At 47.3% G+C, this 57,671-nt stretch carries 56 protein-coding genes, 1 pseudogene and 3 riboswitches (2 of these 60 only partly in view); of the genes and pseudogenes, 34 read left to right on the top strand and 23 right to left on the bottom strand.

Annotation, left to right across the window (positions count from 1 at the left end):
• The 14 genes and pseudogenes from ACKTRM_RS18500 to ACKTRM_RS18435 all read left to right on the top strand — a co-directional run.
• Positions 1-1,354, top strand: partial view of a 6-phospho-beta-glucosidase gene (locus ACKTRM_RS18500; RefSeq protein ID WP_012118813.1) — the 3' portion only. The gene continues 44 nt to the left of window position 1, outside the view; the window shows 1,354 of its 1,398 coding nt (coding positions 45-1,398); the start codon falls outside the window, past its left edge; the stop codon is at positions 1,352-1,354.
• An 81-nt stretch (positions 1,355-1,435) separates the two neighbouring features.
• The gene (locus ACKTRM_RS18495; RefSeq protein WP_007407802.1) at positions 1,436-1,882 is read left to right on the top strand and encodes a universal stress protein; all 447 of its coding nucleotides are present in this window, start codon (positions 1,436-1,438) and stop codon (positions 1,880-1,882) included.
• 147 nt (positions 1,883-2,029) lie between these two features.
• Complete coding sequence (locus ACKTRM_RS18490; protein WP_012118812.1) at positions 2,030-2,941, top strand: DMT family transporter; 912 nt, start codon at positions 2,030-2,032, stop codon at positions 2,939-2,941.
• 142 nt (positions 2,942-3,083) lie between these two features.
• On the top strand, positions 3,084-4,148 hold the full coding sequence (locus ACKTRM_RS18485) for a polysaccharide lyase family 1 protein (RefSeq protein WP_012118811.1): 1,065 nt from the start codon (positions 3,084-3,086) through the stop codon (positions 4,146-4,148).
• A gap of 680 nt (positions 4,149-4,828) precedes the next feature.
• Positions 4,829-4,900: pseudogene (locus tag ACKTRM_RS18480) on the top strand (hypothetical protein); the annotation flags it as partial.
• 30 nt (positions 4,901-4,930) lie between these two features.
• The gene (locus ACKTRM_RS18475) at positions 4,931-5,377 is read left to right on the top strand and encodes a hypothetical protein (protein WP_012118809.1); all 447 of its coding nucleotides are present in this window, start codon (positions 4,931-4,933) and stop codon (positions 5,375-5,377) included.
• 200 nt (positions 5,378-5,577) lie between these two features.
• Positions 5,578-5,988: a WapI family immunity protein gene (locus tag ACKTRM_RS18470; protein WP_012118808.1), complete on the top strand. Its 411-nt coding sequence runs from the start codon at positions 5,578-5,580 to the stop codon at positions 5,986-5,988.
• A gap of 3 nt (positions 5,989-5,991) precedes the next feature.
• Positions 5,992-6,399 carry a YxiG family protein gene (locus ACKTRM_RS18465; protein ID WP_012118807.1) on the top strand — a complete coding sequence of 136 codons (408 nt, stop codon included), beginning with the start codon at positions 5,992-5,994 and terminating at the stop codon, positions 6,397-6,399.
• Positions 6,400-6,466: 67 nt separating this feature from the next.
• Positions 6,467-6,946: a hypothetical protein gene (locus tag ACKTRM_RS18460; protein ID WP_012118806.1), complete on the top strand. Its 480-nt coding sequence runs from the start codon at positions 6,467-6,469 to the stop codon at positions 6,944-6,946.
• Positions 6,947-6,990: 44 nt separating this feature from the next.
• On the top strand, positions 6,991-7,452 hold the full coding sequence (locus ACKTRM_RS18455; protein WP_012118805.1) for a DUF2716 domain-containing protein: 462 nt from the start codon (positions 6,991-6,993) through the stop codon (positions 7,450-7,452).
• Positions 7,453-7,501: 49 nt separating this feature from the next.
• Positions 7,502-7,867, top strand: coding sequence for an SMI1/KNR4 family protein (locus ACKTRM_RS18450; RefSeq protein ID WP_012118804.1), 366 nt, complete (start codon positions 7,502-7,504; stop codon positions 7,865-7,867).
• Positions 7,854-8,189 (top strand): hypothetical protein, encoded by a 336-nt coding sequence (locus tag ACKTRM_RS18445; protein WP_012118803.1) that lies wholly within the window; start codon positions 7,854-7,856, stop codon positions 8,187-8,189. The genes ACKTRM_RS18450 and ACKTRM_RS18445 overlap by 14 nt, the downstream gene beginning before the upstream one ends.
• The gene (locus ACKTRM_RS18440; RefSeq protein ID WP_012118802.1) at positions 8,170-8,544 is read left to right on the top strand and encodes a hypothetical protein; all 375 of its coding nucleotides are present in this window, start codon (positions 8,170-8,172) and stop codon (positions 8,542-8,544) included. Before ACKTRM_RS18445 ends, ACKTRM_RS18440 begins: the two co-directional genes overlap by 20 nt.
• Positions 8,545-8,598: 54 nt before the next feature.
• Positions 8,599-10,038 (top strand): DEAD/DEAH box helicase, encoded by a 1,440-nt coding sequence (locus tag ACKTRM_RS18435; protein ID WP_012118801.1) that lies wholly within the window; start codon positions 8,599-8,601, stop codon positions 10,036-10,038.
• 31 nt (positions 10,039-10,069) lie between these two features.
• On the opposite strand, the gene ACKTRM_RS18430 is transcribed toward ACKTRM_RS18435, so the two are convergent.
• The gene (locus ACKTRM_RS18430; protein ID WP_095352528.1) at positions 10,070-11,320 is read right to left on the bottom strand and encodes an MFS transporter; all 1,251 of its coding nucleotides are present in this window, start codon (positions 11,318-11,320) and stop codon (positions 10,070-10,072) included.
• A gap of 171 nt (positions 11,321-11,491) precedes the next feature.
• Here ACKTRM_RS18430 and licT point away from each other — a divergent pair, with 171 nt between their 5' ends.
• Together licT and bglS are read left to right on the top strand one after the other, a co-directional pair.
• The gene (gene licT / locus ACKTRM_RS18425; RefSeq protein WP_012118799.1) at positions 11,492-12,319 is read left to right on the top strand and encodes a BglG family transcription antiterminator LicT; all 828 of its coding nucleotides are present in this window, start codon (positions 11,492-11,494) and stop codon (positions 12,317-12,319) included.
• Positions 12,320-12,554: 235 nt separating this feature from the next.
• A complete protein-coding gene (gene bglS, locus ACKTRM_RS18420; protein ID WP_012118798.1) occupies positions 12,555-13,286 on the top strand; it encodes a beta-glucanase in 732 nt (243 codons plus the stop codon).
• Positions 13,287-13,327: 41 nt separating this feature from the next.
• On the opposite strand, the gene citH is transcribed toward bglS, so the two are convergent.
• Positions 13,328-14,608, bottom strand: a complete 1,281-nt coding sequence (gene citH, locus ACKTRM_RS18415) for a citrate transporter CitH (protein ID WP_012118797.1) — start codon at positions 14,606-14,608, stop codon at positions 13,328-13,330.
• A 200-nt stretch (positions 14,609-14,808) separates the two neighbouring features.
• Here citH and ACKTRM_RS18410 point away from each other — a divergent pair, with 200 nt between their 5' ends.
• From ACKTRM_RS18410 to ACKTRM_RS18400, 3 genes are all read left to right on the top strand, one after another.
• Positions 14,809-16,860 (top strand): catalase, encoded by a 2,052-nt coding sequence (locus ACKTRM_RS18410; RefSeq protein ID WP_012118796.1) that lies wholly within the window; start codon positions 14,809-14,811, stop codon positions 16,858-16,860.
• A gap of 260 nt (positions 16,861-17,120) precedes the next feature.
• Complete coding sequence (locus ACKTRM_RS18405; RefSeq protein WP_012118795.1) at positions 17,121-17,429, top strand: hypothetical protein; 309 nt, start codon at positions 17,121-17,123, stop codon at positions 17,427-17,429.
• Positions 17,430-17,569: 140 nt separating this feature from the next.
• Positions 17,570-18,244: a DUF3298 and DUF4163 domain-containing protein gene (locus ACKTRM_RS18400; protein WP_012118794.1), complete on the top strand. Its 675-nt coding sequence runs from the start codon at positions 17,570-17,572 to the stop codon at positions 18,242-18,244.
• A 47-nt stretch (positions 18,245-18,291) separates the two neighbouring features.
• On the opposite strand, the gene ACKTRM_RS18395 is transcribed toward ACKTRM_RS18400, so the two are convergent.
• On the bottom strand, positions 18,292-19,485 hold the full coding sequence (locus tag ACKTRM_RS18395; protein ID WP_012118793.1) for a NupC/NupG family nucleoside CNT transporter: 1,194 nt from the start codon (positions 19,483-19,485) through the stop codon (positions 18,292-18,294).
• 139 nt (positions 19,486-19,624) lie between these two features.
• Positions 19,625-19,725, bottom strand: a riboswitch (purine riboswitch).
• Between the two features lie 360 nt (positions 19,726-20,085).
• Between ACKTRM_RS18395 and ACKTRM_RS18390 the strand changes: the two genes are divergently transcribed.
• Positions 20,086-20,967 (top strand): methyltransferase domain-containing protein, encoded by an 882-nt coding sequence (locus ACKTRM_RS18390; protein WP_012118792.1) that lies wholly within the window; start codon positions 20,086-20,088, stop codon positions 20,965-20,967.
• 34 nt (positions 20,968-21,001) lie between these two features.
• On the opposite strand, the gene ACKTRM_RS18385 is transcribed toward ACKTRM_RS18390, so the two are convergent.
• The 4 genes from ACKTRM_RS18385 to pepT all read right to left on the bottom strand — a co-directional run bounded on the left by ACKTRM_RS18385 (position 21,002) and on the right by pepT (position 24,945).
• A complete protein-coding gene (locus ACKTRM_RS18385; protein ID WP_012118791.1) occupies positions 21,002-22,138 on the bottom strand; it encodes a 5-methyltetrahydropteroyltriglutamate--homocysteine S-methyltransferase in 1,137 nt (378 codons plus the stop codon).
• A 78-nt stretch (positions 22,139-22,216) separates the two neighbouring features.
• Positions 22,217-22,303, bottom strand: a riboswitch (SAM riboswitch).
• Positions 22,304-22,387: 84 nt separating this feature from the next.
• Positions 22,388-22,864 carry an LURP-one-related/scramblase family protein gene (locus ACKTRM_RS18380; protein WP_012118790.1) on the bottom strand — a complete coding sequence of 159 codons (477 nt, stop codon included), beginning with the start codon at positions 22,862-22,864 and terminating at the stop codon, positions 22,388-22,390.
• A 103-nt stretch (positions 22,865-22,967) separates the two neighbouring features.
• Complete coding sequence (locus tag ACKTRM_RS18375; RefSeq protein WP_003150808.1) at positions 22,968-23,135, bottom strand: hypothetical protein; 168 nt, start codon at positions 23,133-23,135, stop codon at positions 22,968-22,970.
• A gap of 577 nt (positions 23,136-23,712) precedes the next feature.
• Positions 23,713-24,945, bottom strand: a complete 1,233-nt coding sequence (pepT, locus tag ACKTRM_RS18370; protein ID WP_012118789.1) for a peptidase T — start codon at positions 24,943-24,945, stop codon at positions 23,713-23,715.
• A gap of 210 nt (positions 24,946-25,155) precedes the next feature.
• On the opposite strand from pepT, the gene galE reads away from it, so the two are divergent.
• Complete coding sequence (galE, locus tag ACKTRM_RS18365) at positions 25,156-26,172, top strand: UDP-glucose 4-epimerase GalE (RefSeq protein ID WP_012118788.1); 1,017 nt, start codon at positions 25,156-25,158, stop codon at positions 26,170-26,172.
• 46 nt (positions 26,173-26,218) lie between these two features.
• Here galE and ACKTRM_RS18360 read toward each other — a convergent pair whose 3' ends face one another.
• Positions 26,219-26,758, bottom strand: coding sequence for a DUF4352 domain-containing protein (locus ACKTRM_RS18360; protein ID WP_119834765.1), 540 nt, complete (start codon positions 26,756-26,758; stop codon positions 26,219-26,221).
• 346 nt (positions 26,759-27,104) lie between these two features.
• Positions 27,105-27,206, top strand: a riboswitch (guanidine-I (ykkC/yxkD leader).
• 65 nt (positions 27,207-27,271) lie between these two features.
• On the opposite strand from ACKTRM_RS18360, the gene ACKTRM_RS18355 reads away from it, so the two are divergent.
• The 4 genes from ACKTRM_RS18355 (at position 27,272) to ACKTRM_RS18340 (ending at position 31,328) form a co-directional block, all read left to right on the top strand.
• Entirely contained in the window at positions 27,272-28,108 is an 837-nt protein-coding gene (locus ACKTRM_RS18355) for a YitT family protein (RefSeq protein ID WP_003150818.1), read from the top strand.
• A gap of 166 nt (positions 28,109-28,274) precedes the next feature.
• The gene (locus ACKTRM_RS18350; protein ID WP_012118787.1) at positions 28,275-29,168 is read left to right on the top strand and encodes a PucR family transcriptional regulator; all 894 of its coding nucleotides are present in this window, start codon (positions 28,275-28,277) and stop codon (positions 29,166-29,168) included.
• Positions 29,169-29,285: 117 nt separating this feature from the next.
• Positions 29,286-30,386 (top strand): ABC transporter ATP-binding protein, encoded by a 1,101-nt coding sequence (locus tag ACKTRM_RS18345; protein WP_012118786.1) that lies wholly within the window; start codon positions 29,286-29,288, stop codon positions 30,384-30,386.
• Positions 30,387-30,485: 99 nt separating this feature from the next.
• Entirely contained in the window at positions 30,486-31,328 is an 843-nt protein-coding gene (locus ACKTRM_RS18340; RefSeq protein ID WP_012118785.1) for a polysaccharide deacetylase family protein, read from the top strand.
• Positions 31,329-31,362: 34 nt separating this feature from the next.
• Here the strand turns inward: ACKTRM_RS18340 and ACKTRM_RS18335 are convergent, their stop codons facing one another.
• Positions 31,363-32,706 carry a 2-hydroxycarboxylate transporter family protein gene (locus ACKTRM_RS18335; RefSeq protein ID WP_012118784.1) on the bottom strand — a complete coding sequence of 448 codons (1,344 nt, stop codon included), beginning with the start codon at positions 32,704-32,706 and terminating at the stop codon, positions 31,363-31,365.
• Positions 32,707-33,208: 502 nt separating this feature from the next.
• On the opposite strand from ACKTRM_RS18335, the gene ACKTRM_RS18330 reads away from it, so the two are divergent.
• The 5 genes from ACKTRM_RS18330 to ACKTRM_RS18310 all read left to right on the top strand — a co-directional run bounded on the left by ACKTRM_RS18330 (position 33,209) and on the right by ACKTRM_RS18310 (position 39,967).
• Positions 33,209-34,615 carry a cytochrome ubiquinol oxidase subunit I gene (locus ACKTRM_RS18330; protein ID WP_007614697.1) on the top strand — a complete coding sequence of 469 codons (1,407 nt, stop codon included), beginning with the start codon at positions 33,209-33,211 and terminating at the stop codon, positions 34,613-34,615.
• Positions 34,599-35,615 (top strand): cytochrome d ubiquinol oxidase subunit II, encoded by a 1,017-nt coding sequence (gene cydB, locus ACKTRM_RS18325; RefSeq protein WP_012118783.1) that lies wholly within the window; start codon positions 34,599-34,601, stop codon positions 35,613-35,615. The genes ACKTRM_RS18330 and cydB overlap by 17 nt, the downstream gene beginning before the upstream one ends.
• A complete protein-coding gene (gene cydD, locus ACKTRM_RS18320) occupies positions 35,615-37,318 on the top strand; it encodes a thiol reductant ABC exporter subunit CydD (RefSeq protein ID WP_012118782.1) in 1,704 nt (567 codons plus the stop codon). The genes cydB and cydD overlap by 1 nt, the downstream gene beginning before the upstream one ends.
• Positions 37,315-39,045, top strand: a complete 1,731-nt coding sequence (cydC, locus tag ACKTRM_RS18315) for a thiol reductant ABC exporter subunit CydC (RefSeq protein WP_012118781.1) — start codon at positions 37,315-37,317, stop codon at positions 39,043-39,045. Before cydD ends, cydC begins: the two co-directional genes overlap by 4 nt.
• A gap of 91 nt (positions 39,046-39,136) precedes the next feature.
• The gene (locus ACKTRM_RS18310; protein WP_012118780.1) at positions 39,137-39,967 is read left to right on the top strand and encodes an NAD(P)H-hydrate dehydratase; all 831 of its coding nucleotides are present in this window, start codon (positions 39,137-39,139) and stop codon (positions 39,965-39,967) included.
• Between the two features lie 13 nt (positions 39,968-39,980).
• Here the strand turns inward: ACKTRM_RS18310 and ACKTRM_RS18305 are convergent, their stop codons facing one another.
• Positions 39,981-41,339, bottom strand: a complete 1,359-nt coding sequence (locus tag ACKTRM_RS18305; protein ID WP_012118779.1) for a purine-cytosine permease family protein — start codon at positions 41,337-41,339, stop codon at positions 39,981-39,983.
• 316 nt (positions 41,340-41,655) lie between these two features.
• On the opposite strand from ACKTRM_RS18305, the gene ACKTRM_RS18300 reads away from it, so the two are divergent.
• Positions 41,656-42,642 carry a choloylglycine hydrolase family protein gene (locus ACKTRM_RS18300; RefSeq protein ID WP_012118778.1) on the top strand — a complete coding sequence of 329 codons (987 nt, stop codon included), beginning with the start codon at positions 41,656-41,658 and terminating at the stop codon, positions 42,640-42,642.
• A gap of 38 nt (positions 42,643-42,680) precedes the next feature.
• On the opposite strand, the gene katX is transcribed toward ACKTRM_RS18300, so the two are convergent.
• The 13 genes from katX to ACKTRM_RS18235 all read right to left on the bottom strand — a co-directional run bounded on the left by katX (position 42,681) and on the right by ACKTRM_RS18235 (position 55,571).
• On the bottom strand, positions 42,681-44,294 hold the full coding sequence (gene katX / locus ACKTRM_RS18295) for a catalase KatX (protein WP_012118777.1): 1,614 nt from the start codon (positions 44,292-44,294) through the stop codon (positions 42,681-42,683).
• A 77-nt stretch (positions 44,295-44,371) separates the two neighbouring features.
• The gene (locus ACKTRM_RS18290) at positions 44,372-45,454 is read right to left on the bottom strand and encodes a glycosyl hydrolase (RefSeq protein WP_012118776.1); all 1,083 of its coding nucleotides are present in this window, start codon (positions 45,452-45,454) and stop codon (positions 44,372-44,374) included.
• A gap of 19 nt (positions 45,455-45,473) precedes the next feature.
• A complete protein-coding gene (gene manA / locus ACKTRM_RS18285) occupies positions 45,474-46,418 on the bottom strand; it encodes a mannose-6-phosphate isomerase, class I (RefSeq protein ID WP_012118775.1) in 945 nt (314 codons plus the stop codon).
• Positions 46,415-47,296 (bottom strand): ROK family protein, encoded by an 882-nt coding sequence (locus ACKTRM_RS18280; protein ID WP_012118774.1) that lies wholly within the window; start codon positions 47,294-47,296, stop codon positions 46,415-46,417. The genes manA and ACKTRM_RS18280 overlap by 4 nt, the downstream gene beginning before the upstream one ends.
• A gap of 19 nt (positions 47,297-47,315) precedes the next feature.
• On the bottom strand, positions 47,316-48,716 hold the full coding sequence (locus ACKTRM_RS18275; RefSeq protein ID WP_012118773.1) for a glycoside hydrolase family 1 protein: 1,401 nt from the start codon (positions 48,714-48,716) through the stop codon (positions 47,316-47,318).
• A gap of 29 nt (positions 48,717-48,745) precedes the next feature.
• Positions 48,746-50,065, bottom strand: a complete 1,320-nt coding sequence (celB, locus tag ACKTRM_RS18270) for a PTS cellobiose transporter subunit IIC (RefSeq protein ID WP_012118772.1) — start codon at positions 50,063-50,065, stop codon at positions 48,746-48,748.
• A gap of 18 nt (positions 50,066-50,083) precedes the next feature.
• Entirely contained in the window at positions 50,084-50,401 is a 318-nt protein-coding gene (locus ACKTRM_RS18265; RefSeq protein WP_012118771.1) for a PTS lactose/cellobiose transporter subunit IIA, read from the bottom strand.
• A 14-nt stretch (positions 50,402-50,415) separates the two neighbouring features.
• On the bottom strand, positions 50,416-50,727 hold the full coding sequence (locus tag ACKTRM_RS18260) for a PTS sugar transporter subunit IIB (RefSeq protein WP_007614670.1): 312 nt from the start codon (positions 50,725-50,727) through the stop codon (positions 50,416-50,418).
• A 153-nt stretch (positions 50,728-50,880) separates the two neighbouring features.
• Positions 50,881-52,179, bottom strand: a complete 1,299-nt coding sequence (locus ACKTRM_RS18255) for an arsenical efflux pump membrane protein ArsB (RefSeq protein WP_012118770.1) — start codon at positions 52,177-52,179, stop codon at positions 50,881-50,883.
• 13 nt (positions 52,180-52,192) lie between these two features.
• Positions 52,193-52,543 (bottom strand): ArsR/SmtB family transcription factor, encoded by a 351-nt coding sequence (locus ACKTRM_RS18250; RefSeq protein WP_012118769.1) that lies wholly within the window; start codon positions 52,541-52,543, stop codon positions 52,193-52,195.
• A gap of 102 nt (positions 52,544-52,645) precedes the next feature.
• Positions 52,646-53,542 (bottom strand): ABC transporter substrate-binding protein, encoded by an 897-nt coding sequence (locus tag ACKTRM_RS18245; protein ID WP_007614657.1) that lies wholly within the window; start codon positions 53,540-53,542, stop codon positions 52,646-52,648.
• A gap of 16 nt (positions 53,543-53,558) precedes the next feature.
• Complete coding sequence (locus ACKTRM_RS18240) at positions 53,559-54,572, bottom strand: FecCD family ABC transporter permease (protein WP_007407745.1); 1,014 nt, start codon at positions 54,570-54,572, stop codon at positions 53,559-53,561.
• Positions 54,573-55,571, bottom strand: a complete 999-nt coding sequence (locus ACKTRM_RS18235) for a FecCD family ABC transporter permease (protein WP_042635747.1) — start codon at positions 55,569-55,571, stop codon at positions 54,573-54,575. It abuts the gene before it with no gap.
• 242 nt (positions 55,572-55,813) lie between these two features.
• Here ACKTRM_RS18235 and ACKTRM_RS18230 point away from each other — a divergent pair, with 242 nt between their 5' ends.
• The 3 genes from ACKTRM_RS18230 to licR all read left to right on the top strand — a co-directional run.
• Positions 55,814-56,404 carry a DNA-3-methyladenine glycosylase gene (locus tag ACKTRM_RS18230; RefSeq protein ID WP_012118767.1) on the top strand — a complete coding sequence of 197 codons (591 nt, stop codon included), beginning with the start codon at positions 55,814-55,816 and terminating at the stop codon, positions 56,402-56,404.
• A 51-nt stretch (positions 56,405-56,455) separates the two neighbouring features.
• On the top strand, positions 56,456-56,590 hold the full coding sequence (locus ACKTRM_RS18225) for a hypothetical protein (protein ID WP_369719122.1): 135 nt from the start codon (positions 56,456-56,458) through the stop codon (positions 56,588-56,590).
• A 146-nt stretch (positions 56,591-56,736) separates the two neighbouring features.
• On the top strand, positions 56,737-57,671 hold the 5' end (the start) of the coding sequence (licR, locus tag ACKTRM_RS18220) for a transcriptional regulator LicR (protein WP_012118766.1). The gene runs 1,021 nt beyond the window's last position; only the first 935 of its 1,956 coding nucleotides appear in the window; its start codon is at positions 56,737-56,739; its stop codon lies off the right edge, out of view.

Here is a 57,671-nt window from a genome sequence, read left to right as displayed (position 1 = left end):
TGCCAATCAGATTGAAGGAGCTTATAAAGAAGGAGGCAAAGGACTTTCTACGGCGGATGTCTCCCCGGATGGCATTATGTCTCCGTTTCATGAGACAGACGATGCGCTGAATTTGTATCACGACGCGATTGATTTTTATCACCGCTATCAAGAGGATATCGCCCTGTTTGCGGAGATGGGCTTTAAAGCGTTCCGCACCTCCATTGCGTGGACGAGAATCTTTCCGAACGGCGATGAAACAGAGCCGAATGAAGAAGGGCTGCAATTTTACGACCGTTTGTTTGACGAATTGAGAAAACATCAGATCGAACCGGTTGTCACGATTTCTCACTATGAGATGCCGCTCGGTCTTGTGAAAAACTACGGCGGCTGGAGAAACCGCCGGACGGTCGATTTCTATGAGCGGTACGCCCGCACGGTTTTCACCCGTTATAAAGACAAGGTGAAATATTGGATGACCTTCAATGAGATCAACGTCGTTCTTCACGCTCCGTTTACAGGCGGCGGCCTTATATTCCGGGAAGGCGAAAATAAACAAAACACGATGTACCAAGCGGCCCACCATCAATTTGTGGCGAGCGCGCTGGCGGTAAAAGCAGGCCATGAGATCATCCCGGATTCACAGATCGGCTGCATGATCGCCGCGACGACGACGTATCCGATGACGCCGAAGCCGGAGGATGTATATGCGGCTTTGCAAAAAGAGCGGAGCACGCTGTTCTTTTCTGATGTACAGGCGAGGGGCAGCTATCCGGGCTATATGAAACGCTTCTTTAAAGAAAACGGAATTACGATCGAGATGAAGGAAGGAGACGAGGCGCTCCTGAAAGAACATACGGTGGATTACATCGGCTTCAGCTACTACATGTCGATGACGGCCAGCACGGCGCCTGAGGATCTGGCGCAATCTAAGGGAAATCTTCTCGGCGGCGTGAAAAACCCGTACCTGAAATCTTCCGAATGGGGCTGGCAGATTGATCCGAAGGGCTTGCGCATCACCTTAAACACGCTGTACGACCGTTATCAGAAACCGCTCTTCATCGTCGAAAACGGACTCGGCGCGGTTGATCAGCCGGAGGAGGACGGAAGCATTCAGGATGACTACCGCATCAATTATCTGCGTGATCATTTAATAGAGGCAAGAGAGGCGATTGAAGACGGCGTCGACCTGATCGGCTACACGTCGTGGGGGCCGATTGACCTCGTCAGCGCCTCCACGGCAGAAATGAAAAAACGCTACGGCTATATCTATGTCGACCGCGGCAATGACGGAAAAGGCACGTTTGAAAGAAAGAAAAAGAAAAGTTTTTATTGGTATAAAGACGTCATCGCCACAAACGGAGAAAGTCTGTAAGCGCAATGTTCCGGAGAAAGCCGGCAAAATTGACATTCAGCAAAGAGAGGAGGACAATAAAAGCAGAAAGGCGGGATTCATATGTTTAAAAAAATTCTTGCAGCAGTAGACGGTTCAGACATGAGCAATAAAGCCCTGGACGCAGCGATCCATCTGGCGAAAGAACAGCAGGCTGAACTCACCATTCTCTATGCGGGACGTGAAGCCGTTGTCTCCACATCAGCTTTAACCGGGATTGTCTATGTTCCGGAAAACTTCATTGAAGACATCAAACATGAAGTCGAGCAAAAAGGAGCGGCCATTCTGGAAGATGCCAAGCAGAAAGCGGCTGAAAGCGGAGTAAACGCGGAAAGCCTGTACGTCCAAGGCGAACCTGCGCATCAAATTTTAAACATAGCGAAAGAACAGCATTTCAATCTGATTGTCGTCGGAAGCCGCGGAATCAGCGGATTTAAAGAAATGATGCTCGGAAGCGTGAGCCATAAGGTCTCACAATTGTCTCCTTGTCCTGTACTGATCGTTCATTAAACAGAAGACCCTGCTGATGCGGGGTTTTTTTCATGAGAAAAGACCGCCGGTTTTCGAAAAATAGGGTGAAATCTTCCTCTGAATCAAGTAAAATGGCTGTTAGTATTTGTCTGAATAAACAGCCAATGATATGGAGGAAGCAAATCAATGCAAGCTGAACAAACATCAAATGCCGTCATCAAAATGGTCATTTCCATGGTCATTTTCGGATCAATCGGCTTTTTCTCAGAACATACGAATGTGCCTTCAATTGAACTGGTCTTTGTGAGATGTCTGTGCGCCTCATTGTTTCTGGGCGTTTGCTGGTTTGGTTCCGGACGGTACCGCACCGAACAATGGAACCGGCGGGAGGTGCTGCAGACACTGGCCTGCGGATTTTTTCTCGTGCTGAACTGGGTGTTTTTATTTAAATCGTTTGAGGAGACATCAGTGACGATAGCGATTTCCGTTTATCATCTGGCTCCGGTTCTCGTCCTTCTTCTGGGGAGCCTTATATACCGGGAGAAACTGCATATGGTGTCCGTCACTTCCATCGTAATTTGTTTTCTGGGCACCGCCCTGATTTCCGGCATCAACGGAAGTACATCATTTTCTCAGCTGATGGGATCGGGTATTATTTGGGCCGTGCTGGCCGCTCTTTTTTATGCTTTTACGACACTGGCCGGGAAAGGCATCAACAGCCTCAGCCCATACGCCGTCACCTGTTTGCAGACCGGATTGGGCGTTATCATTCTTCTTCCGTTCGTCCGTTTCGGCGCTTTTTCTGATTTGTCGCATGTGAACTGGATCATGATTGTGTCGACCGGTATCATCCATACGGGAATTGTGTATTTGCTCTTTTTTGACAGCTTGCGGTTTTTATCCACCCGGTTTATTTCAATCATCGTATTTCTTGATCCGGCGGTGGCGATTGTGCTTGACACCGTATTTACGGGATTTCGCCCCGACCTTTATCAATCTTTGGGGATTGTATTGATTTTTGCGGGAATGGCGCTGTCTCTGATTCGAAAGCAAAAAGCCGTGCCGGCGGAAACTCAGGCAGACAGCACCCGTATATAGGCGGCCGTACCGGCTGCTTTTTTTTATTTTGGGGCTTTTCAGCCATAACGAAAAAGCAGACAAACAGATCATGGAAAAAGAGGATAGTAATTGTATAATACTTCTTGTGTTTACAATTTAAGAAATTAAAGGAGTGAAGGGCATGATAAAGAAGACGCGTCATCTCGCTTTCTTGGCTGCATTCGGCTTTGCGCTTTGTCTGGCCATCGTATGTTCCGTATCAAAGCAGGCAGAAGCGGCAGCGGCTTATCCGGATGTGATGCAGGGACTTACCGGATTCGCGGGCAATGCGAAGGATCATAACGGAAAAGCAAAATCCGCCGTAACGGGAGGCCAGGGCGGCCACGTCGTCTACGTCAGCAATCTCAATGATTTGAAAAACAATGCGGGCGGAACGGATCGCAAAACCATCGTCATCACAAGTGATATTTCTTCTCCGGGTAAAGCCGTTGTGACAGTCGGCGCCAATAAAACCATCGTCGGCTCTTATACCAGCCACAGGCTGACCAACATCTATCTGACCACCGGCTCCGGCTCAAACAATGTGATTTTCAAAAATCTCATTATCAGCCATAGTGCCGCCATTACGGGCAACAACGACATTCCGATGTACATAGCGAACGGACAGAATTACTGGATTGACCACGTCTGGTTTGAAGGACACAGCTACAATCCGAACAGCCACAGTGATTTGGGAAAGCTTCTGTATGTCGGCGCCAAAGCGGATTTTGTGACGCTGTCTAACTCTAAATTCACAGACCATCTGTACGGCCTGATTCTCGGTTATCCGAATGATGATAACGAAGGACGCAATTATATCGGCTATCCGCATATGACGATCACCAACAACTATTTTAATAACGTCTATGTGCGTTCACCGGGCCTGATGAGATACGGCTATTTTCACGCGAAAAACAACTATGTGACCAATTTCAATTTAGGATTCACCATTCATACAAACGCGACTGTCTTCTCAGAAGCCAACTATTTCGGTAACGGAAATGAAAAAGGCGGAATGATAGACGACTACGGGACGGCCCAATTCACCGACACCGGTTCATTCCCTTCGCTCAAAGCCCCGAAATCACCGCGCACCGGCTGGAATCCGAGATCAAATTACAGCTATGGCACCCTTTCAGCCCAGGACGCCAAAAACTTCGCCCAATCTTACGCGGGAGCGCAAAATACAAATCTCCGCTATCCATAATACGAAAAACCGCCGGCAGCCGGCGGTTTTTTTATATGAATAAAAGGTTCAAAATCCCTATAATCTTTAAAATAACCTTAAATACCTAGAAAAATATTGATAAACAATTTCAATAATATTACTATTGTTAAAACTGTTTTGCACAAGAAGTGGAACTTAACTCACCCTAACTGCCAGAATACTGGAGAGTAACATGAAAACATCAACCTGAATTCTATTACACAAAAAGAAATCTTACAAATAGAAAAACAATTTGAACGAATCGCATTAAACAAAATAGAAAACAATCAAGAAAAGTTTAGAAAAATGGGATTGAAAATTGAAGCTGCTTTTGGAAGAGTCGGAGACGAAAAAGAGATAGGAAAAGAAGTACGGGCCTCAGATTGTTTTGAGAGTACTATAATTCACTGATATTTTTTTCTGCAGCTTATTTGGACGGCACCGGCTTTCACGATAATGAAGACGGCTATTGTGTAGACCATTTAGATATATGAGTTTGTGAAAAAAAGTTGTTTTCAGGTAAAGCGGGATATTTATCAGATCTAGAAAGTGATGGAAATAGCTAAAGAAATCCAAGATAAGATAAATCAATTGTTTTTAGAAGCTACAGATATAATAAAAATGCTAAAAGATTGGTTTATAGCTTTTAGTTATTTTTGGGGAAGAGATGTAGAGAGGTTAACAATCGATACCGCTACGCAGGGTACCAATACGACGAAGAAACCGGCTTATTCTATCTCATGGCGATTTACTGTGTATAAAAGATAGAAGGAGAGAATTAAATGTACTATTTTTATGAAATATCAACTCTCAATGACTATGATTCGGTTGAAAAAGAGTATAGAACAATAGATGATTTAATATTTGTTAAATTGAGAAATATGGAAAATAAACAATATGCAATGTATTCTTACTCTGTTTCAAATAAAGATAGTGATACTTGTATATTCTCAGCGAGCTTAAAAACAAATACTTTGTTTAATAAAAAAATCTCTTTTATGAAAACCTCAGCAGAAGAGTACAAAAATACAATAGTTGCGCATGAAAATATAATCTTATTGGAAAAAGATGTTGAGTTAAAAGATATATTAAATGGAGCCCCTTTAGCAGAGAAAACAATTATTAAAGATTTACTGGATTATGTTCTTTATCATATAGAAATAACAGATTCCGAGACAATCAGAATAGGATCTAGACATAGGGAAAATATTACAAACATTATTAAATAATGGCATTAAATAAAAAATAGATGAGCCTGCTGATCATCTTTTGGTCAACAGGCTTTTTTTAAAAAAATATAAGTGGGTAGGTGATTAGAACTGAGACAGTAAAAGGTGACAATCGATTGAAACTTAGCTTGAATTCCAGAGCGTCATTCAAATCATTTACTACTAAATTAAAGCTATTAAGTAGAGAACGAGGAGACAGCATGGCCAAAATCGGAGACGGTTGTCTGGAACTTGAAATAACACCGAGAAGGTATCATGAGGCGAAGGATGATCCATTTATCTCAACAACGTTTGAACTGTTGGAACATAATAAAGTAATCGCCCGCGATTACTCTGCCGTTTTATTAGAAAGTGAATATAAAATGCTGATATCAGATATCGAAGCATTATCAGCAGGCAATCAAGACAGGATACGTTTAGAAACAATTGAACCATTTTTTATCCTAAGTATTGATAAAGAAAACGAACATTACAGATTTATCATTAGATTTATGGAAAATCATTCAAATACAACCTTCTATAAATTGAACTGTAATGAAGAAAAGCTAGAAATTTTCGTGAAGACTTTAAAATCAGATCTCAAAGACTCCAAAACTTTATTAGGGAGATAAACGGTGTACAAGACAATTAATGAATGGGTAGATTATATAGACGGAGGGTGCGCTGTCCTTCATTTTGACTTTCATGTGTTTAAAAAAGAGCTTTCACTTAAGATTCAGGTCGTTGAAAATAAAGCCGAATGTACGCATAACATTCTTTTTCAAAATGCAGCATCTGTTTATTTTAGTGCAGATATTGGTGATATGAGATTAGAAAAAATAGATCCGGAAGAATACAATTGGCAAGTATTTGAGATGAGTTACCACCCGGAAGGAATCGGTAATCTATCAAATGCTGTAATTCCGGAGTATCAATCAAATGCTAATTTTCTTATAAATATGAACAGCATGCTGATTGCTGTAGAAGCTGAAACAGTTCGCTTTCACGACCAATCATTTTATGCGTATCATCCGAAATCATAAATAAACAAATAAGAGAGGTTCCCAGCCTCTCTTTTCTTACTTAACGAAACCGTTTACGGAGGCAAACATGAACACTCCTTTAAATTTACAAAAAGAATCATTGAGGGCTATAGGGAATCTGGATGTGATTAATCCGCTTAAATACAATTCGATTTATTCATGTGATCTAGTGAGTAAAGATACTTTTTCTCAATTAATGAATGACTTAGAATTCGAAACAGCTCTAATAGAAGTAATGGCATTCCCTTCTTTTATTGAAGAATGGAAGAAGAAGGTTGAAAAGAAAATCATACATATGAATACTGTATCGAAAAAGTTCATTCATATTGAATGTGTCCTAACCAAAGAACAATTGATGGCAGATCACTTATTAGATGAATTATATTTTTTAGCATCGATCAATGACTTTGTAGTTATAATAGCAAACCCTGCCAAAAATAAGTCCTACATGAACCTGAACACTCAAAAGGTTGATGTTACTACTGAAAATAATGAAAAAATCATTTGGTTTGAATACGATGCAGCAGATTTATATATCATTGATTAATTTAATATAAATTCCAGATTCGGAACTGCGGGAGGCAGAAATACATGAATTGGCATGGTTTGAGTGAAGAGGAGACAGAGCGCTTGTGGCGCAGGGTGAATCGCGCAGTGAAATGGAAACCGGGCAGTATATTTGCTTCAATGAAACCTCCAAAGCCGTTTCAGGTCTTTGATGTATCTCAAGGATTCAATGGTATCGGTTTTCTGGAAGATGCAGAGATGCAGATTCTAAAGGCATTTCAATCTTGTACGTTAAAGCATGAGTTTATGTATGCGCTGGACTGGCAGCATGAATGTTATCTATTTAATCCTCATGTGCCAATTGATAAAGATGAATTCGGTGAATGGCTTGTCCCCGTTATTCCAAACGGAGACTATTGTTTCTTTATTCACCAGGAGTTTCAGTGGGGGCTGTTGGGGGATCCGCGGCAGCAAACCATTACGATATTTGGCTCACCGCTAATAAGGGCGATAGAAAGAAACGCTCCTGTCTTATTTCAAAAGTGAATGCCGCTTGCGAATGAATCTCATGTTTTTACGGGGGAGGAATAACAGGATGACAGAAGAAGAGTTCAGGGCTGCGGAAAAAAGCTTGAGAGCGTCTTTTCCGAAAGCGTATAAACGGCTGCTTCATAAAAAGAACCCTGCGGAGATCGGAGAGTGGATTTTTTCCCCTATCCGTGAACAAAGCCGTTTGCAGAAAACCTGGGATGATGTGATCAGGCAAAACAGTGTGTGTAGAGAAGAGAGTATGCCCGACGATTTGATCGTAATTGCCGACAACGGAACCGGGGATAAGCTGTGCTTGAAAAAGACGGACAGTGTAATGGAGGAGACTGTCTATCTGTGGGATCATGAGACTGCCGATGTTGAGTTGTATGCCGCTTCTATAGGAGAATTTATAGAAAATGAAAAAGAATAAGTGGCTGATTCAAGAGCTTTTAGAATTCCGCCTTTTCCGGGAACGAGAGATTTCTGTAATTGAGTTGGTGTTTTCCTTCGAGTATGAACATCAGCTCATTTGTTTGAGGCTCATATGCAAAGACGTTTCTTCCGTTCAAATAAAAGAAATGGAGAGTCATGCTGCTGGTTCAGGCATTGTAACAATTGATCCTGCTGCTGACGGAGATGAGGGACAGCATTTTCTCGTGGAGGAGTGGGAGAACCAAACGTTCCGCTTTTATTGCCGTCAATATGAAGCAGCTGAAAAGAAGGAGGCACAAAATGGAACGGCACAAACATGAGAAAGCAGTTCTGCTGGGGCCGGATTCGCCGGGTTGTTTTGAATTGACGGAGTTTACGTTCTATACCGGGTATAACGAGTTTTATGATAAAATCCCGGTGTTTGAGCTGAAGCTGACTGATGGACAGTATGATGCCGTGCTGCGTTTTGAGGGTGTGAGGGCTGCCCGGCTGGATGATCTTGAAAGCATCACCGACATCCATCTGGATATCAGCCCGGTCGACGGCGGCTGGGAATCGATCCGCTACTATGTCGATGACGGGGAAGGAAGCATGAGCTTTTATTGCGCCAAATGGGTCGTGCTTGACATGAAGAAAAAGCAGTCCCCCGAATGGCCCGGCAAAACGTCAGGGTAAAGCGGCGGCATTTCGCGTATAATGAGGGGAGCCGGACAGAGAAGGAGTTTAGTCATGAATGAGTTTAATGAATATGCGATCAGCCCCGAAATCCGACGGGCGCTGAATGGCTTGCAATACACCGAGCCGACTGAAGTGCAGCGGCGCGTCATCCCCGCCGCGCTGCAAAAAAAAGACCTCGTCGTCAAATCGCAGACGGGCAGCGGCAAAACCGCGGCTTTCGGCATTCCGATCTGCGAGCTTGCGGAATGGGAGGAAAACAAACCGCAGGCGCTGATTTTAACGCCGACCCGCGAGCTTGCGGCGCAGATTAAAGAAGATATCACGAATATCGGCCGTTTCAAACGGATAAAAGCCACGGCGGTTTTCGGAAAAGCTTCTTTTGATAAACAGAAAACCGAACTGAAGCAAAAAAGCCACGTCGTTGCCGGAACGCCGGGGCGTGTGCTTGATCATATAGAAAAAGGGACGCTGCCGCTTGAACGGCTGGCGTATGTAGTGATTGACGAAGCGGATGAAATGCTGAATATGGGATTTATTGAACAGGTGGAAGCCATCATTCAGCATCTGCCGAAAAACAGAGTCACCATGCTGTTTTCAGCGACGCTGCCGGATGACGTCGAGAAGCTGAGCCGCACATATATGAAAGACCCTGAATTGATTGAAGTAAAAGCAGAAGGCCTGACGACAAAAGATATTGAGCATTTTGTCACCAGAACAGAAGAAGAGGACAAAACATCTTTGCTGCGTGATGTCCTGATCACCGAAAACCCGGACAGCTGCATTATATTCTGCCGGACAAAAGAGAGAGTCATCCAGTTAACCGATGAGCTGGACAGGCTGGGCTACCCTTGCGATAAAATTCACGGCGGCATGGTGCAGGAAGACCGCTTTGACGTCATGAATGAATTCAAACGCGGCGAGTTCCGCTATCTCATTGCGACCGACGTTGCCGCCAGAGGAATTGATATTGAAAACATCAGCCTCGTCATCAATTATGATATTCCGCTTGAAAAAGAAAGCTATGTGCACCGCACCGGCCGAACGGGGCGCGCCGGACACCGCGGCCGGGCCATCACGTTTGTGACGCCGTTTGAAGCGCGGTTTCTGAATGACATTGAGACATATATCGGTTTCCGCATCCAAAAGCGGGAAGCACCGTCAGAAAAAGAAACAGCGGAACGGAAAGCGGCTTTTGCGGAAAAATTGAACGCCCGCCCCGATGTCAAAACAGACAAAAGCGAACAGTTAAACAAAGACATCATGAAGCTGTACTTTAACGGCGGGAAAAAGAAAAAACTCAGAGCGGTCGATTTTGTCGGAACGATTGCGAAAATCGACGGCGTTTCAGCCGATGATATCGGGATTATCACGATTTTGGACAACGCATCGTACGTCGAGATTCTGAACGGCAAAGGCCCGCACGTTCTTGACATCATGAAAAATACGACGGTCAAAGGCAAAAAACTGAAAGTCCATAAAGCCAAGAAATAAAAAAAGAAAGCCTGCCGCGCGCAGGCTTTTTTTACGCCGTCTCCTCAGGCACAAACGCAAGAATGCCAATCCCGATTACAAACAAAATGATCAGGCTGAACACGGCGGCTGACGAATTTCCGGTCAGCTGGGCGGTCACGGCAATCAAAAGCGGGCCGATAATCGAAGCGAACTTGCCGAAGATATTATAAAAGCCGAAAAACTCATTGGCGTTCTGTTTGGGGACAAGCTTTGCAAAGTAAGAGCGGCTCAGCGCCTGAATACCTCCTTGGGAAGTGGCGACAAGCATAGCCAAAACCCAGAAATCAAAAGCGGAATCCATAAAATAAGCATACGTGCAGACAATCATATACACGCCGATTCCGGCATAAAGCATCGTTTTTCCTTTAAACCGTTCGGCCAGCCGTCCGTACAAAATCGAAAAAGGCGCGGCGACGACCTGAGTGACAAATAAAACAATCAGCAGATTTGCCGCGCTGATGCCGAGGTCAGCCCCGTATGACGTGGACATTGTAATGATGGTGCCGACCCCGTCGATGTAGAAGAAATAGGCGAGCAGAAACAAAAACAGCGCCCGGTGCTTCCTGATCTGCTTCAGCGTGCCGGCCAGCCGTTTAAAACTGCTGATTACAAGCCGCGGCTCCCTCTCGATATAATAGCGCTGGCGGACGCGGAGAAGGAGCGGGATCGAAAACAGCCCCCACCATGCCGCCGTAATCAAAAAGGCAATGCGGCCGGCAGCCTGGGCGGACAGCGGAATCACCTCCGCTTGTGCTGAAAGAATCACGGCAATGCTGAGGAGAAAAGGGATCGTACTGCCGATATAGCCCAGCCCAAACCCTCTGGCGGACACCATATTCATCCGCTCCTTTGCGGCCACATCAACGAGAAACGCATCATAAAACACATTAGACCCGGCAAAGCCGATCGTGGAAATCGTATAACAAATTAATAACAGCATCCAAGATTCGCCGGGAATCAAAGCCAGCGCGGCGGTGCCCGCCACACCGATCAGAAAAAAGAAGGCAAAAAACCGTTTCTTGCATCCTTTGTAGTCGGCAATCGTTCCTAAGACGGGGCCGAGCATCGCCAAAATAAAAGTCGCGGCGGCAATCGTATAGCCCAAATAAGCGGTAGAATCCGCCGCGCTGACACCGTTTTCCGCCGCCGCGGCTTTAAAAAACAAGGGGAATACCGCCGTCATAATAATGACCGAATAAGCTGAATTGGCCCAATCATACAGCATCCAGCTGCTTTCTTCTTTCGAAAACCGTTTCATCACACACGCTCCTTCCCAAAAACCGGTTCTCTGCATTATATGCGCCTCATCCGCATCGTTGGACAAAGATTTCTGAACGGCGTTTTCTGATTGACCTGGAGATATTGACCTAGTTCAAAAAGGATGTAAAATCAAGGTGTAGCAGGTAAATGGTCAGGCGGGAGGGAGACAGAATTGAAGATTGCGAAAGTCATTAATAATAATGTCGTCAGTGTGCTCAAAGAAGGCAATCAGGAATTGGTTATCATGGGCCGGGGCATTGCTTTTCAAAAGAAAACGGGAGACCCGGTAGATGAAGCCCGCATTGAGAAAGTGTTCACGCTCGATAACAAAGATGTATCCGAAAAGTTCAAAACCCTTTTGTATGATATCCCGATCGAATGTATGGAAGTATCCGAAGAGATTATCAGCTATGCGAAATTACAGCTCGGCAAAAAGCTCAATGACAGCATCTATGTGTCGCTGACCGACCATATTAACTTTGCGATCCAGCGCAATAAGAAAGGGCTGGATATCAAAAATGCCTTACTGTGGGAAACGAAACGGCTGTACAAAGACGAATTTGCAATCGGCAAACAAGCGTTGGCCATGGTAAAAAACAAGACTGGCGTGTCTCTGCCGGAGGATGAAGCAGGCTTTATTGCGCTGCATATTGTCAATGCCGAGCTGAATGAAGAGATGCCCAATATCATCAACATTACAAAAGTCATGCAAGAGATTTTGAGTATCGTAAAATACCATTTTAAGATTGACTTCAACGAGGAATCACTTCACTATTATCGGTTTGTCACCCACTTAAAGTTTTTCGCGCAGCGTCTTTTTAACGGCACACATATGGAAAGCCAGGACGATTTTTTGCTGGAGACAGTGAAAGAAAAGTACCATCGGGCGTATGAATGCACGAAGAAAATCCAAACATGCATTGAGAGGGCGTATGAACACAAGCTCACCAGTGACGAGCTGCTGTATTTAACGATTCACATAGAAAGGGTAGTCAAATAAGCATAATGAAAGCGTTGGCATTTTTTTCTTCATTCACATATGATCTTGTTAGGATTGTTACTGATAAGCAGGCAAAACCTAAATTACAATGAGCGCTGATCATTTCTGTTTGTGCTGATGGTAATTTAGGTTTTTTTAAGATTCATTATTATCATTATTCTGACCGATGTCCCCTTTTAACAGAATCATGTATGATCAATAAAGAAATCGCTTTCAAAGAAAGGGGAATGCCGACATGTTTTATCGTATGAAACGAGTGCTGCTGCTTCTTGTCACTGGATTGTTTTTGAGTTTGTGTACGATCACTTCTACTGCATCAGCTCAAACAGGCGGATCGTTTTTTGAACCTTTTAACAGCTATAACTCCGGATTATGGCAAAAAGCAAATGGTTATTCCAATGGAGATATGTTCAACTGCACGTGGCGTGCAAATAATGTATCAATGACGTCATCAGGTGAAATGCGTTTGGCGCTGACAAGCCCGTCTTATAACAAGTTTGACTGCGGGGAGAATCGCTCCGTTCAAACCTATGGCTATGGACTTTATGAAGTCAGAATGAAACCGGCTAAAAACACAGGGATCGTTTCATCGTTCTTCACTTATACAGGTCCAACGGATGGCACTCCTTGGGATGAGATTGATATCGAATTTTTAGGAAAAGACACGACAAAGGTTCAATTTAACTATTATACAAATGGCGCGGGAAACCATGAGAAGGTTGCGGATCTCGGATTTGACGCGGCCAATGCCTATCATACGTATGCGTTCGATTGGCAGCCAAACTCTATTAAATGGTATGTCGATGGGCAATTAAAACATACTGCGACAAGCCAAATCCCGACAAACCCGGGAAAGATCATGATGAACTTGTGGAATGGGATAGGTGTCGATGACTGGCTCGGTTCCTACAATGGTGTAAATCCGCTATACGCTCATTATGACTGGGTGCGCTATACAAAAAAATAATGTACAGAAAAGGATTTCCGCTGGCGGAAATCCTTTTTTAATTAAAACGAAATAATCCCAATCAAAAGCGCCGCAATCGTCATCACAATCGTTGTCCCCACGGCCCATTTAATGGTGAATTTTTGATGATCGCCAAAGCTGACGCCCGCCATTCCGACCAATAGATAGGTGGATGGCACAAGCGGGCTGAGCAGATGCACCGGCTGGCCCAGCAAGGAGGCTCTTCCGATTTCAGCGGCGTCTATTCCGTAAGCGGAAGCGGCTTCGGCGATGATGGGAAGCACACCGAAGTAAAAGGCGTCATTTGACATGAAAAAGGTGAAAGGCATGCTGGCAATCGCAGTGATCAACGGCAGATGCGGGCCCATGGCATCAGGGATGAGGGAAACGAGAGAATGCGCCATCGCATCCACCATTTTTGTGCCGGAGAGAATGCCTGTGAATATGCCTGCCGCAAACACCATTGAGACAACGTTTAACGCATTACCCGCATGCGCTGAAATCCGTTTCTGCTGCTCTTTGACATTTGGATAGTTGATCATCAAGGCGATGGCGAACGCGATCATAAAAAGAACAGGGATGGGAAGCAGGCTGGTGATCAGAGCGGCCATCAGGGCGACAGTGAGCAGCAGGTTAAACCATTGGAGAGCGGGACGCTTCAGCGGCGCCGCCTCCGGATCAGAAGACGGTGCGTGTTCAATCGAAATGATGCCGAGCCGCTTCCGTTCTTTTTTTCCGAGGAGATAAGCAACGGCGATCACCCAGAGAACGCCGGCAATCATTGCGGGAATCAGCGGCGTAAAGACTTCCGACGTGTCCAATTTCAAGGAAGCCAAAACCCTCGCCGTCGGCCCGCCCCACGGAATCATATTCATGACGCCCGAACCGAGCATCGCGATCCCCGCCAGCACCAAACGGTTCATGCCGAGCCGTTTGTAAAGGGGCAGCATTGCCGCAATCGTAATCATATACGTTGTTGTCCCATCTCCGTCCAGCGAAATGGTCATCGTCAGAACCGCTGTGCCGATGGCGATTTTTAACGGATCCCCTTTGACAAGCGATAGAATTTTGGCAATGAGGGGATCAAACAGACCTGAGTCAATCATAATGCCGAAATACAGGATGGCGAATAACAGCATAATCCCGGTAGGAGCGAGGTCTGTAACGCCTTGAATCATCATCTCGCCGAGATCTTTGCCAAATCCGCTGATCAGGGCAAACACAACAGGAACGACAATCAAAGCAATAAGAGCGGAAAGCCGATTAGACATAATAAGGTACATAAAGACAATCATCATCACAAAACCGAGTATGGCAAGCACGATATGACCTCCCCTGTTCAACAGCTATTTTGGTAAGCGCTTTCACGATTTATTTCTGTGAAAATGGCTTATTTCAAAATGTGTATGACCGCATATGTAAATACAGACCTAAAATCCTAATGAGCGGATCAGCAGTTTATATGAAGAACGCCGCGGGTAAATGTGCTGTAGAATGTTTCGTTTTAAAAGGGGGAACTGACATGAGTGATGATCAAAACAAACGAGTAAATGAACACTCAAAGGACGAACAGCTGGAGCAGTACCGGTCTGATAACAGCGGCAAAAAAATGACGACCAATCAGGGGCTTCGCGTGTCTGAGGATGAACATTCTTTAAAAGCGGGCGTCCGCGGCCCCACGCTGATGGAGGATTTTCATTTTCGTGAAAAAATGACGCACTTTGACCACGAGCGGATTCCGGAACGGGTCGTTCATGCGCGCGGGTACGGCGTTCATGGGCATTTTCAGGTGTACGAACCGATGACGGAATATACACGGGCGAAATTTTTGCAAGACCCGTCCGTCAAAACGCCTGTTTTCGTCCGTTTCTCAACAGTGGCGGGTTCCAAGGGGTCAGCCGACACCGTCCGTGACGCCAGGGGATTTGCGACGAAGTTTTATACTGAAGAAGGGAACTATGACCTCGTCGGAAACAATATTCCGGTGTTCTTCATTCAGGACGCGATCAAATTCCCGGATCTCGTTCACGCCATAAAACCGGAACCGCACAATGAAATGCCGCAGGCTGCGACGGCTCATGATACGTTCTGGGATTTTGTCGCAAACAATCCTGAATCCGCGCACATGGTCATGTGGACGATGTCTGACCGCGGCATCCCGCGGAGCTATCGGATGATGGAGGGCTTCGGCGTGCATACGTTCCGTTTCGTCAACGAGAAAGGAAAAGCGCGCTTTGTAAAATTCCACTGGAAACCCGTGCTCGGCGTTCATTCCCTCGTATGGGATGAAGCGCAGAAAATTGCCGGGAAAGATCCCGATTTCAACCGCCGCGACCTGTGGGAAACGATTGAAAACGGCGGCAAAGTCGAGTATGAGCTCGGTGTTCAGATGATTGACGAAGAAGATGAATTTAAATTTGATTTCGATATCCTTGATCCGACGAAGCTGTGGCCGGAGGAGTTGGTTCCCGTCAAGCTGATCGGAAAAATGACCCTTGACCGCAATCAGGACAATGTCTTTGCGGAAACGGAACAAGTCGCATTCCACCCGGGCAATGTCGTGCCGGGCATTGATTTCACCAATGATCCGCTTCTTCAAGGCCGGCTTTTCTCTTATACGGATACACAGCTCATCCGTCTTGGCGGGCCGAATTTTCACGAGATTCCGATCAACCGGCCGGTCTGCCCGTTCCATAACAACCAATACGACGGCTACCACCGGATGACGATTAATAAGGGTCCCGTCGCCTATCATAAAAATTCCCTGCAGAACAATGATCCGTCGCCGGCCTCAGAAGAAGAAGGCGGATACGTTCATTACCAGGAAAAAGTAGAAGGCAGAAAAATCCGCCAGCGCAGTGAGAGCTTCAATGACTATTTTTCTCAGGCCAAGATGTTCTGGAACAGCATGTCTCCCGCCGAGAAAGAACATATCATCTCCGCATTCTGTTTTGAAGTCGGAAAAGTGAACAGCAAGGATGTGCAGCAGCAGGTGGTTGATGTCTTCAGTCACGTCGACGCCGGGCTTGCCGAGCGTGTTGCGAAAGGAATCGGCGTGAACCCGCCGCCGAAGGACCGTGAATCTGATGAAACGTTCACTTCCCCGGCCTTAAGCCAGGAAAACACGGTGAAGACGGCAGCGACAAGGCAGGTCGCGGTTTTAACCGACCACGGGTTTTCTGATGAGAAAGTCAAACAAGTGCTTGACGCATGCAAACAGGCGGGAGTCAGAGCCGATATCATCAGCCCCGCGCTGGGAACCGTCAAGGGAGAAAACGGTACGGAGCTGGAAGCGTCAGCCACTTTCCTGACAGCGGATTCCGTCCTGTACGACGCTGTTTTCATTCCGGGCGGTAAACAAAGCACAGACAGCCTCAAAGCCCAAAAATCGGCCAGAGACTTCGTCAGCGAAGCCTTCAGCCATTACAAAGCGATCGGCGCCTCCGGTGAAGGAAAAGAACTTCTCGCCCTCGCCGCCGGAACCGAAAACGGCCCCGGCCTTGTTCCGGACGGAAACTGCGAACAATTTCTGAAAGCCGTGGCTGAGCATCGGCATTGGGACAGAAACATATAAGAATGAAAAAGCGCCTTTTATGAGAGGGGCGCTTGTTTCTTGTGAAAGTGAAATATCTGAACGAAGCATTAATATTGGGAGAAAACGAAAATGGCTTCCGTGCAAATCCGTACCTTCCGCTGTCCGGGACATTCAGACAACAGTTTTAGAGAGTCAGGGCATTGCATTATTTAAAGGGTTCTGACTGATGGTGAAATGATCTTTGGTTTACTTCCGCTCTGTGTTTGTGTATCTTAGGGGTAGATTTTCTGGAGGAGCGAATGATAGTGAAGCCGTTTACCGAAAAACAACTCGAAGAATATTACCGGCGTGACGAAAACATGATGATTTTGGTGTTTGCCCAATGGTGCGTCAATCATGACCTTGATCCGATGGCCATTTACAGCAGGGCTTATCCCGGACAGCCTTTAAACGAAGAGCTGCGAAAAACGGCTGAAGAGCTTGTCGTGCCGAAGGAGGAATCAGAACCGATTCCTGATCAAACCGTTATCGGCGTTTTGGAGATGTTCGGCAACTCCGATTTGGCGGAAGCCGTTTATGCAGCCATTGCGCAAAGACCTTCACGGTAAAAGAGGCGTGGATTTTCCATGTCTCTTTTTTTCATGGAGAAAATGTGAAAGAAGGCCCAGAAACAATTTGCTGATCCGCGCTGTCTATAGAGTGTAACCCGTTTTCAAAAAGGGAACGGTAATGAAAAGGAGGAGTTGTGATGAAAAAGGCATTCAAAATGATGGCAGCCGTGCTCTTAACCGTGCTGACAGCCGCGCCGTTCGGAGGTTTCGCGCCTTCAGCCGAGGCCGCGCAAACCGCAAAGCCCGTTGTCAAAAGCCATACGTATAAGCATGTAAAACAGCTGACGTACCCCGAGGTCACAAATACGGGAAACGCATCTTTTGAAAAGAAAATCAATCAGGACTTCAAACGCTATATTGAACAATCGTACCAAGAATATGTGAAAAACAAAAAAGACGGTGAGAAACAAGGCTACAAAGCGGAATACCAAACAGATTTCAAGGTGAAGTATAATCAAGACGGCAAGCTCAGCATTCAGACGGAAGACTACAGTTACACAGGCGGCGCACACGGGCTGACATCCGTTCAGACCTTTAATTACGACCTGGCCGCAAAAAAACGGGTCACACTCGATAATGTGCTGAATACAAAAACGAAAGCTAACAAGACGAGAGACTATCTTTACGGCTACATCAAGAAACATGACGATCTGTTCGATCAGGACGTCAAAAAACAAGAGATCATCCTGAATAACGAAAGACCTTTCTTCTTTACGAAAAACGGCATTGCCGTTGTGTTCGGACAATATGATCTCGGGCCGTACGCGGCAGGAATCCGGGACGTTTTCGTACCTGCATCCGTCTATCAATAAAAAAAAGCGATATCACTCCAAAACGGAGCGGTATCGCTTTTTTTCTTTTACCAGACAAACAATCCGACAATCGCCGCGCTCAATAAGGAAACGGCAATTCCGCTGACAAGCAGCTTCCAGACGTTTTTTCCGATGATGGCTGATTTTTCACCATCAAGCAGAGATTGATAAGATCCGTAGATCATACCGATGGTGCTGAAGTTTGCGAATGATGTCAGGAATGTCGTAGCCACGGCAATCGTGTGCGGCGGAAGTGAATTCAGCTGCCCTTTCAGATCGGCCATTGCCACAAATTCATTCGTCGCGAGCTTGATGCCCATCAGCTGTGCGACATACATCGCGTCATGTACGCCTAATCCGAGGAGGAAGGCAAACGGACTGAAGATGTATGAGAAAATCTTTTGAATGGTCAACCCGTGCATGAACAGTCCGAGTACGCCGTTTAACGCGGCCGTTAACGCCACATAGCCGATCACCATCGCTAAAATGACAATGACCATGTTCATGCCGACAAGCATACTGTTAGAAATCGTGGAGAAGAAGTCTTTTTTCTCCGCTTTTGAAGGCACGTAAATAATATCATCCTCTTTAGAAACGTCCACGGGATTCAGCATATTGGCGATTAAAAGCGCGTTTAAGCAATTCAGCGGGATGGCTGTAAACACATAAGTGGACGGAACCATCGTCAAGTATGATCCGATGATCGAGCCGCTGATGCTGCTCATGCTCATCAGCCCGAATGTCAAAAGCCGATTGTTGCTGACGGCGGCAAGCTGCTGGCGGATGACGGCTAAAGCTTCCGTATTTCCTAAAAACATCATCTGGATGGAGAAAAAGCTCTCCAGCTTCGGCAGACGGGATATTTTAGAAATCAGCCAGCCGATTTTATCAATGAGCCACGGCAGAATACCGAAATACGACAGCATATCAAAGAAGGTCACGACGAAGATAATCGGCAGCAATGCGCTGAAGAAAAAATCAACCGTCGGATTGGCCATGACAGACGGAAAAGCGAACGCAATCCCTTGACTGGCGCAGGAAATCAGCCATGTAAAGAACGCGCCGATCTTCCCGATGACAAAGCCGCCGATTTTTGTCCCTAACATAAACCAAGTAATCAGAAACTCAAAGACGAGGAGCATGACAATCGGACGCCATTTAATCTTCTTCTTGTTGGGAGAGCATAAGAAAACAACAGCCATGACAACAATGAGACCGACAATGTTCAATAAAAAGTACATGTGAGCAACTCCTATAAGGGTATTATGGAAATAAAAAAAACTCTTATTCGTCACAAATTCCTGAAAGCCAGAAAGTGTGATAAATAAGAGCCAAAAGAAAAGAATAGACTGACAGCATCATATGCTTTTCACTCGTTCAAATTTATGCAAACTTTCTTGTAGTCTAGTCTTTTACGGCACTAGGTAGAAACAATCAGACCATATTACTGATCATATACAAGAATAACGATATTACATGAGATAGCAGTATTTTATCGTTTCAATTTTTGAAAATCAACCTTTTTAGATATTTTCAAAATAATAAATTTATATTATAAATAAAGAAAATAAAGGATGTGCATAAGTAATTGGATAATAAAGGTATAAAAAACCTGAAAACCGTTCCGATTCATTGTAAAGACGGGATCCAGCTGATAAAATGGATCTGAGGGCACAGCCTTCAAAAGACGGCAGAAAAGGGGTCATTTTCGTGATCATCCAGTTCATTCGTTACAGATAATGAGAGGTATAGATGAATAGGTTAAACCTTCCAATTTGGCGAGGTTTATTTGTCTATGCCTTTTTCATTTCATCGGAATAACGAATGAATGAGGTGTTTTTTTGACGTCTATAAAAAGAAAACGCGCGGAATTACTGCAATCATGCCAGTCCGTGTTCAGGTGTCCGCTATGCCGGTCGGCCATGGCGGTCTCACAATACCGAAGCTTGATTTGCGGACAGGGGCATACATTTGATATATCAAAACAAGGATATGTGAATTTCCTCAATAAATCGGTCAAAACCCGCTATGACAGACAGCTGTTCGAAGCGAGACGCGAGCTTTTTGACAGCCGGGAATTTTTTGGGCCGGTTCAAAAGGAGATCGCCGCCATCATCACCCATATTCAATCTCCGCAAACATCAGCGGCGGTATTGGATGCGGGGTGCGGAGAAGGGTCTCATTTAGCCGCCATATGCAAATGGCTTCAGCCCGCTTTTTCCGTGACGGGAATCGGCATTGATCTCTCGAAAGAAGGTGTGCTGCATGCCGCAAAGGCCTTCGGGGATCATATGGTTTTTGCCGTCGCTGATGTGGCGGATGCGCCGTTTGCCGACAGCTGTTTTGATGTCGTGATGTCTGTTTTATCACCTTGGAATTACAAGGAATGCAGCAGACTTTTACGAAAGGGCGGCACAGTCATTAAAGCGGTGCCGCGGCGTGATTATTTGAAGGAAGTAAGGGAATTCTTCTTCGGAGACAGCCCTCGGCGGAATGACACCGCCGATTCTGCGGCGGGACGATTCCAAGCGGGCTTTCAAACCTTTGAGCGCAAACGGCTGTGTTACACGAAGACCTTAGCGCAGCCTGACCTCGAGCGGCTTGTGAAAATGACGCCCTTAACATGGAAATGTACTGATGACAGCATCCAGCGGTTTATCAGCCAGAAAGAGGCTGCTGTCACGATAGATATCGATATTTTAATCGGAACCGATCCGCTGTAAAACGGAAAAGACACGCTAATCGCGTGTCTTTTTTTTATTTCCAGACTTCACCGGCAATGTTGACGACATGGCGCAGTTTCGCCCATTGCTGTTCTTCTGTGATCAGGTTTCCTTCCTCAGTGGAGGCGAATCCGCATTGCGGGCTGAGGCAAAGCTGATCCAGACTGACATATTGTGAAGCCTCTTCAATGCGGCGTTTAATCGCGTCCTTGTCTTCAAGTTCGCCATGTTTCGACGTAATCAAGCCAAGCACAAGCTGAAGATCAGAGCGTTTGACATAACGGAGCGGTTCAAAGCCGCCGGAGCGGGAATCATCATATTCCAGGAACAATCCGTCAAGGTCAAGCCCGTCAAAAATCGTTTCAGCCGCTGCATCATAGCCGCCTTCAGCCGTCCAAGTGGATTGGAAGTTGCCGCGGCAGATATGCATCGTAACCTTCAGATCGTCAGGGCGATCCTTGATGGCGTCATTAATGGAAGCGGCAAACAGCTTGCGCAGCTCATCCGGCGTCGTGCCGAAAGCTTCAATCTGACGAAGCCCCGCTTCTGATAAGAAAACGGCCCATGCGGTGTCATCGAGCTGAAGGTAGCGGCACCCGGCGTCATAGAAAGCTTGAATCGCTTTTTTATACGCTTTTGACACATCGTGCTGAAATTGTTTGTAATCATTCTGGTAAGCCGCTTTTTCCAATTTTCCGCGGAAAAACAGCATATTCGGACTTGGGATGGTCATTTTCGGAACAGCATCGCCGGCAATGCTGTGCAGGAATTTATAATCTTCGAGCATCGGATGCTGAGAAAAATCAATATCTCCCGTTACTTTAATGCCGCGCGCTTTCGTCTGTACGTTGTGAAACTGAATGCCGCTTTCAGGCGTAAACGCTTCGACGCCGTCTAAATTTTCGAGAAAATCAAAATGCCACCAGGCACGGCGGAATTCGCCGTCAGTCACGACATTGAGGCCGGTTTCTTTCTGCTTTTTCACACTGCGGATGATTTCTTTGTTTTCGATTTCGCGCAGCTGTTCTGCCGAAATCTCACCCGCCGCTCTTTGCAGGCGGGCTTGCTTCACAGCCGCCGGCCGCAGCAGACTTCCGACCTGATCCGCGCGAAACGGCGGGTTTTTTCTTAGAAGCGTATGCAATGGTTGTTCTGTGTTTTGCTGTGACATGAACGATTCCTTCTTTCCTGATGAAATATAAAAAAACTCTTCCCTCGGATAGGGAAGAGCTTGCGTCCGCAAATCTCAACCTTATCTTCAGGATTTAGCACCATTCTGCTGAACAGCGGTTGCCGGGTATCATAGGGCCAGTCCCTCCACCTCTCTTGATAAGGAAATATGCTATTTTTCAGAATAAACTGTAATACTCTTAATCTTAGTATATTATCTTATATTGTCAATATATTTCGATAAATATTTTTATTTATCACCCTCAAATAGAATCATATCTATCACAATGGCGATCGCGAGACAAAGAACGATATCCTCTTCCTTTTCAATCTGCAAATGATAGGAATCGCCCCAGCTCATCCATGATTTGGTGACGGTCATCCGGTTTGATTTTCCGTCTGTCACTTGAAAATTCCGGCCCCACACATCGCCGGTAAGATCCCAGCCGAGTCCGGAAATTTCAAATTTCGGTTTGAAAAACGTGACTTTCTTGATGACTTGGCAGACGGGTTTGCCGCTGACGGAAATCTCGTAACGGGGAACGAGCGACATCAGTTTCTGGTTGACGCTGGCGAGCGTGCGGCCGTCCAAATCAGTCAGCTTCAGTTCATCACCGAATGAAAACAGCTTTCCTTCAACATTGTAGACTTCTTTTCCGCTTTCAAGAAACACTTGAAAACGATTCTTAAACGTAAACATTCGCTCTTTGATGTAAAAATGGTACATAAAAAAACTCCTTTTTTATGTTGTACGAAAAAAGGAGGCGGTTGGTTTCATATCGGCCGGGTACATAAAAAAAAGGCTGCCGATTTTGCGGCAGCTGTCGTTTTTATGATAGCGGCATCCGGCGTTTTTGACGGATCGCATTTAAATCAATGATGTTATTCGTGTCGGCAGCTGTCACCAGCGGGCTTGTCTTTGGCGTTTTCCGGCGGTTGTCCTTACTGAAAGAGAAAACAAGATACCCTGTCAAAGCAGCAAAAATAAGTAGCATCATTTTACATACCTCCCAAAAAAAGTTTTGGTATTATTATTGTACGAAAAAACAAACGAAAAGTATTCAAACAATTGTCACTTTTTTAAAAAATAACGTCATTTTCCGTAAAAATGACTATGGGTTGAAGAAGTTTTGCTCTTGTTGTGGTTCTATAGATTGTATCGGCTGATGAATGATGATCGTTTATATAACTTTTTCACTATTTTTTGTAAGTGTCTAATTAACTACTTCAGTGTTTTCGTTTGCCTTGTGTTATTCAGTACCCTAAAAAACCTTATCATATGCAAAATAACTGCTTCTAACAGATGACTGCGGGATGACAGCGCTTTCTTTATTTTTTTAAAGAAAACGAGATGTTATCTTAAAAAAATCGTTTGAACATTTTCCGCAGTTTTTTAAAAGGGTTTGATTTCGTCTCCAGAATACGCGGGTCTTTTAAGGTTTTTTTCAATTCTTTCGCTACAGTCCCTCTTGCCATAGTCTTCACTCCTTCTTTCCAATTCATACCTTATATACGGAAAGAAAGAAGGAAAGGTTTCATGTGAAAGAAAAAAACCAAAGCAGGGGGCTTTGGTTTTTAAGCGCGCTCTTCAAAGAGCCTGGCGATTTCAACAATGACGTTTACCGCCTTTTCCATATGATCGACGGAAATGTATTCATATTTTCCGTGGAAGTTTTGGCCGCCCGTGAAAATGTTCGGTGTCGGCAGCCCCATGTAAGAGAGCTGTGATCCGTCGGTTCCGCCCCGAATCGGTTCGATAATCGGGTCGATGTCGAGGTTTTTCATGGCTTGATAGGCGACATCGACTATCTCTTTGACCGGTTCGATTTTTTCTCTCATGTTGTAATATTGATCACGCAGTTCAAGCTTGATGCTTTCGTTGCCGTATTTGGCCGCCAGCGCATCGGCGGTTTTCTGCATATATTCTTTTCGTTCTGCAAAGCGGTCTCTGTCAAAGTCTCTGATGATGTACGACAGGGCGGCTTCAGAAACGTCTCCGTTCATGGAAAGTAGATGATAGAAGCCTTCATACCCTTCCGTATATTCCGGCGCTTCTTCTTTCGGCAGCGCGTGATGAAATTCCATCGCGATTTTTGAAGCGTTGACCATTTTGTTTTTCGCCGTTCCCGGGTGGACGCTTTTTCCGTAACAAGTAAGCTTTGCGGCTGCTGCGTTAAAGCTTTCATATTGCAGTTCGCCGAGGGGGCCTCCGTCTATCGTGTAGGCGAATGCGGCGTTGAAGCGGCCGACATCGAATTTGTGAGGGCCTCTGCCGATTTCTTCATCTGGCGTGAACGCGACCCGGATCGTTCCGTGTTTGATGTCCGGATGTTTGATCAAGTACGCCATTGCTGTCATGATTTCAGCAATGCCCGCTTTGTTGTCGGCTCCGAGCAGCGTCGTGCCGTCTGTTGTGATCAGCGTCTGGCCTTTATAGCGGGAGAGCTCCGGGAATTGCTCAGGCGACAGGACGACATTGAGTTTGTCATTCAGAACGATATCATGTCCGTCGTAGCTCTCAATAATCTGAGGATTCACATTTTTTCCGGTAAAATCGGTCGCGGTGTCCACGTGAGCCAGAAAACCGACAGTCGGCACGTCTTTATCCGTATTCGCCGGCAGAGTCGCCATGACGTACCCATTGTCATCGACTGTGATGTCTGTCATGCCGATCGACTTTAATTCATCTGCCAGCATGTTGGCCAATGTCAGCTGGCCGGGGGTTGAAGGGCAGTTTTCATTGTTTTCGTCAGACTGTGTATCGACTTTTACATAAGAGGTAAAGCGTTCAATGATTTCATTTTTCATACCGTCATCTCCTTTGTCTTATCTTACCATGCGCGGGGGAGGGATTTCTATTTCGCAACCGTTTTGAATCGAGGGCTCTGTGTTTTACGCGAATGAAAACAAATTATGAAGAAACGATGACTAAACGATTAAACTTTTTGGAAATGGATGATTGAGGAAGAAAAAACCGATATAATATGGTCAATTCATTCAATAGGGGAGGCTTTCTTCATGGCGATTTTAGTGACAGGCGGAGCGGGTTATATCGGAAGCCACACATGTGTCGAGCTGTTAAACGGCGGCTATGACATCGTGGTTTTGGATAATCTGTCAAATAGTTCACCGGAAGCATTGGAGCGTGTGAAAGACATTACCGGAAAAGGGCTTGTGTTTTATGAAGCGGATCTCCTTGACCGTGACGCCGTTCACCGGGTGTTTGCTGAAAATGAGATTGAAGCCGTCATTCATTTTGCGGGATTAAAAGCTGTCGGTGAGTCTGTGGCTGTTCCGCTCCGTTATTATCATAATAATCTGACGGGAACGTTTATTTTATGTGAAGCCATGCAGGCACACGGCGTGAAAAAAATCGTCTTCAGTTCTTCAGCGACGGTTTACGGCGTTCCGGAAACAACGCCGATCACTGAGGATTTTCCATTAAGCGCGACCAATCCTTACGGGCAGACAAAGCTGATGCTGGAACAGATTTTACGCGATCTGCATAAAGCGGACTCTGAATGGAGCATTGCCCTGCTCCGCTACTTTAATCCGTTCGGCGCGCACCCGAGCGGGCGGATCGGAGAAGACCCGAACGGCATCCCGAATAATTTAATGCCGTACATCGCACAAGTCGCTGTCGGCAAGCTTGAGCAATTGCAGGTGTTTGGCAATGATTATCCGACAAAGGACGGCACCGGCGTGCGGGATTACATCCATGTCGTTGACCTTGCCGAGGGCCACGTCAGAGCGCTTGAAAAGGTGCTGGACACAACGGGCGCCGACGCCTATAATCTCGGCACGGGAAGAGGCTACAGCGTTCTTGAGATGGTCAAGGCGTTTGAAAAAGTATCGGGAAAAGAAGTGCCGTACCGTTTTGCCGCCCGGCGCCCGGGAGACATCGCCGCATGCTTCGCAGACCCGGCAAAAGCAAAGGCTGAATTAGGCTGGGAAGCAAAGCGCGGGCTTGAAGAAATGTGCGCCGACTCTTGGAAGTGGCAGTCCTCCAATGTGAACGGGTACCAAAAGGTGTAAAAAGAAAGAGACCTTCAAATGGTGAAGGTCTCTTTTATTACGGTCATTATTTAATTTTCACTTCAACATCGTTGCTGAACTTTAATTTCCAAGTGCCTTTAGAGTATGCGTTTTTATCAACTTCAAAAGCTTTTACGTCAGTAACTTTAATGTTCGGGTTCAAGTCACTTAAAATTTTACTGTTGTCTACTTTTGTTTCTGTTGCATAGCTTGAAGAAGCATCAATATCTGAATCATAGGATGTTCCTTTAGAATCTACTAATTTCGCTCTTGGAATGGAGAAAGAGCTTAACGGCTTGTTTGAAACATTTTTAACTGTGTATTGAACAGCTACGATAACGCCGCCGTCAGATGCTTTTTTCTCGACAAATTGAGAGCCTACTGAATCTCTTTTTTCCACTTTCGTAACAGTAACTTCAGTTTTCTCAGTCTTAACAGTGTCACCGATGTTATACAGTTTTTCCTTGGATTCCGCAGCTTTTGAAGACGCGGTTTTAGATGATGAAGATCCGCCTCCGCCGCCGATGTTTACGAGAATGATAATAACCACTACTGCCAGAAGCAATGTGATAATTTTATGTCTCATAAAAAAGTTTCTCTGATCTTTACCGCAGTTTGGGCATTTTTTAACGCCTTTAGCGATTTCTTTGCCGCATGCCTTACAAGACACCAGGTTGCCTGCCATAATATTTCCTCCTATGTAAACTATTTCTTGAAAACTACATACTATAATGCCTGTAAAATAACCTATAGTCAATAATATTTTGAGAAAAAAAGTATTTTAATGATTTTTTAGTCATGTATTTTAAGGACCTTTTTTAGTATCGGCAGATCGTTCATATTTTTTATACGTTTATGGAAAAAAGAGTGGTTGAACATGTTCGTGATTTCCCGTATAATCTTGAAAGATATACAAAAACTGAACATAAAAAACAGTGGTTTTCTAGGGTTCCGCAATGCTGAATTGGTCTGGACCGAGAGAAAACACACAGCAGGTTCCTGCTGTGACACGTTGGGATAAAAGCCCGGGAGTTTCTGCTCTTTTAATGAAGAGTGCTCTCCCGGGCTTTTTTGATTTTAAATAAAGGGAGTGTCTGGGATGAAAAAGAGATTGCTGGATGTGCTGATGCTGATTATTGGGGCTTTTATCTTTGCTTTGGCCGTTAATTTATTCGCCATTCCGAATGATCTTGGAGAGGGCGGGGTAACGGGAATCACCCTGATCTTGTACTATGTGTTTGAATGGTCGCCCGGGGTGACGAATATCATTTTGAACGGGATCTTATTGATTATCGGATATAAATTCTTAGACGGAAAAACAACGCTTTATACGATCATTACCGTTGTCGCCAACTCACTGTTTCTGCATCTGACGCATGATTGGCACTCGCCTTCACATGAACTCATTATTAATACTATTTTTGCGGGTGTGTTTGCCGGTGTCGGAATCGGGATCATTATTCGAGTCGGAGGCACGACTGCGGGTTCTGCCATTTTGGCGAGGATTGCGAACAAATATCTCGATTGGAATATCAGCTATGCGCTTTTGTTCTTTGATCTGATTGTCGTCTTCAGTTCTTATTTCATCATCGGTGCAGAAAAAATGATGTTTACCATTGTCATGCTGTACATCGGAACGAAGGTGATGGACTTTATCATTGAAGGCCTGAATACGAAAAAAGCGGTGACGATTATATCTGAGCATAAGCACGAAATCGCCGAACAGGTCAATACGCTTATGGACAGAGGGGTTACGCTGCTGTCGGGTAAAGGAAATTACACGGGGCAGTCGAAGGAAATTTTATATATCGTCATCCAGAAACAAGAGCTTTCCATGCTCAAAAAAATTATTAAAAGCTGTGATACAAAAGCGTTTGTCATTGTTCATGATGTGCGTGACGTCTTTGGTGAAGGCTTCGTCGATATCTCTAAATAAAAAGGATCCCTCTGCCGGCGCGGAGGGTTTTTTTCTTATGCCGGCAGAAGCTGTTATGATCCGTTTCCCGGGAAATAGCCTGAAAGCTGTTTCTTAAAACGAAGTGGATACAATCGGCCGGACGTTTTATACTGACAATATGATAGAGCGATAGAGAGGAGCGCATATGAACCCGTTATTGGCAATTTACCCGAGGGCTGTGTTGTCTGATACGTGCTGTACGGCGGAGGATGTCTTTTGCTTTTATGATGAGAAAAGGCGGGTCTATGTCGCCATTCCGAAGGAGGATATCACCCCGAAGGAGAAACTGCTTCTGGAATCACTTTTGACGCCCGCTGAAGAAAAAGGCGATTTTTTTCCGGAGACGGCGGCAGCAAAGAGGTGGCGGCGGTTTCTGCTGGAAGAAGGCCCGGTGCCTGATGTCAAGGAGCTGCGTGTCCGTTTTATCCATTATGACTTATTGGGAGAACGGGACTGGGGGGCATTTACAGAAGCGCTGCGCCATTTCTGGCCGGTTTCATATACAGTTGTCCGGACGGGAAGGGATCAAGGCGTGATTGTGGAGGAAGAAAAGCTGGAAGCGCCAGATTCGGATGACATCGCATCTTTTGTGAAGATTCTCGAAGGCGATTTTTATTTCAGTGTCCGTTTTTTCATCGGAAGGTATTATGGCGCGGGAGAACGTCTGCGCCTTCATTATCGGAGAGAACAGCAATATTGTCAGATTGGCCGGCGTTATCTCCCGCAGCTGAGCACGCTGACCGCGGAAACGGTATTTCCGGCCATGCTCACGGAAGAAAGCAGAGAAAAGCTCTCAGCCTTGCTTCATGAAGAAGCGGTGCTGCTGTTTCAGAAAGAACCGGAGCTGAAGCATACGATTCAGACTTTTATTGAACATAACTCGAACATGTCGCTCACATCGAAAAGACTGCATTTGCACCGCAACAGTCTTCAATATCGGATTGATAAATTTGCGGAACGCTCGGGTATTGATATTAAGACATATCGGGGCGCCCTGCTGGCTTATTTCATTTGTCTGCAGTATGAAAAATCACATTAAATGGGAAATGTGCACGAAGGCAGCGGACTTTTTTTATGAACATTGCCTATATCCGCCGCCGTCTGACGCTGTTACAATCCTATTGAAGAAAGCGTTTACAAAAAAGGGAGAGATGACATGGCGGAACTTCGGCTGGAGCATATTTATAAGTATTACGATCAAAAAGAAGCGGCTGTCGATGATTTTAACCTTCATATTAAAGATAAAGAGTTTATTGTGTTTGTCGGTCCGTCGGGGTGCGGCAAGTCGACAACATTGCGGATGGTTGCCGGGCTGGAAGACATTACGAGGGGCGATTTCTATATCGGTGACACGAGAGTGAATGACATCGCTCCTAAAGACAGGGATATCGCCATGGTGTTTCAAAACTATGCGTTATATCCGCACATGACGGTCTATGATAATATCGCTTTCGGTCTGAAGCTGAGGAAGATGCCGAAACCTGAGATAAAAAAACGGGTCGAAGAAGCGGCGAAAATGCTGGGGCTCACAGAGTATCTGCACCGCAAACCGAAGGCGCTCTCCGGCGGGCAGCGGCAGCGGGTTGCATTAGGCCGGGCGATTGTCAGGGACGCCAAAGTGTTTCTAATGGATGAGCCGCTGTCAAATCTGGACGCAAAGCTTCGGGTGCAGATGCGGGCAGAAATTATTAAGCTGCATCAAAGGCTGCAAACAACCACAATCTATGTGACGCACGACCAAACAGAAGCACTGACGATGGCGACACGCATCGTCGTCATGAAGGACGGAAAAATTCAGCAGATCGGCACGCCGAAAGACGTGTATGAACATCCCGAAAACGTATTTGTCGGCGGGTTTATCGGCTCCCCAGCGATGAACTTTTTCAAAGGAAAGCTGACGGACGGCGCCATTCAGATCGGTTCAGCCGCTCTCAGCGTGCCGGAAGGGAAAATGAAAATGCTCCGGGAAAAAGGGTATGCCGGCAAAGATGTTATCTTTGGCATCCGCCCGGAAGACATACATGATGAGCTGATTGTGGTAGAATCCTATAAGAATTCATCCATCACAGCTAAAATCAATGTCGCGGAATTGCTCGGGTCAGAAATTATGGTTTATTCCCGGATCGGGGATCAGGATTTTATCGCCCGGATTGACGCCCGCCATGACATTCGTGCCGGTGAGGAATTGACCGTCGCTTTCGACATGAATAAAGCTCACTTTTTTGACAGTGAAACAGAAATCAGAATCCGCTCATAACGCAAAGCCGGACAGCTGGATGTCCGGCTTTTTTGATGTAACAATTTATGACGCATAACCGATATAAAAAGTAAATAGAAGACAGAAAGCAGGAAAACGATGAAACGCATGATCATGTGCATGTGCCTTTTGGCTGCCGTGTTTACGCTTGCCGCCTGCTCGGGCCATGAGGCAAGCGCCGAACAAAGCATTCCGAAGGCAGAAGCGCACCACGATAAAAAGTCTGTAAAGCGCCAAATCAAAAAAGAGCCGGATACGTCCGCCTGGGTTCAAACGAAAGGAACGGCAAGACTGCCGATTCTGATGTACCACAGCATTTCTGAGGGAAACAGCCTGCGTGTGCCGAAGGAAGAATTCCGGCAGCATATGAAGTGGCTTCATGATCACGGCTATTATACGATGACTCCTGAAGAGGCCTATCTGATGCTGACGGAGGATAAGGAGCCGCGTGAAAAATGTGTTCTGATCACATTTGATGACGGCTATACCGACAATGTGAAAGCGGCCTATCCCATTTTAAAGAAATACAAGATGAAAGCGACAATCTTTATGATCGGAAACTATATCGGGCATAAGAATCATCTGACTGAGAAGCAGATGAAGGAGATGGCCGCCCACGGCATTTCCATTCAGAGCCATACGATGAACCATCTCGAATTGAATGGGCTCACACCGCAGCAGCAGCGACGTGAAATGAAGGACTCTAAGCGTTTATTTGATCAAATGTTCGGGCAGCGGACGTCTATGATCAGCTACCCTGTCGGACGATATAATAAGGAAACATTAAAAGCCGCAGCCGCGTCAGGCTACCGTATGGCGGTTACGACGGAGCCGGGAGCGGCGTCAAGAGATCAGGGGCTTTACGGGCTTCACCGCGTCCGTGTGTCGCCGGGCATGTCCGGCGCGGCATTCGGCTCTTATATTCAAAATGTGATGAAATAACAGAGCCTCCGCATATGCGGAGGCTTTTTTCAGTTTAATAGAATTGATGAAGCAGCAGAAGGGTGACACTCACGGTAATCGCTCCGCCGATTCTGGTCGACACTTGGGCGAACGGCATAAGCTCAAGCCGTTCAGCGGCGCTCAAGATCGCGACGTCGCCGGTGCCGCCCTGGCCGGAATGGCAGGCATTAATAATCGCCGTCTCAATCGGGTACAGATTCAGCCATTTTCCGGTCAGAAAACCGACGGCCATCATCGTGACGACGATTGATAAAATGGTAATGATGTTGCTGATCGTAAACGCCGCAATCAGCTTGTCCCACGGTGTCATTGAAACGCCGATCGCAAATAAGAGCGGATAGGTCACGGCTGTCGAGAAAAAGCGCGAGACGCCGAAGGCTCCGTTTTCAATTGAAGCCGGCGCCAGCCTGAACAGCTTAATGAGAACGGCAAGGACGAGCATCACGACAGGAGCCGGAAGCTGAAAGAAATCATGCGCCAGCATGCCGACCAAATAGAGGGAAACCGCTAAAATACCGCCCGAAGCGAAAAAGGACAAATCAAACGTTTTATCATTGGCCGGCTGTTCCAATGCGGGAGCGGAATGATCAGACTTATCAACCTTCCCGTTGCCCGTCCATTCCGGTTTGCGTTTCCCGATGACATTCAGCAAACCCGATAACATAATGGCGCACAGGCTGCCGAGCATGATGGACGGCAGCACAAGCGCAAAGGCGTCTCCCTGGGACATCGGCATAATATCGGAGTAGCCGATGGATAAAGGAATCGCGCCTTCACCGACACCCCCCGCCATAATCGGAACGACAATATAAAGCAGTGTGTGCTGAAAGCCGAGCCCGAGCAGCGTCCCGACGCATAAGCCGACGATGGCGGCCGCGATCGAGCCGGCGATCAGCGGAATAAAAATCTTGACGAAAGCTTTGACGAGCGTCTCTCTTTTCATCCCGAGAATACTGCCGACGACGATACCGGCAATAAATAGATAGAGAAAGTTGGAGCTTTCCGTGAATTCTGTTGTTGAAGTAATAATGTCTTTCGGAAGCAGGTGGTAGTAGACGACAGCGGATGGAATAAAGGTTGCGAGAATCGCAGGGCCGCCGATGGACCGCACGATCGGAATGGATTTTCCGATCTGGCCGAAGGTAAATCCGAAAAAACTCATGACGGCAATTGATGTCAGAATGTCGCTTTTTACATCACGGCTCATGACAAACACCGTAATAAGCAAGAAAAGCAGGATATAGATAGGAAGAGGAATAATGCCGATTCTTATATTCATTGCTCTGGCAAACCAGTTATCAGTCCGTTCCTGTTTTTGGATTGAATCCGTTTGCAATTTTGGTTGAAGTTCTCCCATGCTTGTTCCCCCAGTCGTTATGTAGTGAAAAAATATCCCCATTTAAAGTATACTAAAAAATTTAAATTGTTCATATATTATGAATTTACTAGAGGACATGCTTTCTTCACATTTTCTTTCTCAAAATGGCGATTTGGCGGGCTTTTTCATCGAGAAAAGCATTTTGTTCGCCACACGAATAAAAAAGAGGTACGATATCAAAGGGACAAATATCCTAGGTGCTGACATAAAATCTCTACAAATCCGACAATAATCGGTCACAATTTCAGCCTTATTTTAGGTATATTGATCTTTTTTTTTAGGCTGAATCGTTGTAAAGTAATGATATTGAATCATTTCTATGACAGCCGCTGTCCCCCAGGGTGTACAGGCTGATATTTCAATAGTTTTGACGAATTTGTGAAACATTGAGCAAATATATCATTTTTTGTGAAATACCGAGCAATGATTTCGCTGTGTTTGTGAAATGTTGAGCAATTTACCAGATTGGAGGAAAAACATCATGAGTGAGTTGGTATTAGCCCGCATTCAATTTGCATCTACAACATTGTTTCACTTCTTGTTTGTGCCTTTGTCTATCGGGCTTGTGTTTATGGTTGCTTTGATGGAGACGCTTTATGTTGTCAAAAAACAAGAGACCTATCTCAAAATGGCTAAATTTTGGGGGCATCTCTTTTTAATTAACTTCGCTGTCGGCGTCGTCACAGGGATTCTTCAGGAATTCCAGTTCGGATTGAACTGGTCTGATTATTCCCGTTTTGTCGGAGACGTATTTGGAGCTCCGCTTGCGGTTGAAGCGCTTTTGGCGTTTTTTATGGAGTCTATTTTTATCGGATTATGGATTTTCGGCTGGGACCGTTTATCTAAAAAAGTGCATTTGCTTTGCATTTGGCTTGTGTCCTTCGGAACGATTATGTCATCTTTCTGGATTTTGACGGCAAACTCATTCATGCAGGAGCCGGTCGGCTTTGCGATTAAAAACGGCCGCGCGGAAATGAATGATTTCGGGGCGCTTTTGACAAACCCTCAGCTTTGGGTTGAATTTCCTCACGTCATTTTCGGGGCGCTTGCGACGGGTGCTTTCTTTATCGCCGGTGTCAGCGCATTTAAATTATTGAAGAAAAAAGAAGTGCCTTTCTTCCATAAATCTTTCAAGCTTTCGATGATTGTCGGTCTGATCGCCGGTATCGGCGTTGCGTTCAGCGGACATATGCAGGCTGAGCATTTAATGGAATCGCAGCCGATGAAAATGGCTGCCAGTGAAGCGCTTTGGGATGACAGCGGTGATCCTGCCGCGTGGACGGCTTTTGCGAATATTGATACGAATAAAGAAAAAAACACATCAGAAATTTCAATTCCTTACGCACTGAGCTACTTGGCTTACCAGAAGTTCAGCGGCAGTGTGAAAGGGATGAAAACACTTCAAAAAGAATACGAAAAAACGTACGGAAAAGGCGACTATATCCCGCCTGTTAAAACGACGTTCTGGAGTTTCCGCATTATGGCGGGAGCGGGCGCGCTTATGATATTTGCCGCGATTGCCGGCTTTATTCTGAACCGCCGCAAAAAACTTCATACGAGCAAGTGGTATTTACGGGGCATGATCGCACTGATTGCATTTCCATTCATTGCGAACTCTGCCGGTTGGATTATGACTGAAATCGGACGCCAGCCGTGGACGGTCATGGGACAATTGACGACCGCACAATCCGTTTCTCCTAACGTAACGACGGGATCTCTGCTGTTTTCAATTATCAGCTTCGGCGTCATGTACTTGATTTTAGGCGCGCTGCTTGTTTTCCTATTCGTTCGTGAAATTAAAAAAGGTGCGGACCATGATGATCATAAGGATGTTCCTGTATCAACGGATCCGTTCAGTCAGGAGGTCTACCATGGGGTCACTTCATGATCTTTGGTTTATACTCGTTTCAGTTTTGTTTGTCGGATTTTTCTTTTTAGAGGGTTTTGACTTCGGTGTCGGCATTTCGACCCGATTTCTTGGCCATAATGAATTAGAACGCAGAGTGCTGGTTAACACCATCGGCCCGTTCTGGGATGCGAATGAGGTGTGGCTTATCACAGGTACGGGAGCGATCTTCGCGGCATTCCCGAACTGGTATGCGACGATGCTGAGCGGATATTACATTCCGTTTATCATCATTCTTCTTGCCTTGATGGGGCGCGGCGTGGCATTTGAATTCCGCGGCCAAGTGAATAATCTGAAATGGGTCAAAACATGGGACTGGGTGATTTTCTTCGGCAGCCTTATCCCGCCATTTGTATTCGGACTTATTTTCACAAGCTTGTTCCGCGGTGTGCCGATTGACGGACATATGAACATTCACGCAGGTTTTTCAGATATTGTGAACGTGTATTCCGTTCTTGGCGGTGCGGCCGTCACCCTTCTTTCATTCCTGCACGGTTTAATGTTTATCACCCTGCGCACGATCGGTGATTTACAAGAGCGTGCGAGAAAAATGGCAAAACGCGTAATCGGTGTTATCTTTCTTGTTGTACTTGCTTTCTTTGCGATGTCTGCATACGATACGGATATGTTTACACGCCGGGCAAACATCACGATTCCGGTATTCGTGCTGATTGTCATCTGCAACGTTCTTGCCATTGTGTTCATGAGCAAGAAAAAAGACGGCTGGGCATTCGGTATGACCGGCGCGGGTCTTGCTTTGACAGTTGCGATGATTTTTATCTCTCTGTTCCCGCGCGTCATGGTCAGCTCGCTGAAAAGCGCGTATGACTTAACAGTAGCTAACGCGTCTTCCGGTGATTATTCACTTAAGGTCATGACAATTGTCGCACTGACTCTGCTGCCGTTTGTCATCGGCAGTCAGATCTGGAGCTATTATGTCTTCCGGAAACGCGTCAGCCATAAGGAGCCTATGACTTATTAATGGGAAAAGACCTGTTTCTTTATAAAGGAATGAAGCGGATTCTTGCGATCATTACGGGATTAACGATTATACAAACGGCCGCCATCATCTTGCAGGCGGAATGGCTGAGCCAGGCGGTAACCGGATTATTTAACGGGAAGCGGATTGCTTCTCTTTATCCGGTTATCGGCTTTTTCCTGCTTGCGTTTTTGGTCCGGCATGCGGTGACAACGGTCCGGCAGAAAATCGTGTACCAATATGCCGCGCAAACCGGCGCAGACTTAAGAAAAAGATTTCTTGAGCAATTGTTCCGTCTCGGCCCCCGCTTTGCGAAAAAAGAGGGGACAGGCCGGATGGTGACGCTGGCGATGGAAGGCATCAGCCAGTTCCGCCGTTATTTAGAGCTGTTTCTGCCGAAAATGGTCAGCATGGCGATTGTGCCGGCTGCCGTTGTTATTTACGTGTTTTTTCAGGATAAAACATCGGCTTTGATTCTGATTCTTGCGCTTCCGATTTTGATTGTATTTATGATTCTGCTCGGACTTGTGGCACAGAAAAAAGCCGATCGCCAATGGAAGTCCTATCAGACGCTTTCCAATCATTTCGTGGATTCGCTCCGCGGACTGGAGACATTGCGGTTTTTAGGATTAAGCAAATCACACAGTAAAAATATCTTTCATGTCAGTGAGAGATACCGCAAGGCGACGATGAGCACGCTCCGGGTCGCGTTTTTATCATCATTCGCCCTGGATTTCTTTACGATGCTGTCGGTGGCGACAGTGGCGGTGTTTCTCGGCTTGCGGCTGATAGACGGACAAATTCTGCTCGGACCGGCATTGACCGCGCTCATTCTCGCGCCTGAATATTTTCTCCCGGTCCGCGAAGTGGGGAATGATTACCACGCGACGTTAAACGGGCAGGAGGCGGGGAAAACCATTCAAGCGATTTTGGCGCAGCCCGGTTTTAAAGAAGAAAAGCCGCTCGAACTTGATACGTGGACTGACGGGGATGAATTACAGCTTACGCGTTTGTCCGTCCGAGAATCGATGTCTGAATTTCATCTGTCCTTCAAAGGGAAGAAGAAAATCGGGATTATCGGGGAAAGCGGTGCGGGAAAATCGACACTCATTGATGTGCTGGGCGGCTTTTTAGAGCCTGCGTCCGGTGAGATCAAGGTAAACGGTGAATCCCGCTCACATCTGCAGTCGGACGGCTGGCAGAAGCAGCTGCTTTATATTCCGCAGCACCCGTACATTTTTGATGACACGCTTTTGAATAATATCCGGTTTTATCATCCTGATGCTTCGCGTGAGGAAACGGCGCAGGCCGCTAGATCGGCGGGTCTTTCCGGACTGATCCGTGATCTGCCCGGCGGTCTTGACGGCCGGATCGGCGAGGGCGGACGGGCGCTCAGCGGAGGGCAGGCTCAGCGTGTCGCGCTGGCCAGAGCCTTTTTAGGAAACCGGCCGATTCTCCTTTTGGATGAGCCGACCGCTCACCTTGATATTGAAACAGAATATGAAATAAAAGAAACGATGAAAGACCTGTTTGAAAACAAACTTGTCTTTCTGGCCACTCACCGTCTTCACTGGATGCTTGAGATGGACGAAATTATCGTGCTTGATGACGGCGCGGTGGCGGAAATCGGCACCCACGACGAATTGATGGCGAAACAAGGCGTATACGCCAAACTTGTAAAGGCGCAACTGGGGGAAAGAACATGAGAAAAGAAGAATGGATTCTGCCGTATATGAAGCAAAATGCCCGTTTGTTTGTTCTTGTGATTTTTTTAGGCGCGGTGACGATTTTTTCGGCGGCCTTTCTCATGTTCACTTCCGGTTTTTTGATCTCTAAGTCGGCGACCAGGCCTGAGAATATCCTGCTGGTGTACGTTCCGATTGTAGCCGTGCGGACCTTCGGGATTGCCCGTTCAGTCTCACGGTACGCCGAGCGTCTGACGGGGCACCATATCATTCTGAAAATCGTGTCCGACATGAGGGTGCGGCTTTACAATATGCTGGAGCCGGCCTCGCTCATGCTTTCATCCCGTTTTCGGACGGGCGACATGCTCGGCATTTTGGCTGAGGATATTGAGCATTTGCAGGATGCGTTTTTAAAAACGATTTTCCCTGCGGTTTCCGCTTTGCTTCTGTATGCGGCATCCGTTATCGGACTCGGCTTTTATTCCTGGCCGTTTGCCGCTTTTGCGGCGATTTACCTGTTTATATTGGTTGTAATGTTTCCGGTTGTGTCGCTTCTTGTGACGAGAGCGAAAAACATGAGGCTGAAAAGCGGCCGGAATACGCTCTACAGCCGGCTGACAGATGCCGTGCTCGGCGTGAGCGACTGGATGTTCTCGGGACGCCAGGCGGCCTTTATTTCCTCTTATGAAGAGAAAGAGAAGGCGTGGTTTGACCTTGAAAGCAAACGTCAGCGGTTTACGAGATGGCGTGATCTCGCCGCGCAATGTCTTGTCGGCGGCTTCATATTGATCATGCTGTTCTGGACGGCAGGTCAGTATGCGGACGGCAGCATCGCCAACACGATGATTGCGGCCTTTGTGCTTGTCGTATTTCCATTGACGGAGGCGTTTCTGCCCCTTTCGGATGCGCTGACGGAAGTGCCTTCTTATCAGGATTCCATCAAAAGAATGAGTCAGGCGGCTCCGGAGCTGCGAAGTCGTGAGGTGAAGCAGACGGATGAGAAACTGGATGTATCGGATGTGACACTTACATTTGATAACGTGACGTTTTCTTATGATCAGCACAGTCATGTGCTTGACCGTTTTTCCTTCACTCTCCGCCAAGGTGAAAAAATGGCGCTGCTCGGCAGGAGCGGCTCCGGTAAGTCGACCTCTCTCGCTTTAATTGAAGGTGCCTTAGTTCCCGATTCGGGCAAAGTGATGCTGAATGGGCTGGAAACTGCGGCCGTGCAGGAGCAGATTTCCTCAGCGGTGGCCGTTTTGAATCAGAAACCTCATCTCTTTAACACGAGCATTATGAACAATATCCGGCTCGGAAACGGCAAGGCGAGTGATGAAGATGTTAAGCGTGCGGCTCGGCAAGTGAAGTTGCATGATTATATTGAATCACTGCCTGACGGATATGAAACGTCCGTGCAGGAGACGGGGATTCGTTTCTCAGGCGGGGAACGGCAGCGGATCGCGCTTGCCCGTATTCTGCTCCAAGACACGCCGGTTATTATCCTTGATGAACCGACGGTCGGCCTTGATGCGGTCACTGAACGCGAATTGCTTGATACGATTTTTGATGTCTTTAAAGAGAAAACGATCCTCTGGATTACACACCATTTAGCGGGTGTGGAAACAGCTGATAAAATCGTCTTTTTAGAAAATGGAAAAGCAGAAATGGAAGGAACTCATCAAGAGCTGCTTGCAGAAAACGAACGGTACCGGAAGCTTTACCGTCTTGATGTTCCGATCAGAACATAAACAGCCGCAAACGAGCGGCTGTTTTTTTTGTGCGGTTTAAAATCTCTTCTTGTTTGGAATATAAATAGGAGACAGAAGAGGAGGTACAGAGATGAATATAATGGATTGGACGGAACAGGATGTGAAAGATACGCTGCCGAAGCGGGAGGCAGACAGCCATAAGGGGACGTTCGGGACGGCGTTATTGCTGGCCGGCAGCGAAGACATGCCGGGAGCTGCCCTTCTGGCCGGATTGGGCGCGATGAGAAGCGGTGTCGGCAAGCTCGTCATCGGTACATCGGCAGGCGTCATCCCGCTTATCGTCCCGGTGCTGCCGGAAGCGACGTACTGGCGTGACGGCTGGAAAAAAGCCGCGGCGGGCCAGCCCGGGGAAACCATCCGGGCCGCTGCCCTCGGGCCGGGCCTTCCCCAAACAGACGAAGTGCAGCAGGCGGCTGATCAGCTGCTTTCTGCCGATTATCCCGTCATACTGGACGCGGGCGCCATTACGAAAAGAACCTATCCAAAGAGGAAAGCCCCCGTGATCTTGACGCCTCATCCCGGCGAATTTTCCAGAATGACAGGCCTTCCGATTCAAGAGATTCAGCAGAACAGAGCGGGATATGCCGCGGAATGGGCGGAGCGGCTTCACGTCACGATTGTCCTGAAAGGAAACGAAACCATTATCGCTTTTCCCGACGGGGAATGCCGCAGGAATACAACCGGAAACGGCGCGCTTGCAAAAGGCGGGACCGGCGACACGCTGACGGGAATGATTCTCGGCATGCTGTGCTGTCATCAAGACCCGAAGCATGCCGTATTGAACGCCGTCCGCCTTCACGGTGAATGTGCGGAGTTATGGACGAAAGAGCGCTCCGCCCATACCTTATTGGCGCACGAACTTTCTGAACTGCTGCCGCGTGTATGGAAGGAATATGAATAAAGAAAAGGCGTCTTCATAGAGAAGGCGCCTCTTGTTGTTTTACCCTTGATTTCATCAGGACATAATACAGCAGCGACGGAACGGCCAGGCCGATGACCCAGGCAATGTCGCCTCCGCCGAATATTTCAGCGAGCGGCCCGATGTAAAAGGATGTATTGATGAATGGGATTTCTAATATAATCGACAACACGAAGGCGGCCGCTGTAATCCAATTGACCCTGCCGTATTGTCCGTTGACGTCAAACATCGATTTGACGTGGTATTTTCCGCGGCGGATAAAATAGTAATCCACGAGGTTGATCGCCGTCCATGGAATTAAGAAATAACTGATGAAAAAGATGAAATTTAAAAACAGTTCCATGAAATTGCTTTGGCCCAAGAGACTTAATACAGTACCTGCTGCCGTCACACAAAGGATCATTACCACTCTCGTTTTCGGCGTCACCTTCAGTTTTAAAAACGGCTCCAAGGTAGTCGTCGTTGACATAAAGGCTCCGTATAAATTAAAGACGTTGATCGCCATTTGCCCGAACAGGACGATGATCAGCATAATAAAGGAAAACGGACCGAACAATCGGACAATCTCATTTCCCGCATTAGAGGTAAATTCCGGGAGCGCCGTCGTCAAAATGGCGCCGAGAAGCATCATCCAGATGGAACTGACTGACGTACCTGCGTAGCTGTACCAAAAGGTATGCGATGCCGGTGTTTTGACCGGCAGATAACGGGAATAATCTGCGACATATGGCGCGTATGCCAGCTGCCATGTGGCCACCGCGCTGACCGCCACTAGAAAAACAGGCAGATCTAATGAGCCGGGCACCCAGCTTCCTGAAGGAATCGGCAGTTGAAAAATAAGAATCGTTGCAGCAAAAAAAACGGCAAAGGAGGTCCAAGAGAGGATTTTCTGCATTTTGTGAATCAGATCATGACCGTAGATCGTGAGTAAAAAACAGATGGCGCTTAAGCCGATAATACACCATGAAGCCGGAATCGGTACAAAGCTGCTCAGTGTACCGGCTGCGAGAATCGTACTGCTCGCAAAGAAGCCCAGGTAGATAAACATGACCAAAAAGAGGGGCAGAATCGCTCCGATCACGCCGAATTGCGCGCGGCTTTGAATCATTTGCGGAATTCCGAGCTGAGGTCCTTGTGCGGAATGAGACGCCATAAAGATTGCGCCGATAAAGGTTCCGATAATAATGGCGGCGATACTCCAAAAGAGATCGAGCCCCATTGTAACGGGCAGTGTGCCTGTGACTAACGTCGTAATATGCATATTCGCCCCGAACCAGACGGGGAATAAATCTTTAGCCTTTCCGTGTCTTTCGTCATGCGGAATATGTTCAATCGTTCGCCTTTCTACTTTCAATAGATAATCTCCTCCGTATGTTCTTCTTTAACATAAAGACATAGCTTAACAGATTGACCTGCCGTTTACAAATTCCAGCATGCAGGAAAAACATTGTAAAGCCTCGCTGACAGCCGTTCAAAAGTTTTTTTGAAAAACGGTACAAACACTGCCGCCAAAACGATTTGCCAGGGTTTAAAAGGCATGGATATGCTTACGGACTAATATGTATTAAGGAGAAATGTGACAATCTTTTGACGAATGGAGCCATTATTCGTTAAGCTGGAAGAATAGTTTACTTTGTGTAAATTTCATTAATGAAAAGGGGATTGATGATATGTGTACAAGTCTTACATTGAAAACGACAGACGGTAATCACCTATTGGCGCGAACGATGGATTTTGCATTTCAGCTCGGGACGGACGTCGTGCTTTACCCTCGTCAGTACAGCTGGAAAAGCGAAGCTGACGGCAGGATGCATAGGACGAAATACGCATTTATCGGCATGGGGAGAAATCTCGGCAATGTTCTGTTTGCCGACGGCGTAAATGAAAAAGGGCTGTCGTGTGCGACGCTGTATTTTCCGGGCTTTGCGGGATACGAGAAAGCGGAACGGGAGGGCACCTGTCACATCGCTCCTCATGAGTTTGTCACCTGGGCCTTATCAAACTGTGAATCTCTTGAAGACATAAAGGAAAAGCTCTCAATGCTGACGATTGTAGAGAAGAAGTTAATGTTATTGGATACGGTGCTGCCTCTTCATTGGATTTTATCAGACCGCACGGGCGGCTGCATTGTCATCGAGCCGACACCGGAGGGAATGAAAGTATATGACAACAAACCCGGAGTGATGACCAACAGTCCGGAATTTCCTTGGCATGTGACCAATCTGCGCCATTATATCGGAATCAGGCCGCAGCAGTCAGAAAGCAAAACATTGGGCGGAATGACATTAACCGCTTTCGGCCAAGGATCTGGAACGATCGGGCTTCCCGGTGATTACACGCCGCCATCCCGATTCATCAGAGCCGCTTATCTGAAAGAGCATTTAGAGCCTGCCGCTCATGAAACGGATGGCGTTACGGCCGCTTTTCACGTGCTGTCCAATGTGAATATTCCAAAAGGCGCGGTGATCACAGAGGAGAATGAAATTGATTATACGCAGTATACGTCGGTCATGTGCTGTGACACCGGGAACTACTACTTTCATCTGTACGACAACCGGCAGATTCACAAAGTAAGTTTATTCCATGAAGATCTTGACCGTCCGGAGCCGAAAGTATTTGCGGCCGCGGCGGAGCAGAATATACAGGAGCTGAATTAGCTCAAAAAAAACAGGACGCGATTGTCCTGTTTTTTTATTTAATACGGATCAGACGGATGGCTTTCCTGTTCAGCCTGTTTTGCGGCTTGTGCTGTATCAGTAGTGCCGATCGGCCCGCCGCTGTTGCTTTCGGCGGCTTTTTTCAGCCCTTCCGCCACACGTTTTCCGTAGTCCGGATCTGCTTTTGTGAAATTCTCAATCATTTGATCCTGAATGTCTTTGCGGCAGGAAGAAAGCGTATTGACCAGGTTTGTGATCAATTCGTTCCGTTCAAATTCTGAAAATCTGCGGTATGTTTCTCCGGCCTGGCCGAAGTTATTCGACCGGTCGATCGCCTCCCGCATCACATCGCCTTCGACATGAGGTGTATGGTCTTTCCCATCCTGCTTTGCTTCGTTGAGTCCTCCCATAATGGACGGCTCATAGTTGACGTGCGGGTTTTGTCCTTCTGCCCGATCGACCCGATACTGCATTTGCCCGCCTTCCTGGTTGGTGGCGACATGCTTTTTCGGCGAGTTGATCGGAAGCTGCAGGTAGTTTGCGCCGACGCGGTACCGCTGGGTATCTGAATAGGAGAATGTCCGCCCCTGAAGTAATTTGTCATCCGAAAAATCAAGGCCGTCCACAAGCACGCCCGTTCCGAATGACGCTTGTTCCACCTCGGCATGGTAGTTTTCCGGGTTTTTGTTCAGAACCAATTTACCGATCGGCTTCCAAGGGAAATCGTCTTTATACCACAGCTTGGTCGGATCAAGCGGATCAAAATCCAGCTCGGGGTGTTCGTCATCAGTCATGATTTGCGCATACACTTCCCATTCAGGGTAATCGCCTTTTTCAATCGCTTCATACAAATCCTGTGTCGCATGGTTAAAGTTTTTCCCCTGAATCTCTTCCGCTTCCTTCTGTGTCAGGTTGCGGATGCCCTGTTTCGGTTCAAAGTGATATTTGACGAGTACGGCTTTTCCTTCTTCATTGACCCATTTGTAGGCATGGACGCCTGAGCCCTGCATCTGCCGGTAGTTGGCCGGGATGCCCCACGGCGAAAACAAGAAAGTGATCATATGAGTCGCTTCCGGTGATTGGGAAATGAAGTCGAAAATACGCTCGCCGTCCTGAATGTTCGTAACAGGATCAGGCTGAAATGCGTGCACAAGATCCGGGAACTTCAGCGGATCACGGATAAAAAAGATTTTCAAGTTGTTGCCGACCAGATCCCAGTTGCCGTCTTCGGTATAAAGCTTAACGGCAAACCCCCGGGGGTCACGCAATGTTTCCGGGGAATGCTTTCCGTGGTTGACGGTAGAAAACCGCACAAACGCCGGAGTTTTCATTCCTTTCTTTTGAAACACTTTCGCTCTTGTGTATGTAGAAATCTCCTCGTCTCCAAAACTTCCGTACGCCTCAAAGTATCCGTGTGCCCCGGCACCGCGCGCGTGAACGACGCGCTCGGGAATCCGTTCGCGATCAAAGTGGCTGATTTTCTCCAAAAAATCATAATTCTCCAATGTCGTCGGTCCTCTATTGCCGACTGTCCTGACATTCTGGTTGTCAGTGACCGGATGGCCCTGCCGGTTTGTCAGCGTGTCTTCTGACTCGCCTTTACCGGTCGTCTTACTGGAAAGCGTTTCTTCGCTGTTTTTGTTATTTTCCATTGTTGAACCCTCCTTTTTGAACGGTAACAATATGCCCGGCAGAGCCGTTTTTTAAAACCGATTTTCAAAAGAAGCAGTTATTCCGCGATCGGCGTCAAGGACCCGCCGTTCCATATTTCGCCCTTGTTCAGCGTCCAGCTGTTTTGATAAAGGGCCTGCGCGCCTAGGTTGGCCGCCGGACTTAATTGTTCATCCCATGTCAAAAAGTACGTGGTCTCGGGATACTTTTGCCTGATCGCATTGATAAAAGCAGCATAATCAAAGCTTCCGATATTACCGGACGGACCGGTTTCGGCAAAGGCAAACGGTTTTTTCAGAGACAGCATTTCATCATAGCCTGATATCGCATACGGATCAGTGAAGTAAGCGTCCAGACCGGTAATATCCACATAAGATGAGCCTGGGTAAAAGTCTGTTTTAAAGTCTCTGTTGGCATCCGGCGAATACACCCACAAAAGGTTATCCAATCCTCTTGTCTCTGTCATATAGCGGTATATCTTCTTGTAAAGCTCTTTGTACAGCGAGATTCTCTCATTGTCTTTTTGGTTGTAGCCTGTCAGCCCCCACCAGAACCACTCGCCGTTCATTTCATGCAGCGGTCTGAACAGAACGGTGACGCCTTGATTTTTCAGCTGAGTAAGGCCGTCGGCGATTTTGCTGAGCAGCGCCTCCAGCCGTTTTCCTTCAACAGTTGAAGGGTCCAGGATGTTTTTGTACTGGCTGTTTGAGATGGCCGTTTTATAGTTTCCGGATGGAAAAGCCGGATTTGCGAGATGCAGGCTGACCTGAGGGAGGCCGCCGCTTTTCCAGTATGAGATTAAGCTGCTGTTGCAGCTGTAATCGATAGAATCGGTGATATCCGCTGTTTCAAGCCATCCTCTCCCATAGTCACAGCCGTAGATGGCGGGAGACTGTCCCGTCGCGTTTTTCAAGCGGTTTTCCTCTGTCATTGAAAAAGTGACATCGCTGTACCCGCCGAACGCCCCGGACATGACCCTGTTTTCTGAACGGTTGGGCAGGTGCGCCAGCCAGTTCATGATATCTTTTGTCGTCTGCTGGGCATTTGGGTTAACGGGATAAACGGTGTGAGCCGATATCGGACTGGCGGCTCCTAAGAGTAATAAAACGATAGACAGGCAGACTGCTAACTTTTTGAGCATAAAAAAGACCTCCTGATTTTTAGGGTGATGAAGGATGTGAAACGATAACCTCACAATCTCCTTCTATAACAAAATCTCCGGAATCCGCCGGCACGATAAAGTGATCGCCTTTGTGAATGGGGCATCCATCCAGTTCTCCGCGTCCTTTCATGACGCTTGCGAGTAAATACCGGCCGGGTGCGGGGAATGATGCTTTCCCGCTCACATCCCATTGATAAACTGAAAAGAAAGGTGTTTCGGCAAGTGTTGTAATAAGAGCATCTCCGATCTGATGCTTTGTGCTTTTTACATTTTCATCGGTATGGGGAATGTCTGTTACGTCAATTGCTTTCTGAAGATGAAGCTCGCGTTTATTCCCGTTCCCATCCGTCCGGTCATAGTCGTAAAGCCGGTAGGTGGCATCAGAGCTTTGCTGGATTTCAAGAACGAGCGTACCTTCACATAAAGCGTGCAGTGTGCCGCTCGGGACATAGAAAAAGTCGCCGGGCTTAATGGGGATGCGGCGGAGCAGGTGATCCCACTCGTTTCGTTCAATGAGCTGAACGAAGTCTTCTCTCGTTTGGGCGCGATGCCCTAAAATGAGCTCCGCGTCTTTTTTGCAGTCCAACACGTACCAGCATTCCGTTTTTCCGAGTTCTCCGTTTTCATGCCGATGTGCATATGCGTCATCCGGATGAACCTGCACGGATAAGTCCATATTTGCGTCAAGAATTTTTGTAAGCAGGGGAAAGGCGTCTTCTTTCGGATGTCCGAACAGGCCAGGGTGTTCATTCCAGAGACGGTGTAATGATGTTCCGGAAAAAGGCCCGTTCCGCACGATGGATGTGCCGTGCGGATGAGCTGAAATCGCCCAGCACTCTCCCGTCCGCTCAGAAGGAATCTCATACCCGAATGTATCGCGCAGCTTCGTCCCGCCCCATAATCTTTCTTTAAAAACCGGTTCCAAAAATAAGAGCTTCGTCATTTTCCCGCCTCCCGGTTTGCCGCTTCTAATGCGCGCTCCGCCAATACGAGCGAACCGGCCGCGCCGGAGTGAATCCCTAATTGAGGGGGAACGATAAAGTGTTCAATGTCGGGCAGATCAATATATTGATTCAGCCGCTTTTTCACGTGCTGACGGATAGAAGAGAACAGCTGCCGCTGCTTCATGACGCCCCCGCCGAGAATGATCTTTTCCGGCGAAAGTATGAGAATATACTGCACAAGCGCTTCGGCAATATAATAGCCCTCAAGCTCCCACACTTCCTGCTGATCCGTGAGCAAAAATGCTTTTTTCCCCCAGCGTTTCTCAATGGCGGGGCCTGCCGCGAGGCCTTCCAGACAATCTGTATGGTATGGGCAATTGCCTTTGTAGCCGTCGTCCGGATGTCTTCTGACATAAATGTGGCCCATTTCAGGGTGAGACAGCCCTTGAACAAATCTGCCGTTCATGATGGCGCCCGCGCCGATGCCTGTGCCGACCGTCAAATAGAGGCAGCTGTCCGCGTTTTTGGCCGCGCCGAAAGAAGCTTCTCCAAGCGCCGCCGCATTAACGTCGGTGGTGAAGCCTGCGGGAATATCCAGAGCGCTTTTGATCGTTTGAAGAATAGGGCAGTTCCGCCAGGCTGTCTTCGGTGTCGCGGTGATGCACCCGTATGTTTGACTGTCAGGACGGATATCAATCGGTCCGAACGACCCGATGCCGATGGCGTCTATCGGGAAATCTTTAAAGTAACGGATCACCTGTCTGAGTGTGTCATCCGGTTCTCCCGTCGGAAACTCTGCTCTGTCCAGAATGGTGCCGTCTCTTTGTCCGGCGGCACAGACAAATTTCGTGCCGCCGGCTTCAATACCTCCAAGCATGGCCGTCCCTCCTCATCTGTTAAAATCCGTTTTGATCCGAAACGGCTTTGAACCAGCGGCCGCTTTTTTTGACGGTCCGTTCGCCCCCGTTTTCCAGATTGACAGATACAAAGCCGTAGCGGTTTTTATAAGCGTTTGTCCAAGACCAGTTGTCCATGAAAGTCCACAGGTGATAGCCTTTTACATTTGAACCTTCTCCGATGGCCCGATGCACCCATTTGAGATGTTCCTGGATAAATTCAATCCTGTAATCATCCTGAATGATGCCGTTTTCATCGCGGAAGCGTTCCTCGCCTTCTACTCCCATGCCGTTCTCAGAAATAAAACACTCGATATTTCCGTAATGTTCTCTGAGATTGGTGAGAATGTCATAGATTCCTTTTTCGTAAATTTCCCACCCGCGGTGAGGGTTCATTTTCCGGCCGGGCATGACATACGGATCGAAGAAACGCTCAGGCAGGAAAGGGGCATGCGGATTCGGAACATGTTCTTTTGCCTTGACGCGCCTCGGCTGGTAGTAGTTCACGCCTAACAGGTCGACCGTATGCTCCTGAATGAGGCGGAGATCTTCTTTCTCATAATGCGGCAGAAAGCCTTCCGCCTTGAGAATCTCGACAAGCTCCTCAGGAAATTCGCCCTTTACGGCGGGATCTAAAAATGAGCGGTTGAAAAAGGCGTCGGCAATCCGGGACGCTTTGACATCTTCAGGATGTGAGCTTCTCGGATAAGAAGGCGTCAGATTCAGAATGATTCCGATTTGTCCATCCTGTTTCAATTCTCTGTAGGCTTTGACAGCCCTTGCATTCGACAGCAGGGTATGGAAACCGGCCTGCACCGCTTCTTGAAAATTAACATGATTCGGGTAGTGAAAGTCGTATAAGTAGCCGCCTTCAATCGGCACAATCGGCTCGTTGTGAGTGAACCATTTTTTCACCTTGTCACCGAATAGCGAAAAGCATGTTTTGGCGTAATGTTCAAACGCGTCAACGGTGTTCCGGCTGACCCAGCCCCCCTTCCGCTGAAGGGCGAGCGGCATGTCAAAGTGAAACAAATTGACAAACGGCTCAATATGATGGGCAAGCATTTCATCGATGACGTCCTGATAAAACGCGACCGCTTTCTGATTGACCTCGCCAGTTCCGTCCGGAATCAATCTTGACCAGGAAATAGACAGCCGGAAGGAGTTGTGGCCGATTTCTTTCATCAGCCGGATATCCTCCTTGTATTGATCGTAAAAACGTGACGTGTCGCCGGGACCGACGCCGTTAAAAAAACGGCTCGGCTCTTTTTCATACCAGTAATCCCATATGTTTTGGCTTTTTCCGTCTCTGTCAGCGGCGCCTTCTGTTTGGGTGGCGGAGGCGGAAGACCCCCACCAGAATCCTTCCGGAAAACGATATTGAATATTTGATTCAGTCAATTGATTTCTCTCCCTTACTGCGATTTTGATTACATACTCATGCTGTCATCCCGGGCATGCTGCTCGGTCTCAGCTTCTTTTTCCTTTGCCATGTTTAATTTGTCCAGCGCTTTAAGAAACGGGAACCAGATGACAAACACAATACAGAGGTTGACCAGCTGCATAATGCCGCCCATGACGGAATTGGTCGCCATAATCCCGTTAATGAAAAGGGGGACGGTCCAAGGCACGGTCACGCCGGTAGGAGGGGGCACGATCCCCGCCGACATGGCCAGGTAGGTGACAAGGGTGACAACCATCGGCGCGATCACCCACGGAATGATAATGATCGGGTTCATCACGATCGGCAAACCGAAAATAACCGGCTCATTGACGTTGAAAATGCCCGGCGCGAGACCGAGTTTGGATATCTGTTTCATCTGTTTGCTTTTCATAAAAAGCAAGATGGCGATCACTATGGCCAATGTCATTCCGGTTCCGCCCATTCCGACGGTGTAAATCTCCATAAACGGCTTAGAAATAATATGGGGAATCTCTTTCCCCGCTGTATACGCTGCCAAATTTTCGACCTGTAATGTATTCCAAATCGGGTCCATCACGGAATTGATAATGATTTGTCCGTGAAGTCCGAAAAACCATAAAATCTGAATAAAGAAAACAGCGATTAATGTAGGAATGATGCCGCTTCCAAGTCCGACAAGCGGGGCTTGAACCGTATGATAAATGACATCATGCAGATTGGTGTGAAAGATCTGGGTGACAGCCGCATTGATCAAGAGGAAGACGGTAAGCGTGATAAAAGCCGGAATCAATGCGGCGAACGATTTAGCAACAGCCGGAGGAACACCGGCAGGCATCTTAATCGTTAAGTTTCTCTGAACGATTCTTCTGTAGATTTCACCTGACAAAAACGCGGTCATCATGCCGAGAAACATCCCTTTTGCTCCAAGCCGGTCAACCGGAATGACGCCTGCGACCGCTTTGCCCGTTTCCGGCTCTAAAACGAACGGGGTGAGCAACAGAAAAGAAACCAATGCGATCGCCCCGCCGAATACGGCCTCCACTTCGTAGCTTTTGGAAAGGTAATAGCCGATCCCGAAGACGACAAAAATGGACATAATCCCCATCGTCGCCGTCGAAGCGCCGCCAAATCCGGATTGAAAGACAGACAGGGCGGAGCTGCTCATGATTTTGTTTAAAAACGGCAGGTTCGTCAGCACGACGAACACCGAACCGAAAATGGTCAGCGGAAACGCCAGCATAAAAGCATCCCGTAAGACTTGCAAGTAGCGGTTATTGTTTAATTTGCCCGCGATCGGAACAAGGAATTGGCTGATTTTCTCAAACACGTCTTCACCCCCGGCTTTTTATAAATTCTTTGATTGAAATAAGTCGAGCATTTCTTTGACGAGCTCTTTCATTGTAAGCGCTGACATTAAGTGGTCTTCAGCATGCATAAAAAGCAGAGAGACATCCGTTTTGGCGCCGCCGGCTTCTTTTTGAATCATCTGAAAATGGATGTCGTGCGCTTTCCCCAGTTCTTCTTCAGCCTTTGTCAGAAAGGAGTCTGACTCATCTGTCCGGCCGTCTTTATATGCGCGTATCGATTGAATAATATTGCTGCGGGCATTGCCGCTGTGAAGAATCAGCTGAAAACTGATCTGTTCATCCGTGTACGTTTCCATGCTTATCGCCTCCTTTATTTGTTCTCTATCAAGGCAACGGCCTGTTCGTATGCTTTTTTGCCGTCTCCCATGCCGTAAGCCATCATGTCAATCACATCAACGGTGATGTGAAGCGGGTCCGCCTCTTTTTGAAGCTCACCTTTTAAAAAACTCATCTGCGGGCCGATCAGTACGACGTCTGCATCTTTCATCGCTTCTTTTGCTTTATCCTGTCCGACTGCCCAAATCTCAGCTTCCTCACCGATGGAGCGGGCGTAATTCTGCATTTTCGTAACAAGAAGGCTGGTGGACATGCCTGAGCTGCAGGCTAATAAAATTCTTTTCATGAGGAATCCCTTCTTTCATAAAGTTAAAACGTTTTCATGAACATTATAATCTTTTGAAATTAAATGTCTATACTTTTAAAATATAAAAGTTTTACTTTTCGGATTTTTGACACAAAAAAACCTTTTAAGATTCAACTTAAAAGGTTTTTCATCTCAAGCGAGCCATAACAGCCATAAATAAAGTCCGATCAGGGTGATGAATAACGTCGGAATGGTTAATATCAGACCTGTCTTGAAATACATTCCCCAGGAAATTTTCACGTTTTTCCGGCTCAGCACGTGGAGCCATAACAACGTCGCCAGCGACCCGATCGGCGTAATTTTCGGCCCGAGGTCCGAACCGATAACATTCGCGTAAATCAATGCTTCTCTCATCAGCCCGTGAGTGCCCGTTCCGCTGATGGCTATGGCGTCAATCATCACCGTCGGCAGGTTATTCATAACGGAGGAGAGGATCGCCGCGATAAACCCCATTCCGAGTGTGCCCGCAAACAAACCGTGATCCGCCGCTTTCTGTATAAGCTGAGAAAGAAGATCCGTCAGTCCGGCATTCCGCAAGCCGTACACGACAACATACATGCCGACAGAAAAAAACACGATGGCCCACGGGGCGTCCTTGATGACTTGTTTCGCAGGGACGGCGGGGCTTCGCTGCGCCAGAATGAGAAAAATGACCGCGATGGAGCCGGCAACGAAGGAAACGGGTATCGACAGCAGCGCGCTGACGAAATACCCGATCAATAAAACGGCCAGGACACCCCATGATAATCGGAAAAGGCGCTCATCCTTAATGGCGGATGCAGGATGTTTCACAAGGCCGGTGTCAAACCGTTTCGGAATGTTTTTTCTGAAATAGAGATACAGCACCAAAATGCTTGCCGCCAAAGAAAAGAGGTTGGGCACCAGCATGCGTGATGCATATTCAATGTATCCGATATGAAAGTAATCCGCGGATACGATATTGACCAAATTGCTGACCACGAGCGGGAGCGAGGTGGTGTCGGCGATGAACCCTCCGGCGATAATAAACGGAAAGACCAGCTTTTCAGGTAAATTCAAAGCCCGCACCATCGCCAGTACGATGGGCGTCAAAATGAGCGCCGCTCCGTCATTGGCAAACAGGGCGGAGACAACAGCCCCTAAAACCGACACATAGAGAAACATCCGCAGCCCGCTGCCTTTGGCCGCCATGGCCATATGCAGCGCGGCCCACTCAAAAAAACCGATACTGTCAAGAATTAATGAAATGATAATAATGGCGATAAAGGCAAGTGTCGCATTCCAGACGATTCCCGTCACTTCCGCGATATCGTGCAGGCTGACTGCTCCGGCGATCAAAGCGAGGACCGCTCCGCCGCAGGCAGACCAGCCGATTGATACATGTTTCGGCTGCCATATGACAAACACAAGTGTCAGCACAAAAATCAGCGCTGATAAAACCGCAACTCCCAAGAATATATCCCCCTTACCGGCATGTAACAATGACTTCTTTTTGCCGCAATGTCTGTAAAACTTCGTCCTTTTCATCTATCTGCTGCAGAATCGAGCAAACCAGCGCGTATTCCGGACCGGACGGATGAATGGCATAGTACCGCCACTGACCCTCGCGTCTTTCCCGCACAAGGCCGGCGTTCTTTAATTTCCGCAAGTGCTGGCTGATGCCGGGCTGACTTATATCAAAAATAGCCGTCAGCTCGCAGACACAATATTCCTTATCCTTCAGAAGCTTCAGCATCAAAAGCCTCGTCGGGTCGCTTAGAAGTTTGAGGCACTGGCTGATCCCTTCGGAACTTAAAGCATGATGCCTCCGTTCCATGCGCTCACTCCTTTTTTATACTATTATATAAGCAGATGTTTATATAAGTAAACGACAATATAAAAAAGCCGGCCTTGCACTTTTTGCAAAACCGGCTCATGTTTATTTTTGGAACAGTTTTTTCGCTTCATCCATTGCTAATTTATTTCCCAGTGCTGAATAATCAAGCCAAGGCTGATCGGCAATTTTATAGACGTGGTTTGCTTTCACGGCCTTCAGCCCTTTCCATACAGCGCTTTTTTGCAATTCTTTATAGGCTTGCTGTGACTTGTCGTCTCTGTTAACGACGACGAAAATCGCATCTGCGTTGTAATCAGGCAGCACTTCTTGAGAAATGACTTCATAAGGGCGGGAGGTGTTCATTTCTTTAATGCCGTCAGCCGGTTTCAGCTTCAGATCGTCAAACAGAATCGGTCCCATCGGGCGGCGTGTGCTGAAGACGCGAAGCTCTTTTGCGTTCACGCGGATCGCCATGACTTTGGCGTTTTTCCCTAATTCCTTATTCATCATGGATCTGACTTGTTTTGTTTCATCTTCGTAATCTTGAATAAATGTTTTCGCTTCTTTTTCACGGTTGACGATTTTTCCGATGTCTTTTAAATGATCGCGCCATGTGCCTTTATCAAGGTCGAAAACGTGTGTGTTTCCGATTTTCTTGTATTTTGACACATCTTTTCCCGCAAATTCTTTATCAAGATAGATGTTGTCTGGATTCAGCTCAAGTAAAGCTTCCATATCCGGGTCTGAGGCAGGTCCGAGTTTTTTCGTGTCTTTCAGCTGATTTTTCACATGAGGGAGAAAATCTTTTAATTCTCCGCCCACGACGGAACCGGCCGGTGTAACGCCGAGAGCCAGCAGATCATTTGTCAGGTGAATGGACATCGAAGCGATTTTATGATCGCCGGATTTCTTTTTTGACTCCGGCTGTGTTGAATCAGATTGGCAGGCAGCCAATAAGAAAATACACATGAAACTGATGAGCGCAATTATTTTTTTCATGGGAATACTCCTTGTTTTATGATTTGATTTTCATGACGAGATAGAGAAAATACGGCGCGCCGATGGCTGCAGCAACCACGCCGGCCGGAATGGCGTTCGGCTGAAACAAAGACCGGCCGATGGTGTCTGCCGCGACAAGAATGACAAGTCCGATTAATCCTGCAATCGGAATAATATGCTGATGCATGGTGCCGACGAGCCGTCTTGCCAAGTGAGGGGCGGCAAAGCCGATAAAGCCGATTCCCCCGGCCATCGCGACGCTCGCGCAGGACAAGCCGACCGCTATGGCGATCAGCATGATCCTTTTTCTCTGCACGTGTGCGCCGAGCCCCGCGGCTGCCTGGTCACCGAGCATTAAAATATTCAAAGAGCGGGCGTTCAGCCATGCAAGCGGTGCGAGAATGCCGATCCAGGGCAATAGCGACCACACGTGAATCCAATCCCTGCCCCAGACGTTTCCCACCAGCCAGCGGGAAGCGAATGTATAAGTTTCTTCATTCAGTCGCAGCGACATAAACAATGTAACGGCGCTGAAGCCCGCGGAAACGGCGATCCCGACTAACAGCATGCGGATCGTTAAAAAACCGTTCAGCCTGTCGTACGTAAGCACTACGATCAGCAGGGCGGCGAGTGTTCCGCCCGCAAACGTAAACAGCGGGATGAACATCGATGCCTGCGCCTCCAGGGAATGAAAGAACGTGATATACATCATCAAACCGAAGGAAGCGCCGGCATGCAGTCCGAGAATGCCCGGATCGGCAAGCGGATTTCGGGATACACCCTGCAAAATAGCGCCCGACACTCCTAAACCGATGCCGGCCAGCATCGTCACCAGAATCCGGGGAAGCCGGTAATCGAATAAAACGGTTGTGCTTTGAAACGTGCCGTATCCGAACAGCGTTTTTCCCACCGTGAGAGGAGAAAGCCGGAATGAGCCCGTATGCAGCCCGATCAGAATAATGCAAACGGCGATGACCAGCAGAATGAGTCCTGCCGCCGCCGCTTTTTTTGTTTCTTTCTGCACTTTCATTTATAAGTCTCTCCCTTCCTTGCGGGCAATATAAAGAAAGAAAGGGACACCGACAAGTGCGACCATAATGCCTATCGCCAATTCCCTCGGGGGACTGACCGTGCGCGAGGCCAGGTCAGCCAAAATCAATAGAATCGCGCCGAGTAACGCGGACATCGGAATAATCAGCCTGTACGTAACGCCGACGATCTTTCGCGCGATATGGGGAATGACCAGCCCGACAAAGCCGATCGCGCCGGCAGCGGAAACAGACACACCGGCAAGAACGACGGCGATCATTAATCCGGCGGCACGCGTCAGAGCCGTGTTCACCCCTAAATTCGCCGCCACGTCATTTCCCATTGAGAGAAGGGTGACGGACCGGCCCATGAATGTCGCGAGAATGATGAAGACCGCAATCACGGGAACAAGGACTTGTAAATGAGCCCACTTGATCCCTGACACCCCGCCGGCGTACCAGAAGGCCAAATCCTGGCTTAAATCGTAATAAATCGCCACACCGGTACTGAGTGAATGTAAAAGAGCGGCCACGACCGCCCCGGCAAGCGTTACCTTTAAAGGTGTCATGCTGCCTTTTCCCGCCGCACTGATAAAGAAAATCAAGCCGGTGCTTGCCAGTGCTCCCAAAAATGACATCACCATCAGCAGGGCGTATGATAAATGAGGGAAAAAAGCAAAACTGAGCGCAACAACAAACATGGCGCCCGCGTTTACACCTAAGACACCCGAATCGGCAAGCGGGTTTCTCGTGACACCCTGCATGAGGGCGCCGGCTGCGGCAAAAGCGGCTCCTGTAACGGCCGCCCCGAGCACCCTCGGAAGACGCAATTCATGAATGATCTGCTGGCCCGTTATGTTCGGATTGTAATCAGCAACAGCCGACCAAACCGTATGTAAAGTAATGTCTTTTGCGCCGAATGAGACGGCGAAAAAAATAGATACAAGCAGCCCGATCACCGCGATCAGGAAGAAAACCCCGTTTTTTAAGATGCTGATCAGACGGTTTGCGGACGTGACAGAATCGCTCAAAAAACAATTCACCTACTTTTATGATCATTGTCCGGTATTTATTGAATATGAGAATCATTTTCATTTGAACCATCATATTATACCGAGCCGATTTTCAAAACGCAATAGAGCGTTCAACAATGATGTCCTTTTTTTCTCTCATGTTTATATTGTAAAAAAGAAGTGAAAAACGTGAAAGAGGAAATCGCTATATTCAGAAAGGAGGGAGGCAAATGGCGGGAGAAGGAAAGCCTTTGCCGATTGAATTTTACCAGAGACCGTCAGTGGAGCTTGCCCCTTTATTGCTCGGCTGTCTTTTGGTGAAAGAGACGGATGAGGGAACGGCTTCAGGTTTCATCGTGGAAACGGAAGCTTATATGGGAGCGGAAGACCGGGCGGCGCACAGCTTCGGCAACCGGCGCACGAAACGGACGGAAATTATGTTCCATGAGGCGGGCCGCATTTATACATACGTCATGCACACTCATACATTAATGAACGTCGTCGCCGCGGACATCGGCATTCCGCAGGCCGTGTTAATCAGGGCGGCGGAGCCTCATGAAGGACAGTTCCTGATGGAGAGCAGGAGACCGGGCAGACACCCGAGAGAGTGGACAAACGGCCCGGGAAAACTGACGAAGGCGATGGGCATTTCAATGAACGACTACGGCGGCATGATCACGGAACCGCCGCTGTATATTACGGAGGGCTTTACGCCTGAGCATATATCAACAGGCCCGAGAATCGGGATTGACAACAGCGGAGAAGCCCGGGATTATCCGTGGCGCTATTGGGTGACGGGGAACCGGTATGTTTCACGCTGACCATGTTTATAAACGCTGATAACAGGGGAAAGACAAGGTAAAAGAAAGGGGATTCAGACATTGAAAAAATTTTTCAAAACGATTATCAAATGGGCGCCCGTCATCTATCCGATCATCAGAAAAATCATAAAAGAACGGAAGGCATCTAAGCGGAACCGCATGTCCGCATCCCGAACAGCCGGCTGATCCGGCTGTTTTTTTACGGGCTTGGCATCGGATTGCCGCATTGACTTGAAATCCTCCCCATTATAGAATTTACATACATTTACCCCTTCCTCATTCTTTTTGCCCATTTTTCACGTCTGCATCTGATCTGATAGGAGGTTTTTCTCATGCTTCATGGGCGGCTTCGTGAACTTCTGCGCTTGCTTTTAGCTGCTGAAACACCGGTTACAAGCTCAGTCATCGCTGCAAATGTAAAGGTAACGACGCGGACGGTCCGCAATGACATAAAGGAACTGCAAACCATTGTAGAAAAACACGGCGCATCCATTCAATCTGTCAGAGGGAGCGGCTATAAGCTGCTGATCCGGAATGAGCAGCCGTTTAAAAACTGGCTTCAGGACAATTTCCAGCAGAACAGCACCGTGCCGATTTTTCCCGATGAACGGATAGATTACCTTATGAAAAGAATGCTTCTGGCCGACGGCTACCTCAAGCTGGATGACTTGGCGGAAGAACTGTTCATCAGTAAATCCACACTTCAATCTGATTTAAAAGAAGTCAAAAAACGGCTCCGCCCCTATGACATCATTTTGGAAACAAGGCCGAACTACGGCTTTAAGCTGCGCGGCGAAGAGCTCCGCCTCCGTTATTGTATGGCGGAATACTTAGTGGACGACCGCGAGCCTGAGCCTGATCTCCTGAGTGAAAAGGCCGGTATTCTGCCGAAAGACGACATTCATGTGATCCGCACAGCCATTATGAAGCAGGTTCGAAACCATAAGATCCCGCTTTCTTTCTTCGGCCTGAACAATCTCATCATCCATATCGCCATTGCCTGCAAACGAATCCGGACAGAAAACTATGTATCTCTCATTCCGGAAGATCTTCATGATATTAAGCTTGAAACAGAATATCAGTCAGCGGAAGCCATCGTAAAAGAGCTTGAATCTGCGCTTTCGGTCACCTTTCCCGAACAGGAAACCGCCTATATCGCCATTCACCTGCTCGGGACAAAGCGCATGGCCCAGTCACAATTGGAAGGAAAAGAGCTTACAAGGCTGATAGACGGGGAAACCAGCCGTTTGACGGAGGCCATGATCGA

Source organism: Bacillus sp. D7-8 (assembly GCF_052055895.1).
Classification (GTDB): Bacteria; Bacillota; Bacilli; order Bacillales; family Bacillaceae; genus Bacillus; species Bacillus velezensis.
Note: the sequence above shows the minus strand (reverse complement) of the source record. Positions and strands in the feature narration are given on the sequence as shown.

What these genes read in the sequence shown, in the direction of transcription:
- ACKTRM_RS18400 (WP_012118794.1), top strand. Translation starts at nt 17,570, where the DNA reads ATGAAAAAGGCATTCAAAATGATGGCAGCCGTGCTCTTAACCGTGCTG.
- ACKTRM_RS18455 (WP_012118805.1), top strand. Translation starts at nt 6,991, where the DNA reads ATGAATTGGCATGGTTTGAGTGAAGAGGAGACAGAGCGCTTGTGGCGC.
- ACKTRM_RS18335 (WP_012118784.1), bottom strand. Translation starts at nt 32,706, where the DNA reads ATGGGAGAACTTCAACCAAAATTGCAAACGGATTCAATCCAAAAACAG.
- ACKTRM_RS18230 (WP_012118767.1), top strand. Translation starts at nt 55,814, where the DNA reads ATGGCGGGAGAAGGAAAGCCTTTGCCGATTGAATTTTACCAGAGACCG.
- ACKTRM_RS18490 (WP_012118812.1), top strand. Translation starts at nt 2,030, where the DNA reads ATGCAAGCTGAACAAACATCAAATGCCGTCATCAAAATGGTCATTTCC.
- ACKTRM_RS18460 (WP_012118806.1), top strand. Translation starts at nt 6,467, where the DNA reads ATGAACACTCCTTTAAATTTACAAAAAGAATCATTGAGGGCTATAGGG.
- cydD (WP_012118782.1), top strand. Translation starts at nt 35,615, where the DNA reads ATGGGAAAAGACCTGTTTCTTTATAAAGGAATGAAGCGGATTCTTGCG.
- ACKTRM_RS18245 (WP_007614657.1), bottom strand. Translation starts at nt 53,542, where the DNA reads ATGAAAAAAATAATTGCGCTCATCAGTTTCATGTGTATTTTCTTATTG.
- ACKTRM_RS18405 (WP_012118795.1), top strand. Translation starts at nt 17,121, where the DNA reads ATGATAGTGAAGCCGTTTACCGAAAAACAACTCGAAGAATATTACCGG.
- ACKTRM_RS18280 (WP_012118774.1), bottom strand. Translation starts at nt 47,296, where the DNA reads ATGCTTGGAGGTATTGAAGCCGGCGGCACGAAATTTGTCTGTGCCGCC.
- ACKTRM_RS18475 (WP_012118809.1), top strand. Translation starts at nt 4,931, where the DNA reads ATGTACTATTTTTATGAAATATCAACTCTCAATGACTATGATTCGGTT.
- ACKTRM_RS18485 (WP_012118811.1), top strand. Translation starts at nt 3,084, where the DNA reads ATGATAAAGAAGACGCGTCATCTCGCTTTCTTGGCTGCATTCGGCTTT.
- ACKTRM_RS18240 (WP_007407745.1), bottom strand. Translation starts at nt 54,572, where the DNA reads ATGAAAGTGCAGAAAGAAACAAAAAAAGCGGCGGCGGCAGGACTCATT.
- cydB (WP_012118783.1), top strand. Translation starts at nt 34,599, where the DNA reads ATGGGGTCACTTCATGATCTTTGGTTTATACTCGTTTCAGTTTTGTTT.
- ACKTRM_RS18375 (WP_003150808.1), bottom strand. Translation starts at nt 23,135, where the DNA reads ATGATGCTACTTATTTTTGCTGCTTTGACAGGGTATCTTGTTTTCTCT.
- ACKTRM_RS18380 (WP_012118790.1), bottom strand. Translation starts at nt 22,864, where the DNA reads ATGTACCATTTTTACATCAAAGAGCGAATGTTTACGTTTAAGAATCGT.
- ACKTRM_RS18265 (WP_012118771.1), bottom strand. Translation starts at nt 50,401, where the DNA reads ATGGAAACGTACACGGATGAACAGATCAGTTTTCAGCTGATTCTTCAC.
- ACKTRM_RS18260 (WP_007614670.1), bottom strand. Translation starts at nt 50,727, where the DNA reads ATGAAAAGAATTTTATTAGCCTGCAGCTCAGGCATGTCCACCAGCCTT.
- ACKTRM_RS18450 (WP_012118804.1), top strand. Translation starts at nt 7,502, where the DNA reads ATGACAGAAGAAGAGTTCAGGGCTGCGGAAAAAAGCTTGAGAGCGTCT.
- manA (WP_012118775.1), bottom strand. Translation starts at nt 46,418, where the DNA reads ATGACGAAGCTCTTATTTTTGGAACCGGTTTTTAAAGAAAGATTATGG.
- ACKTRM_RS18495 (WP_007407802.1), top strand. Translation starts at nt 1,436, where the DNA reads ATGTTTAAAAAAATTCTTGCAGCAGTAGACGGTTCAGACATGAGCAAT.
- ACKTRM_RS18350 (WP_012118787.1), top strand. Translation starts at nt 28,275, where the DNA reads ATGAACCCGTTATTGGCAATTTACCCGAGGGCTGTGTTGTCTGATACG.
- ACKTRM_RS18250 (WP_012118769.1), bottom strand. Translation starts at nt 52,543, where the DNA reads ATGGAACGGAGGCATCATGCTTTAAGTTCCGAAGGGATCAGCCAGTGC.
- ACKTRM_RS18470 (WP_012118808.1), top strand. Translation starts at nt 5,578, where the DNA reads ATGGCCAAAATCGGAGACGGTTGTCTGGAACTTGAAATAACACCGAGA.
- ACKTRM_RS18360 (WP_119834765.1), bottom strand. Translation starts at nt 26,758, where the DNA reads ATGAGACATAAAATTATCACATTGCTTCTGGCAGTAGTGGTTATTATC.
- ACKTRM_RS18410 (WP_012118796.1), top strand. Translation starts at nt 14,809, where the DNA reads ATGAGTGATGATCAAAACAAACGAGTAAATGAACACTCAAAGGACGAA.
- ACKTRM_RS18440 (WP_012118802.1), top strand. Translation starts at nt 8,170, where the DNA reads ATGGAACGGCACAAACATGAGAAAGCAGTTCTGCTGGGGCCGGATTCG.
- ACKTRM_RS18290 (WP_012118776.1), bottom strand. Translation starts at nt 45,454, where the DNA reads ATGCTCAAAAAGTTAGCAGTCTGCCTGTCTATCGTTTTATTACTCTTA.
- pepT (WP_012118789.1), bottom strand. Translation starts at nt 24,945, where the DNA reads ATGAAAAATGAAATCATTGAACGCTTTACCTCTTATGTAAAAGTCGAT.
- katX (WP_012118777.1), bottom strand. Translation starts at nt 44,294, where the DNA reads ATGGAAAATAACAAAAACAGCGAAGAAACGCTTTCCAGTAAGACGACC.
- ACKTRM_RS18385 (WP_012118791.1), bottom strand. Translation starts at nt 22,138, where the DNA reads ATGTCACAGCAAAACACAGAACAACCATTGCATACGCTTCTAAGAAAA.
- ACKTRM_RS18340 (WP_012118785.1), top strand. Translation starts at nt 30,486, where the DNA reads ATGAAACGCATGATCATGTGCATGTGCCTTTTGGCTGCCGTGTTTACG.
- ACKTRM_RS18355 (WP_003150818.1), top strand. Translation starts at nt 27,272, where the DNA reads ATGAAAAAGAGATTGCTGGATGTGCTGATGCTGATTATTGGGGCTTTT.
- bglS (WP_012118798.1), top strand. Translation starts at nt 12,555, where the DNA reads ATGTTTTATCGTATGAAACGAGTGCTGCTGCTTCTTGTCACTGGATTG.
- galE (WP_012118788.1), top strand. Translation starts at nt 25,156, where the DNA reads ATGGCGATTTTAGTGACAGGCGGAGCGGGTTATATCGGAAGCCACACA.
- ACKTRM_RS18445 (WP_012118803.1), top strand. Translation starts at nt 7,854, where the DNA reads ATGAAAAAGAATAAGTGGCTGATTCAAGAGCTTTTAGAATTCCGCCTT.
- cydC (WP_012118781.1), top strand. Translation starts at nt 37,315, where the DNA reads ATGAGAAAAGAAGAATGGATTCTGCCGTATATGAAGCAAAATGCCCGT.
- ACKTRM_RS18330 (WP_007614697.1), top strand. Translation starts at nt 33,209, where the DNA reads ATGAGTGAGTTGGTATTAGCCCGCATTCAATTTGCATCTACAACATTG.
- ACKTRM_RS18435 (WP_012118801.1), top strand. Translation starts at nt 8,599, where the DNA reads ATGAATGAGTTTAATGAATATGCGATCAGCCCCGAAATCCGACGGGCG.
- ACKTRM_RS18310 (WP_012118780.1), top strand. Translation starts at nt 39,137, where the DNA reads ATGAATATAATGGATTGGACGGAACAGGATGTGAAAGATACGCTGCCG.
- ACKTRM_RS18345 (WP_012118786.1), top strand. Translation starts at nt 29,286, where the DNA reads ATGGCGGAACTTCGGCTGGAGCATATTTATAAGTATTACGATCAAAAA.
- ACKTRM_RS18300 (WP_012118778.1), top strand. Translation starts at nt 41,656, where the DNA reads ATGTGTACAAGTCTTACATTGAAAACGACAGACGGTAATCACCTATTG.
- ACKTRM_RS18395 (WP_012118793.1), bottom strand. Translation starts at nt 19,485, where the DNA reads ATGTACTTTTTATTGAACATTGTCGGTCTCATTGTTGTCATGGCTGTT.